The sequence below is a fragment of the Streptococcus sp. 27098_8_148 genome, assembly GCF_041432105.1.
GTDB lineage: Bacteria > Bacillota > Bacilli > Lactobacillales > Streptococcaceae > Streptococcus > Streptococcus parasanguinis_AE.
This window is the reverse complement of record NZ_JAPVYY010000007.1, coordinates 57672-113070: the sequence shown is the minus strand read 5'-3', so window position 1 is coordinate 113070 and position 55399 is coordinate 57672. Positions and strand designations below refer to the sequence as shown.

52 protein-coding genes, 4 tRNA genes, 1 rRNA gene and 1 riboswitch are annotated in these 55399 nt (G+C 36.6%); of the genes, 29 read left to right on the top strand and 28 right to left on the bottom strand.

What is annotated here, in order from left to right:
* The 13 genes from O3646_RS07515 to ychF all read right to left on the bottom strand — a co-directional run.
* Positions 1–204, bottom strand: a 16S ribosomal RNA gene (locus O3646_RS07515); the annotation flags it as partial.
* 242 nt (positions 205–446) lie between these two features.
* A complete protein-coding gene (locus O3646_RS07510; protein ID WP_003009261.1) occupies positions 447–926 on the bottom strand; it encodes a sigma-70 family RNA polymerase sigma factor in 480 nt (159 codons plus the stop codon).
* Between the two features lie 155 nt (positions 927–1081).
* Positions 1082–1153, bottom strand: a tRNA-Glu gene (locus tag O3646_RS07505).
* A 91-nt stretch (positions 1154–1244) separates the two neighbouring features.
* Positions 1245–3218, bottom strand: a complete 1974-nt coding sequence (gene ftsH / locus O3646_RS07500; protein WP_003002062.1) for an ATP-dependent zinc metalloprotease FtsH — start codon at positions 3216–3218, stop codon at positions 1245–1247.
* A gap of 10 nt (positions 3219–3228) precedes the next feature.
* Positions 3229–3771 carry a hypoxanthine phosphoribosyltransferase gene (gene hpt / locus O3646_RS07495; RefSeq protein ID WP_003018402.1) on the bottom strand — a complete coding sequence of 181 codons (543 nt, stop codon included), beginning with the start codon at positions 3769–3771 and terminating at the stop codon, positions 3229–3231.
* Positions 3772–3775: 4 nt separating this feature from the next.
* A complete protein-coding gene (gene tilS, locus O3646_RS07490; protein WP_368397919.1) occupies positions 3776–5050 on the bottom strand; it encodes a tRNA lysidine(34) synthetase TilS in 1275 nt (424 codons plus the stop codon).
* Positions 5050–6315 (bottom strand): serine hydrolase, encoded by a 1266-nt coding sequence (locus O3646_RS07485; RefSeq protein WP_254733270.1) that lies wholly within the window; start codon positions 6313–6315, stop codon positions 5050–5052. The genes tilS and O3646_RS07485 overlap by 1 nt, the downstream gene beginning before the upstream one ends.
* Positions 6308–6436, bottom strand: a complete 129-nt coding sequence (locus O3646_RS07480) for an SP_0009 family protein (protein WP_003009253.1) — start codon at positions 6434–6436, stop codon at positions 6308–6310. Before O3646_RS07480 ends, O3646_RS07485 begins: the two co-directional genes overlap by 8 nt.
* A 3-nt stretch (positions 6437–6439) precedes the next feature.
* Complete coding sequence (locus O3646_RS07475; RefSeq protein ID WP_003009251.1) at positions 6440–6808, bottom strand: septum formation initiator family protein; 369 nt, start codon at positions 6806–6808, stop codon at positions 6440–6442.
* Complete coding sequence (locus tag O3646_RS07470) at positions 6801–7067, bottom strand: RNA-binding S4 domain-containing protein (RefSeq protein ID WP_003002258.1); 267 nt, start codon at positions 7065–7067, stop codon at positions 6801–6803. The genes O3646_RS07475 and O3646_RS07470 overlap by 8 nt, the downstream gene beginning before the upstream one ends.
* A 68-nt stretch (positions 7068–7135) precedes the next feature.
* Entirely contained in the window at positions 7136–10630 is a 3495-nt protein-coding gene (mfd, locus tag O3646_RS07465) for a transcription-repair coupling factor (RefSeq protein WP_371610718.1), read from the bottom strand.
* A gap of 4 nt (positions 10631–10634) precedes the next feature.
* A complete protein-coding gene (gene pth / locus O3646_RS07460) occupies positions 10635–11204 on the bottom strand; it encodes an aminoacyl-tRNA hydrolase (protein WP_003009246.1) in 570 nt (189 codons plus the stop codon).
* Between the two features lie 68 nt (positions 11205–11272).
* Positions 11273–12388 (bottom strand): redox-regulated ATPase YchF, encoded by a 1116-nt coding sequence (gene ychF / locus O3646_RS07455; protein ID WP_003010773.1) that lies wholly within the window; start codon positions 12386–12388, stop codon positions 11273–11275.
* Positions 12389–12565: 177 nt separating this feature from the next.
* Here ychF and O3646_RS07450 point away from each other — a divergent pair, with 177 nt between their 5' ends.
* Complete coding sequence (locus tag O3646_RS07450; RefSeq protein ID WP_031574824.1) at positions 12566–13063, top strand: DUF1307 domain-containing protein; 498 nt, start codon at positions 12566–12568, stop codon at positions 13061–13063.
* Positions 13064–13098: 35 nt separating this feature from the next.
* Here O3646_RS07450 and O3646_RS07445 read toward each other — a convergent pair whose 3' ends face one another.
* The 5 genes from O3646_RS07445 to O3646_RS07425 all read right to left on the bottom strand — a co-directional run bounded on the left by O3646_RS07445 (position 13099) and on the right by O3646_RS07425 (position 18240).
* A complete protein-coding gene (locus tag O3646_RS07445) occupies positions 13099–13290 on the bottom strand; it encodes a DUF951 domain-containing protein (protein ID WP_003002008.1) in 192 nt (63 codons plus the stop codon).
* A 12-nt stretch (positions 13291–13302) separates the two neighbouring features.
* Entirely contained in the window at positions 13303–14439 is a 1137-nt protein-coding gene (gene dnaN / locus O3646_RS07440) for a DNA polymerase III subunit beta (protein WP_021154169.1), read from the bottom strand.
* A 159-nt stretch (positions 14440–14598) separates the two neighbouring features.
* Entirely contained in the window at positions 14599–15957 is a 1359-nt protein-coding gene (gene dnaA, locus O3646_RS07435) for a chromosomal replication initiator protein DnaA (RefSeq protein ID WP_070664927.1), read from the bottom strand.
* A 268-nt stretch (positions 15958–16225) separates the two neighbouring features.
* Complete coding sequence (locus O3646_RS07430) at positions 16226–16987, bottom strand: ParB/RepB/Spo0J family partition protein (RefSeq protein ID WP_023920003.1); 762 nt, start codon at positions 16985–16987, stop codon at positions 16226–16228.
* Positions 16988–17058: 71 nt separating this feature from the next.
* Entirely contained in the window at positions 17059–18240 is a 1182-nt protein-coding gene (locus O3646_RS07425; RefSeq protein ID WP_045760067.1) for a S1C family serine protease, read from the bottom strand.
* A gap of 204 nt (positions 18241–18444) precedes the next feature.
* Between O3646_RS07425 and rlmH the strand changes: the two genes are divergently transcribed.
* The 6 genes from rlmH (at position 18445) to O3646_RS07395 (ending at position 21689) form a co-directional block, all read left to right on the top strand.
* On the top strand, positions 18445–18924 hold the full coding sequence (gene rlmH, locus O3646_RS07420; protein WP_045760066.1) for a 23S rRNA (pseudouridine(1915)-N(3))-methyltransferase RlmH: 480 nt from the start codon (positions 18445–18447) through the stop codon (positions 18922–18924).
* Between the two features lie 42 nt (positions 18925–18966).
* Positions 18967–19040 (top strand) — tRNA-Arg (locus O3646_RS07415).
* A 349-nt stretch (positions 19041–19389) separates the two neighbouring features.
* On the top strand, positions 19390–20730 hold the full coding sequence (locus O3646_RS07410) for a GHKL domain-containing protein (RefSeq protein ID WP_201037400.1): 1341 nt from the start codon (positions 19390–19392) through the stop codon (positions 20728–20730).
* Complete coding sequence (locus O3646_RS07405) at positions 20727–21485, top strand: response regulator transcription factor (RefSeq protein WP_003009229.1); 759 nt, start codon at positions 20727–20729, stop codon at positions 21483–21485. The genes O3646_RS07410 and O3646_RS07405 overlap by 4 nt, the downstream gene beginning before the upstream one ends.
* Before the next feature lie 50 nt (positions 21486–21535).
* Positions 21536–21607 (top strand) — tRNA-Glu (locus O3646_RS07400).
* Positions 21608–21615: 8 nt separating this feature from the next.
* Positions 21616–21689 (top strand) — tRNA-Asn (locus O3646_RS07395).
* Positions 21690–21787: 98 nt separating this feature from the next.
* Here the strand turns inward: O3646_RS07395 and O3646_RS07390 are convergent.
* Together O3646_RS07390 and O3646_RS07385 are read right to left on the bottom strand one after the other, a co-directional pair.
* Positions 21788–24355, bottom strand: coding sequence for a YfhO family protein (locus O3646_RS07390; RefSeq protein WP_371610717.1), 2568 nt, complete (start codon positions 24353–24355; stop codon positions 21788–21790).
* Between the two features lie 49 nt (positions 24356–24404).
* Entirely contained in the window at positions 24405–26030 is a 1626-nt protein-coding gene (locus O3646_RS07385) for an ATP-binding cassette domain-containing protein (protein ID WP_371610716.1), read from the bottom strand.
* A 205-nt stretch (positions 26031–26235) separates the two neighbouring features.
* On the opposite strand from O3646_RS07385, the gene trpS reads away from it, so the two are divergent.
* Together trpS and guaB are read left to right on the top strand one after the other, a co-directional pair.
* Positions 26236–27264, top strand: a complete 1029-nt coding sequence (gene trpS, locus O3646_RS07380; RefSeq protein WP_049486041.1) for a tryptophan--tRNA ligase — start codon at positions 26236–26238, stop codon at positions 27262–27264.
* Positions 27265–27406: 142 nt separating this feature from the next.
* Positions 27407–28888: an IMP dehydrogenase gene (guaB, locus tag O3646_RS07375; protein WP_003009220.1), complete on the top strand. Its 1482-nt coding sequence runs from the start codon at positions 27407–27409 to the stop codon at positions 28886–28888.
* A 45-nt stretch (positions 28889–28933) separates the two neighbouring features.
* Here the strand turns inward: guaB and recF are convergent, their stop codons facing one another.
* Together recF and yaaA are read right to left on the bottom strand one after the other, a co-directional pair.
* On the bottom strand, positions 28934–30028 hold the full coding sequence (gene recF, locus O3646_RS07370) for a DNA replication/repair protein RecF (protein ID WP_049475061.1): 1095 nt from the start codon (positions 30026–30028) through the stop codon (positions 28934–28936).
* Positions 30028–30390 carry a S4 domain-containing protein YaaA gene (gene yaaA / locus O3646_RS07365; protein ID WP_024054765.1) on the bottom strand — a complete coding sequence of 121 codons (363 nt, stop codon included), beginning with the start codon at positions 30388–30390 and terminating at the stop codon, positions 30028–30030. The genes recF and yaaA overlap by 1 nt, the downstream gene beginning before the upstream one ends.
* 155 nt (positions 30391–30545) lie before the next feature.
* On the opposite strand from yaaA, the gene yfmF reads away from it, so the two are divergent.
* The 8 genes from yfmF to O3646_RS07325 all read left to right on the top strand — a co-directional run bounded on the left by yfmF (position 30546) and on the right by O3646_RS07325 (position 37331).
* Positions 30546–31793, top strand: a complete 1248-nt coding sequence (yfmF, locus tag O3646_RS07360) for an EF-P 5-aminopentanol modification-associated protein YfmF (protein WP_049471798.1) — start codon at positions 30546–30548, stop codon at positions 31791–31793.
* An 8-nt stretch (positions 31794–31801) separates the two neighbouring features.
* A complete protein-coding gene (gene yfmH / locus O3646_RS07355; protein WP_045760060.1) occupies positions 31802–33076 on the top strand; it encodes an EF-P 5-aminopentanol modification-associated protein YfmH in 1275 nt (424 codons plus the stop codon).
* 26 nt (positions 33077–33102) lie between these two features.
* On the top strand, positions 33103–33510 hold the full coding sequence (locus tag O3646_RS07350) for a helix-turn-helix domain-containing protein (RefSeq protein ID WP_023919990.1): 408 nt from the start codon (positions 33103–33105) through the stop codon (positions 33508–33510).
* Positions 33511–33541: 31 nt separating this feature from the next.
* Positions 33542–34081 (top strand): CDP-diacylglycerol--glycerol-3-phosphate 3-phosphatidyltransferase, encoded by a 540-nt coding sequence (gene pgsA, locus O3646_RS07345; protein ID WP_003009208.1) that lies wholly within the window; start codon positions 33542–33544, stop codon positions 34079–34081.
* Positions 34082–34906: an energy-coupling factor ABC transporter ATP-binding protein gene (locus tag O3646_RS07340; RefSeq protein WP_070594297.1), complete on the top strand. Its 825-nt coding sequence runs from the start codon at positions 34082–34084 to the stop codon at positions 34904–34906. It begins immediately after the preceding gene.
* Positions 34891–35733, top strand: coding sequence for an energy-coupling factor transporter ATPase (locus O3646_RS07335; RefSeq protein WP_070594295.1), 843 nt, complete (start codon positions 34891–34893; stop codon positions 35731–35733). Before O3646_RS07340 ends, O3646_RS07335 begins: the two co-directional genes overlap by 16 nt.
* On the top strand, positions 35726–36523 hold the full coding sequence (locus O3646_RS07330; RefSeq protein ID WP_118396220.1) for an energy-coupling factor transporter transmembrane protein EcfT: 798 nt from the start codon (positions 35726–35728) through the stop codon (positions 36521–36523). The genes O3646_RS07335 and O3646_RS07330 overlap by 8 nt, the downstream gene beginning before the upstream one ends.
* Before the next feature lie 157 nt (positions 36524–36680).
* Positions 36681–37331, top strand: coding sequence for a LysM peptidoglycan-binding domain-containing protein (locus tag O3646_RS07325; protein WP_371610715.1), 651 nt, complete (start codon positions 36681–36683; stop codon positions 37329–37331).
* A gap of 25 nt (positions 37332–37356) precedes the next feature.
* Here O3646_RS07325 and O3646_RS07320 read toward each other — a convergent pair whose 3' ends face one another.
* The 3 genes from O3646_RS07320 to sdaAB are packed head-to-tail and all read right to left on the bottom strand — an operon-like array spanning position 37357 to position 39541.
* On the bottom strand, positions 37357–37986 hold the full coding sequence (locus O3646_RS07320; protein ID WP_371610714.1) for an HAD hydrolase-like protein: 630 nt from the start codon (positions 37984–37986) through the stop codon (positions 37357–37359).
* Between the two features lies 1 nt (position 37987).
* Positions 37988–38860: an L-serine ammonia-lyase, iron-sulfur-dependent, subunit alpha gene (sdaAA, locus tag O3646_RS07315; RefSeq protein WP_045760056.1), complete on the bottom strand. Its 873-nt coding sequence runs from the start codon at positions 38858–38860 to the stop codon at positions 37988–37990.
* Positions 38861–38869: 9 nt separating this feature from the next.
* Positions 38870–39541: an L-serine ammonia-lyase, iron-sulfur-dependent subunit beta gene (sdaAB, locus tag O3646_RS07310; RefSeq protein ID WP_013904356.1), complete on the bottom strand. Its 672-nt coding sequence runs from the start codon at positions 39539–39541 to the stop codon at positions 38870–38872.
* A 228-nt stretch (positions 39542–39769) separates the two neighbouring features.
* Here sdaAB and O3646_RS07305 point away from each other — a divergent pair, with 228 nt between their 5' ends.
* The 12 genes from O3646_RS07305 (at position 39770) to rpsD (ending at position 51997) form a co-directional block, all read left to right on the top strand.
* On the top strand, positions 39770–40312 hold the full coding sequence (locus O3646_RS07305; protein ID WP_070594287.1) for a LysM peptidoglycan-binding domain-containing protein: 543 nt from the start codon (positions 39770–39772) through the stop codon (positions 40310–40312).
* A gap of 207 nt (positions 40313–40519) precedes the next feature.
* On the top strand, positions 40520–41641 hold the full coding sequence (mnmA, locus tag O3646_RS07300; RefSeq protein ID WP_368397799.1) for a tRNA 2-thiouridine(34) synthase MnmA: 1122 nt from the start codon (positions 40520–40522) through the stop codon (positions 41639–41641).
* 136 nt (positions 41642–41777) lie between these two features.
* Positions 41778–42233: an NUDIX hydrolase gene (locus O3646_RS07295; RefSeq protein ID WP_155168208.1), complete on the top strand. Its 456-nt coding sequence runs from the start codon at positions 41778–41780 to the stop codon at positions 42231–42233.
* Between the two features lie 8 nt (positions 42234–42241).
* Positions 42242–44152, top strand: a complete 1911-nt coding sequence (mnmG, locus tag O3646_RS07290) for a tRNA uridine-5-carboxymethylaminomethyl(34) synthesis enzyme MnmG (RefSeq protein WP_371610713.1) — start codon at positions 42242–42244, stop codon at positions 44150–44152.
* Positions 44153–44346: 194 nt separating this feature from the next.
* On the top strand, positions 44347–46308 hold the full coding sequence (locus O3646_RS07285) for a DHH family phosphoesterase (protein WP_371605572.1): 1962 nt from the start codon (positions 44347–44349) through the stop codon (positions 46306–46308).
* Positions 46309–46323: 15 nt separating this feature from the next.
* Positions 46324–46776 (top strand): 50S ribosomal protein L9, encoded by a 453-nt coding sequence (gene rplI / locus O3646_RS07280; protein WP_003002156.1) that lies wholly within the window; start codon positions 46324–46326, stop codon positions 46774–46776.
* Between the two features lie 25 nt (positions 46777–46801).
* Positions 46802–48160, top strand: coding sequence for a replicative DNA helicase (gene dnaB, locus O3646_RS07275; protein WP_014714093.1), 1359 nt, complete (start codon positions 46802–46804; stop codon positions 48158–48160).
* A gap of 1 nt (position 48161) precedes the next feature.
* The gene (locus tag O3646_RS07270; protein WP_003009183.1) at positions 48162–48434 is read left to right on the top strand and encodes a Veg family protein; all 273 of its coding nucleotides are present in this window, start codon (positions 48162–48164) and stop codon (positions 48432–48434) included.
* 34 nt (positions 48435–48468) lie between these two features.
* Positions 48469–48570: riboswitch (TPP riboswitch) on the top strand.
* 74 nt (positions 48571–48644) lie between these two features.
* Positions 48645–49403 carry an ABC transporter permease gene (locus O3646_RS07265; protein WP_049516089.1) on the top strand — a complete coding sequence of 253 codons (759 nt, stop codon included), beginning with the start codon at positions 48645–48647 and terminating at the stop codon, positions 49401–49403.
* Positions 49404–49460: 57 nt separating this feature from the next.
* A complete protein-coding gene (locus tag O3646_RS07260) occupies positions 49461–50456 on the top strand; it encodes an ABC transporter substrate-binding protein (protein ID WP_371605571.1) in 996 nt (331 codons plus the stop codon).
* Positions 50449–51180 (top strand): ABC transporter ATP-binding protein, encoded by a 732-nt coding sequence (locus tag O3646_RS07255; protein WP_024056481.1) that lies wholly within the window; start codon positions 50449–50451, stop codon positions 51178–51180. Before O3646_RS07260 ends, O3646_RS07255 begins: the two co-directional genes overlap by 8 nt.
* 205 nt (positions 51181–51385) lie before the next feature.
* A complete protein-coding gene (gene rpsD, locus O3646_RS07250; protein ID WP_003002210.1) occupies positions 51386–51997 on the top strand; it encodes a 30S ribosomal protein S4 in 612 nt (203 codons plus the stop codon).
* A 162-nt stretch (positions 51998–52159) separates the two neighbouring features.
* Here the strand turns inward: rpsD and O3646_RS07245 are convergent, their stop codons facing one another.
* From O3646_RS07245 to O3646_RS07235, 3 genes are all read right to left on the bottom strand, one after another.
* The gene (locus O3646_RS07245; RefSeq protein ID WP_070464786.1) at positions 52160–53323 is read right to left on the bottom strand and encodes a site-specific integrase; all 1164 of its coding nucleotides are present in this window, start codon (positions 53321–53323) and stop codon (positions 52160–52162) included.
* Between the two features lie 351 nt (positions 53324–53674).
* Entirely contained in the window at positions 53675–54640 is a 966-nt protein-coding gene (locus O3646_RS07240; RefSeq protein ID WP_070464784.1) for an Abi family protein, read from the bottom strand.
* A 201-nt stretch (positions 54641–54841) separates the two neighbouring features.
* Positions 54842–55354: a helix-turn-helix domain-containing protein gene (locus O3646_RS07235; protein WP_070464781.1), complete on the bottom strand. Its 513-nt coding sequence runs from the start codon at positions 55352–55354 to the stop codon at positions 54842–54844.
* Positions 55355–55399: the final 45 nt, after the last annotated feature.

Here is a 55399-nt window from a genome sequence, read left to right as displayed (position 1 = left end):
TCAATATCATGCGATATCGACTTTTATGCGGTATTAGCTATCGTTTCCAATAGTTATCCCCCGCTAAGAGGCAGGTTACCTACGCGTTACTCACCCGTTCGCAACTCATCCGCTCGGTGCAAGCACCAAGCTTCAGCGTTCTACTTGCATGTATTAGGCACGCCGCCAGCGTTCATCCTGAGCCAGGATCAAACTCTCATTAAAATAATTGTTTGTCTTAAACTCATTCTGTCACTGACAGATTTATTGTTTTTTATTGTTCAGTTACTATAACTTTCGTTATAGCGCCCTGCACATTGGTTCGTCTTGTTCAGTTTTCAAAGGTCTTTGTCGCTCTCGCGCGACAACTATATTAGTATATCATGACCTACCCTTACTGTCAATACTTTTTTCCAAAAAAATTTATTTTTTTGAAAGTTCATTTATTCACTGGCAACTTTCAGTTTTTAAATTGAATTTTTAAAATCCTTTAGATAGTTCTCTAATTTCTTTTTCATTTTTGTTTTTCCTAGACATCTTCTGTTTGCTAGTAATGCTTCATATTGTTCTTTTTCTTTTACGGTTAATTTTTCTTTAAAACGTTTTAATGCATCTCTCAGAACAACCAGCTCATCTAAATATATTTTTCTTGATGAAATTCTGTGACTAATTTCTCCAATTTCAATATATGGAAGTCTATTAATTTTTCTCTTATCACTTTCCTGTTGTCTTATTTTATCTTTAATATGATTTCTAAATTTTGTTTTGAAATATGTATAAAGTAATTCTTCATTTGTTTCAATTTCAGGATTTTTTTGATAAAGTTCAAAGAGTGTTAGCTGTCCTTCTTGTTCCCAATCATCTTTTTCCCATAATTGAATATAATATTCTTTTTCACATTTTCTTACAATATATTTTACTTTTTGATACATTTTATTAAATTCCATAAGCTCTCCTTTATTTTTATCTGTATTTTATAAAAATAAAGAAGCCCATTGGACTTTTTTTCTATTCTGCACGTTTTTTTAACTATTTGGTTATTATTTTTAACTATTTTGTCCAAATACACAAAAAAAACTGTCACTTGGTGACAGTTTATCGATAGTCCGTACGGGATTCGAACCCGTGTTACCGCCGTGAAAAGGCGGTGTCTTAACCCCTTGACCAACGGACCATTTTTGCAACATATTCTATTATACAGAATATTTTCACTCTGTCAACACTTTTTTAATAAAAAAAGAAGGAAATATTTTCCTTCTTTTGAATTAGTTGTTTTCTTCTAATTTTGACTTAATCTCATCATATGATAGAGGTTTTGCTTCTTCTTCTAATTCATGCTCTGAATTTTCAGGCATTTTTCCTGTTTCATATAATGATTTAATTTGAACACTATCCAAGGTTTCATATTTTAATAGAGCCTCCGCAATTAGTTTATGCGTTTCTCTATTTCCTTGAATAATTTCTGCCGCTTTATTACGGGCTTCATTCAACAAACCACGAACTTCTTCATCAATTTCGTAAGCTGTTTGTTCTGAAATCATTTTTTGTGGGCTTTGAGCACCAAACATCGCATGATTTCCTTCATATTGGACCGGTCCAAGTTTTTCACTCATACCATATTCTGTTACCATAGCACGCGCCATTTGGGTAGCTTGTTCAAAGTCATTTGAAGCACCCGTTGTTTGCGAATTAAAAATAATTTCTTCGGCAACACGTCCTCCCATGAGCCCAGCTAATTGTTCTTTCATGTCCTCTTTAGAAAGTAACATTTGATCTTCTTTAGGAAGGGCAATCATATAACCGCCTGCGCGACCACGTGGAACAATCGTAACTTTATGAACTACACGAGCATTTGATAAGACCAGACCAACGATTGTATGACCAGCTTCGTGATAAGCAACCATTTCACGTTCTTTTTGTGAAATTGTCCGATCTTTCTTAGATGGACCTGCAATAACACGATCTTCTGCTTCATCGATATCAGCAGCATCAATTACTTTTTTATTTCGACGAGCTGCAACCAAGGCTGCTTCGTTCAAAACATTTTCGAGATCAGCACCGACAAATCCTGGTGTTTGTTGAGCAACCAATTTCAAGTCCACATCTTGAGCAAGTGGCTTATTCTTAGCATGAACACGAAGAATTGCCTCACGACCTTTCACATCTGGACGTCCAACTAATACTTTACGGTCAAAACGGCCAGGACGAAGAAGGGCAGGGTCAAGGACATCAGAACGGTTAGTTGCTGCGATAACAATGATTCCTTCGTTGCCTTCAAAACCATCCATCTCAATCAAGAGCTGGTTAAGGGTTTGTTCACGTTCATCATTTCCACCACCAAGACCTACACCACGTTGGCGCCCAACAGCATCAATTTCATCGATAAAGATAATGGCTGGAGCTGCTTTTTTAGCATCTTCAAAAAGTGAACGAACCCGGCTAGCACCGACTCCGACAAACATTTCAACGAAGTCAGAACCAGAGATACTGAAGAATGGCACTCCAGCTTCACCAGCTACTGCTTTTGCTAAAAGGGTTTTACCAGTTCCGGGAGGGCCTTCAAGAAGCACACCTGCTGGGATTCTTGCACCCAATTTAGTAAAGCGTTTTGGATCTTTTAAAAATTCAACAACTTCAACAAGTTCTTGTTTTTCTTCTTCAGCTCCTGCTACATCTGAAAAACGAACTTTAATATCTTCTTTATTAGCAGCGCGGGCTTTATTACGACCAAAGTTCATGGCACCTCTGGCACCTCCGCCACCGCCTTGGTTCATCATTGAGAAGAAGAAGAACATGACGATAACAAATGGAACAATTGAAGTGAGAATTGTTATCCACATGCCACTTGAGCTCTCACGCTTGATGGTGATTTCTGCTTTGTGGTCAGCTGCTAATTTTTGTAATTCATTGACGGTGATATCAGATGGAAGGATGACACTAGTAAAGCGAGATACTTTTTGAACACTTGGGGTAAAAAATTGAATTCCTGTATCTTCTTTTGATTCTTTTGCTTTATTATAGGTACCTGCAATTTCAATCACACTACCATTTGGTTGGTAACTGATCGTTTTTACATTATCATTTTTAATTTCTTTGACCAATTCTGTGTAGTTGATTTGCTGACTTTGACCAACCCCATTACCCGCAAAAAAGTACTGGAATCCTGTCACAGCCGCTACAATAATCAACAAATACAGAAAAGGATTTCGAACAAAACCGTTGTTTTTTCTGTTATTCATCTAGTCTCCTCTATTTTGAGTACACTTCCTCTTTTAATACACCAACATATGGTAGGTTACGATAATTTTCATCATAGTCTAAACCATATCCTACAACAAACTCATTTGGAATCGTAAAGCAGGTGTAATCTGCTTCAATCTCAACCAAACGGCCTTCAGGTTTATCCAGTAAGGTAGCAATCTTTACAGATGCTGCATTTCTTTCTTCAAAGAGTTCTTTTAGACTCTTGAGAGTTTTACCTGTATCGATAATATCTTCTACAAATAAAATATCTCTACCAGTAATATCTTGGTCGATATCTTTGATAATATTAATAATACCTGAGCTTGCCGTACCACCATGATAACTTGAAACCAGCATAAAATCCAATTCAATATGTGTATCCACGTGGTTGATCAACTCTGCCATAAATGGAACAGAGCCTTTCAAAATTCCAACAAAAATTGGATTTTTTCCTTGGTACTCTTTTGTTAGGGTTTCACCCAATTTCTTTGCTGCTTCTACAATTTCATCATGTGAAACCAATACTTTTTTTATATCTTTTTCTAACATGTTTTTACCTATCTATTTTTTGAATATAAAGACTATCTTTCATTATACCACTTTTTGAGGGCTTACTCAAATCACTCGTTACCAATCCCACTACAGAAAGAATATTATGATTCTGTTCTATAATGAGAGCTTTTTGCCGAAGCGAAATTGGAATTTTATGGTTGATAAACCACCGTCTTAATTTTTGATGGTGGCCATTAACAAGCAGCTGATCTCCTTCCTTTCTCCCTCTAATTAAGATGGGAGTTTCGCGTGAAACAGAAAGAATTTCTACATTTTCCCCTACTAATGGTTGTCCAAAAGATAGTTTATAATTTGCAATTTCAAAGATATTCCCAAATTCTAACAAAAATGGGAGGGGTTGGTCATCCGACTTTTGACTGATTTTTTGTATTTCAAAGAAATCATATTCTTGATGTAGTTCATAATTCGACTTTAAATAATGAACGCAATTTCTTTTTTTTCGCAGTAAATTTAATAATTCTTGAAACTGGGCCCTACCAAGTTGCAAATCTGGGAATTGTGCCAAATACTCTTCTAATAAGAATGATTGTACAGAATGAGAATACGTTCTAAAAGAAGCTAAATCTTGAATGCTTAACTCGCTAGTCAATTCTTTTAGTGCTTGGTGCCAATGATTCACTTCCTCTGCTAAATAGCGAAGACTTGCTTGCATTTGGGGATTTTCTTTTTCAAATTCAGGAAGGTATTGATGTCGTACACGATTTCGAAAATAGTCCTGTGAGTCATTGCTACTGTCTTCAAAGTGAGGGATTTCCATCAACTCATCTTTGGTAAAAGTTAACAAAGGACGGATTAACTCACCCTTACCAAATGGTTGGCGTACAGGAATACCACTTAAATGGCGTAATTTTGTTCCTCGTATTAAGCGCATGAAAGTTGTTTCGGCTTGATCGTTTGCATGATGACCTGTTACTAAAGCGGTGCAATCCTCTTTCTCCATAATCTGTTTAAAAAAATCATAACGAAAGGTACGAGCTTTTGCTTCTGTAAAATCACCCGAATAGTGAGCCACATGGATACGTGTCTCTCGCCTATCAGCTAGCGTTCGAAGTTCACTTTCTTCTAAATCCGATTCTGGTCTTTGTCCATGATTGACATGAGCGAGTACCAGATGGATTTTCAATCGTTCTTTATTCTTATATAAAAGTTCATACAGATTCATTGAATCCAATCCACCAGATAAGGCAACTAAAACACGGCGATGGGGAGTAAATAGATATTGTTTTTCACAAAACTCTAAAAATCGCTTTTCCATTATTTCAATACCTCATAGATATCTTTTGAAATGTTGGAAATCGTATCATAATTCGAATGATCTGTAAAAATGGCTATTACATAGGGTGAATTTGTGTATACAATCGCAACATCATGTCTGAAATCATAGGCATCTCCAATTTTATGAGCAACTTTTACTGGAAGGTCACGCGCAATCCGTTGATCATCATATTTTGTAGAGGAGAGCGCATCAATAATAGAGCCATTTTGTTGATAGACAGCCTCCATGACATTGCCAGCCATTTCAGCGGATGCTTCTCTTTTTTCAACATCCCAATGTTTCTTTGCAATCCTATCCAAAGTTTTTTGGAAGTCTTGATCTGATTGATGAGTGACATAATAATTCAAGATATTATGTCCAACATTATCTGATTCTTTTGCAATCTTATCTACCAACTCTTGAACACTGTATTCTTTTCCATCGGGTGTTTTTGAAAGACTACCACTTCCTTCTGGTTCATAGCCTCCTTTGAAATCATTTACTTCTGGAATATATTTGTAGGTTGTAGTTGGGGAAATGGCTTTTTTATTGAGCTGTTCTTGGACGTAGTACAAGTATGGTAATTTCGTTACACTGGCAGAATACATTTCTTTTTGCGGATTGATTCCAGCAGTATTTCCAGTCTCTAATTGTTTTACATAGATTCCATACGAAGGAGAATTGTATTTACTATTTAACAAGTCCTGAACTTTTTCCATTCGATTATCTTTTTCAGTAACGAATGCTTTGTTCACCCAGCCCTGACCTTCAATCTCCACAAACTCATCTCGTAAAGTCTTAGCTGTACGTAAGACTGTCACTTTTGTATAAGGAGAAAGAGGTGTACTTTTTTCTTTTGCACCATTTATTAAGGGTCGGTCGTACACTTTAAAACCAGGTTTTAGCCACATTTCTTGTTTTTTTTCTTGTGTTTCTTGCACAACATCAGAAAAAATGACAGAAGAATCTGCTAATACATATCCTTTATCTGCTATTTTAAATACAGCTTTCCCTTCATCATTTACAAAGAGTTGTTCGATTGTAAACGGTGTGTTGGGAAGAATTTCTCCTTTTGCTTTTTTCAACTGAGGATCAGAAAAAACAGAAATTTTGCGATAGACATTAGGATTCGCTGGAATTGAAGAAAAATAAAGTTCTGATGGATGAGCCATTGTCTGAGAAGACTCAGACTGCTCGATACTCGCTGCTTGAGACCCAATAAATAAAATTGGAACTAACAATAGGAGCAGAAATCGTTTAGACACCTGTATTCCTTTCCTTTTCATCCTTTTGAAGTTTAATCATTTGGTTTTTCTTTTTTAATTCCTCTAATTTTTCATCCGAAAATTCAAGGAATTGTTTAACTGTTTGTAAGATATTTTCCATCGGTTATTGGGGGAGTAAATCTGGGATGGTATAAACATATTCACCATCTTTTGAAAAAGAATACTTAGCGCGTGCATATTTTGTTGCATAATCATCGTCTTTTAATTTTTTAGCGATGTCTTGTTGGTATTCTTTTTGTTCACTTGTTTCTTTATACTCTTTTTCCAACTGTTTGTATTGTTCTTTTTTATCTTGTAGCGATTGATAGCTCTGGGCTAAATTATAAGTTGGAAGAATAAATAGTAACATGACCAATATCAAGACGAGTCCCAGAAAACGATTGCGTTTTTTTCTTTCTTCTTCTAAAAAACGTTTTCGCTGACTTTCGTCTTTGATATATTTATTGTTCATTTGAACGATATTTTTAGGCATCTTCTTCTATCCTTGTTTCACTAATTATTTCATACATTTTGGATGCATCTTCTTTTTTTGTACTATCCAACATTTCCAAGACTTTAACCGTCAATACTTTATTTCCAAAACGAACTTCAATTTGATCATTCACTTTCAAATCCGTTGAACTTTTGGCTAATACTCCATTGACTTTGATTCGTCCTTTATCTGCAACTTCCTTTGCAACAGGACGACGCTTAATAATGCGAGAAACTTTTAAATATTTATCTAATCTCATACTGTCACCTCTAACATAGTATTGTATCATTTTTTATACATAAAATGCGAAAAATGAGCTAAGAACTGCTAGTCCTTTTCTTTTTCCTGTTTAATTTCCAATAAGGTTTGACCAAATTGCTTCAGAGCTTCCAAAATTTCAAAATCTTTCTTATTTCGAATATCGAAGATCACTTCAATCAATCCCTTTTCTTCTGCAATCTGTGCCTTTAACTGTGTCATTGACAGAGCTTTGAAATAATCCTGTGTTAAAAACAGTTGTTTGGCAATAGGTTCAAATTTCACTGTCACTTTTTGTTGTTTTCTTTCAACAAGACGGACAAAGACTTGATCCAAGTAAGCTTTCACTAAACCAATTTCAAGTAGGTAGGCCACAACATCTGGGTATTCTCCAAAACGATCGATCAATTCATCTTGCAAGTATTCATAGTCCGTTGCAGAATTCATTTCACGAATTTGTTTGTAAATTTCAATTTTTTGACGTTGATCTGAAATATATTCATTAGGTAAATACGCATCTATTTGAAGGTTCAACTCTGCATTACTCTTTTGCCTGCGATGCTCTTGGCCTTGTTTCTTAGCAATAGCTTCTTCTAACAATTGAGAATACATTTCAAAACCAACTGAATCGATGAAACCAGATTGAGAAGCTCCAAGGATATTTCCTGCTCCACGGATTGATAAATCTCGCATAGCAATTTTAAATCCAGAACCCAACTCAGTAAAACCTTTAATAGCTTCTAAACGTTTTTCAGACACTTCTGTAAGAGATTTGTCTGGACGATACATCAAATAAGCATAAGCAATTCGATTGCTTCGTCCCACACGACCTCTTAGTTGATAAAGCGTTGAAAGTCCCATATGATCCGCATTTTCAATAAAGAGTGTATTGGCATTTGGAATATCCACACCTGTCTCAATAATGGTTGTCGTCACTAGGACATCGTATTCGCCATTTATGAAATCCAACAGGGTATTTTCCAGGCGAACTTCACTCATCTGGCCATGAACAAAGCCAATCGAAGCCTCTGGAATCAACTCTTTTAATTCAGACACCTTTTGTTCAATTGTATCTACCTTATTGTAAAGATAATAGGCCTGTCCTCCACGATCCATCTCCCGCAACACAGCGTCTCGAATAATGGTTGGATTGGTCTCTAATACAAAAGTTTGCACAGGATACCGATTGGTCGGAGGTGTTTCGATGACAGACAAATCTCGAATTCCTAGCATAGACATATGAAGAGTTCGAGGTATAGGGGTAGCTGTCAAGGTAAGCACATCCACCTTTTTTTTCAATTCTTTCAAGGTTTCTTTGTGCTTCACTCCAAAACGTTGTTCTTCATCAATCACGATTAAGCCTAAGTCTGAAAAAACAACATCTTTGGACAAGAGCCGGTGAGTTCCAATAATAATATCCACTCGTCCTTTTTTCAACTTTTCAAGCGTTTCTTTCTGCTCTGCCTTACTCTGGAAACGACTTAAAACAGCAACCTCTACTGCAAAAGATTCAAAACGCTCCTTAAAATTGGCATAATGTTGTTGGGCAAGAACAGTGGTAGGAACCAACACTGCTACTTGTTTATGATCATTTACTGCCTTAAAGGCTGCTCGCATAGCGACCTCTGTTTTCCCAAAACCGACGTCTCCAACCAGCAATCGGTCCATCGGACGATTCGATTCCATATCTTTTTTAATTTCTTCAATGGAACGTAATTGGTCATCTGTTTCAATATATGGAAAATCTTGTTCAAAAGCCTCTTGGTTTTCATCATCTTTGGAATAGGCAAAGCCTTCTAATTGACTACGCTCCGCATAAAGTTTTATCAAATCATCCGCAATGTCCTCCACCTGGGTCTGAACCTTTTGCTTCGTTTTTTGGAAACGCCCATCATTTAACTTATTAATTTTTGGCGTTTTTCCATCACTTGCAACGTATTTGGACAACATCTGAATCTGATCGACAGGAATCGAGATGCGATCTCCATTTTGATATTGAATTGAAACATAATCACGATGGACACCCGAAATTTCAATCGTTTCAATTCCCAAATATTGACCAATACCATGAATTTGGTGAACAACATAGTCCCCTTTTTCCAGTTCATTATAATTTTTTAGGCGTTCTGCATTGGAAATATTTTGCCTGCGAATCTTTCGTTTGATCTTTTTCTGATAAATCTCTGATTCTGTAATATAGACAATTTTTTCATCAACAAATTGAAAACCGTGAGCTAATCCTCCAACGACTAATTGACTAGCTTGAGGAATGATCGTATCCCCATCAATATAATCTAATCGAATCCCATACTCTTCTAAATTTTTATGGAGCTGTTGAAGATTGTGATGAGAAGTTGCTTGGACAATAACAGTATAGTTTGATTTTCGATACCGTTCAATTTCCTCTTTTAGTAAATCAAATTGTCCAAAAAACTCCTGCATGGGATATTGATTGAATTGATACAAATGATCAAACTTCAGATTTCCCAATCCTTTTTGAAAGTTTGAAAAATAAGTTGCAGGCGTATATTTTCGTAATGTTGTACTGGTGTCTGCAAAATACACTTGGCGAGAAGAAGCTCTATTTTTATGTAAATCTTCCGTCAAGAGATTAGCTGTATCTAGTTCAAATCTCGCTATTTGATCGGCTATTTTTTGATAATCATCCAGAAAGACTGGAGTGTGTTTAGGGAGATAATCGAATAGGGTATATTGCTTCTCGTAAAAGAAACTAATAAATTTTCTAAGATCCGGATGGAGTTTCCTTTGAGAAATATCTCCCAGAATTTCTGCTAGATAAGATTTAAATTCTTCATTTGCACTCTGTTCTTGCAATTGTTCTATTTGCTGCTGACCACGTATAAAATCTTCCTCTTGCAACAATAGATCACTCACTGCCTTCAGTTGAACTTCTTCAACATTTTCAACAGAACGCTGACTTTCTGGGTCAAAGATTCGGATTCCATCAATCTCATCTCCGAAAAATTCAATCCGATAGGGTTGGAGTTGGTCGATCTCAAAGATATCTAAAATATCTCCTCGTAGACTAAACTCTCCCTGTTGCAAAACTTGGCTCACCTTTTGGTAGCCAATCTTCTGTAATGTTTCACTCAGAGTAGTTAAGTCTATTTCTTGACCAACCTTCAATTGAAAAATGCTAGATGCAAAAACTTTAGGAGAAGGTAATAGTAGTTTTATACCACTCACATTGGTCACAAGGATGCCTTGACGATCCTCTTGACATAAAAAGTGCAAAGCCTCTAATCGTGAAAATTGCCTTTCTTGTGAAGCAAAAACAAATTCTGCTAAAGGGTTATCATCTCCCAAAAATGTATGGACTTTCTCTTCTCCAAGTAAAGCAATAAAATCACTGGCCAATCGTTCTGCTTCGTTATAACTGGAAGTAATGAGGACTGCTTTTTCAATAGAATCAAAGGCTGAAGCCATTACAATAGCCTTTGTGGTCGCAGACAATCCTAAGATCAATTCCCTATTATTTTTTTGCAAACCTTGTTGCCAGGATAGAAGGTTGGAGTTTTGACTCACTAAATCAATTACATTCATCTACTTACCCGTTGTATTTCTGCATGCTTCTTTCAAAATTTTCTTCTACCAAGTAATCGTTAACCGCTTCTTCTACTCGATCGATTGTTTGTAGAATAGTGATGTAATCGTCTTTATCAAATTTTCCTAATACATGATGAACAACTGACATGCCCTGCTTAGGTCTTCCAATTCCAATCTTAATTCGATAAAAAGTCTGAGTTCCAATATGATTGATAATCGATTTGATTCCGTTATGACCTCCAGCTGATCCTTTCGCTCGAAGACGAATCTTGCCAACTTCCATATCTAAATCATCGTAAATAACCAAAAGATCTTCAATATCCAGACCATAATAAGTCAGAAGGGCATGGACTGCTTTTCCACTCTCATTCATGAAAGTGGTTGGCTTTACAAAATAGACCTTTTCGCCATTTAAAAATGTTGAGGCAATATCAGCTTGAAAAATTTTATCATGGGAGAAAGTAAGATTTAAAGACTTTGCCATTTGATCAACTAACATAAAGCCTACATTGTGTTTCGTTTCAAAATACTTATCACCTGGATTTCCCAATCCAACAATTAATTTCGTCATCTCTTTCCTTTCAAAACACTAAAAGGGTTGGAAATATTTTTTCCAACCTTTACATTTTTTTAACTCTCTTATACATTAAAACGGAATTCCATGATGTCCCCGTCTTGGACAACATATTCTTTTCCTTCTTCGCGCAAGCGTCCTGCTTCTTTTACAGCCTTTTCAGAACCGTATTTAACTAAATCATCATAGGACATGGTCACGGCACGAATAAATCCTTTTTCAAAATCAGAGTGGATGATTCCAGCAGCTTGAGGAGCTTTCATACCACGTTTGAAGGTCCAAGCACGCACTTCTTTTTCACCAGCTGTGAAATAAGTGCCAAGTCCCAACAAGTGGTAAGCTGCACGCGTGAGTTTATCAACTCCAGACTCTGTTAGGCCAATTGCCTCTAAAAATTCTTGTTTATCTGCATCATCTAGCTCAGAAATTTCTTCCTCAGCACGCGCAGAAATCACCACGACTTCCGCATTCTCTGTTGCCGCAAAGTCACGAATTTGCTTCACATACTCGATAGAATCTGGATCTGCAACAACATCTTCATCCACATTGGCTACATAAAGAACTGGTTTGGTAGTCAAAAGGAAAAGTCCTTTCACCACTTTTTGTTCTTCCTCAGTGAATTCAATGGTCCGAGCTGATTTACCATCTTCAAGAACTGGTTTGATTTTTTGTAGAACATTAAATTCCGCAACAGAATCCTTATCTTTTTGTGTACGAGCGATTTTTTCTACACGCGCATAGCGTTTATTGACAGACTCTAAGTCAGCTAAAATTAATTCTAAATTGATGGTATCAATATCTGCTAGCGGATCAACAAAGGCATCTTCACGACCTTGCTCCCGCATGACATTTTCATCATCAAAAGCACGCACTACATGGACAATGGCATCTACTTCACGGATGTTAGCCAAGAATTTATTACCAAGTCCTTCCCCTTTAGAAGCTCCTTTCACAATCCCAGCAATATCTGTAAATTCAAAAGTAGTCGGAACTGTCTTCTTAGGAGTAATCATTTCCGTCAATTTTTGGAGGCGTTCATCTGGAACTTCTACCATCCCAACGTTTGGATCAATGGTCGCAAAGGGATAGTTTGCGGCCTCTGCTCCTGCTTTTGTAATTGCGTTAAATAGGGTTGATTTACCAACGTTTGGTAAGCCAACGATACCTGCTGTTAATGCCATTTTTCTTTTTCTCCGTTCAAATTTCAATCTCTTTTATTATAACATAATTCAAAAGACAAGTGATGAAAAATGAAATATTTCATCACCTTTGAAACTAGATTTTTTCATCAAACTGTAACGTTCTAAAAAGATAAAAATGGTATACTATATTTAACAATGAACAAAGGAGTTTTTCAGATGAAAAAACAAACATGGAAATCTATTTTTCTTTCTTTAATCGCTATCTTTACTCTCTTTCTTCTTGGAGCTTGTGGACAACAATCTGTTCAAAAATCCTATCTTCAGGCAATCAACCAAGAAAAGAAAACAGATGTTCGTATTACACTAGAACATAAAGGTGATAAAGCGATCAGTAACCAAACCACCACTACTATTTATTACAAAGAGGCGGGAGTTACGAAAGATCAATTAAAGGAAATGATCGATAAATATGATGAAGAATACAAAGATGTCAAAGGATTTACACATTCTGCTGAATATAAAGATGATTATATGGTTGAAAAAACAACACTAAATTATGAAAAGGCAGACTTAGATCAGCTAATTGAAAAGAAATTAGTAACGACACAAAAAGATAAAAAAGTCGACTATATCAGCTTCAAATCAACTTTTGATATGATGAAACAGGGTGGTTTCAAAGAAGTTAAAAATGGAAAATTTGAAGAATTAAAATAATCGAAAAGGTTCGGTCACATAAGTGACTGAACCTTTTATAGTACTTTCTTCATTTTCTGTTCAAAATCATGGCGACTCATCATGACCACATGATCACAATTGCTACACTTGATTTTTATGTCTGCACCAAGTCGCGTAATTTCCCAACGATTTGCCTTTTTGCCTGTTTCTTTAATCACACAAGCGTGAGGCTTTTTCATTTCTACAAAATCACCTAACGTATACATGATTCACCTTTGTTAATTTGTGCGAACTGGCGTAATCAATTGAATGAACCCTTGTTCATTTCCTTCTGGAACCAATGTAAACGGTCTAACAGAAGAAATAAAACGAATAACAACTTGTTCACTGTCAATAGCTTTGAGCGCTTCAATCAAATAAGTTGGATTAAAGCTAATAGACAAATCCTCTCCTGAAACGGCGCTCGTATCGATCTCTTCATTTACTCGCCCAACTTCTGGTGAATGAACGTGAGAAGAAACCACTCCATTTTTGAACTCTAATTTAACCGTTCCGTTTTGAGTCGCATTTGAAAGAAGACGAGCACGCTCCATTGCAAATCGAAGGTTGGCCACATTGAAGGTTGCCTCTGTATTGAATTCTGTTGGAATGAGACGGTCTGTATCAGGATAATTTCCTTCTAGCAAACGGGTATAGAAACTAATGTGTTCACTTCTAAATAGGATTTGATTGTTAGCAAAGAAAACCTCAACTGTTTCAATATCATCAGAAAAAACAGAGGTGAATTCACGAAGAGAGCGACTTGGGATGACAACATCAAAGTTGTCTCCATTTTTCTCCAGTGTAATCACTTTTTGACTCATACGGTGAGAGTCTGTTGCTACTGTTTTTAGCTCTTTATTATCCGATAGAACAAAGTGAACACCTGTCAAAATTGGCCGACTTTCTTGTACACTTGCTGCAAATGCTGTTTCATTAATTAATTGTTTTAATAATTTTGTTTCCAAAACTAATGGATTACTTGCAGCAATTTCTTGAATCCGTGGATATTGATCTGCATCTTTTCCTTTAAGTGTAATTTCTGATTTTCCACTTGTTAAAAGAACCTGTTTTTGTTCAATCTCTTTAAAATCTAAAGTAACATCTGGTAAACTTGAAACCACATTAATAAAGAAAGTTGCTTCTAATAAAATAGAACCTGGAGAGGTCACCAATAAACCAGCATTTTCATCTTTAATAGAAATAAAGTTTTCAATTGAAATTTGGCCATTTGATCCAGATAAGGCAACTCCTTCTGGAGTGACATCAATTTTTATCGTGGAAAGGATTGGGATAGCATTTTTTGAACTGATCGCTCTTTTGGTAGTATTTAGTGCTTGTAAAAATAAAGTTTTGTTAATAGAGAAATTTATCATGGTCATTCCTTTTATTTATTTTATGATTAGTAAGTTAATAGTAATAGTAGGTTGTGTGGAAGTTGTGGAAAACTCTCAGAATCCTGTCTATGACTTGAAAAGTTACTTGTTTAAAAATTGTGTATAACCCCTAGAAGTTAAGAGGAAGTTATCCACAGATTAATTTAACTTTTTCTTGATACTTTGAATTTCGAGTCTTAGATTATCATCTGTGTCGACCATACTTTTAATTTTTTCATAGGCATGAATGACAGTCGTGTGGTCTTTCCCACCGAATTCTTTTCCGATTCGAGGAAGTGAGTTGTCCGTCATCTCTCTTGAAAGATACATAGCTACTTGTCGTGCTAGGACAATATTTTGAACCCTTCGCGAACCTTTGATTTCTTTTACACTGACTCCATAAAAGGCTCCAACTGCTTCCTGAATTTTTTCAATGGGGATGACAAGCGTCTTGCTATTATCGTTTTTACGAGCTCGAATAGCTTCAGCAGCAACATCGATCGTAATTTCTTTTAGTTTTTTCACCTTCGCCATTAAAGAAATATCATTTAAGGCACCTTCTAAGTCTCGGACATTTGAATCAAACTGACCTGCTAGATATTCCAGTGTGTCATTAGGAAAAATATAGTCTAGATCTTCAATTTTATTCCGTAAGATGGCAATCCGAGTTTCAAAATCAGGTGGTGTTATATTTTGCGTTAGTCCCCATTTGAAACGAGTAACCAGCCGCTCTTCAAGACTATCTAAATGATCCGGACTTCGATCGCTTGTTAGAACAATCTGTTTGTTGTCGCTATGGAGGGCATTAAAGGTATTAAAGAATTCCTCTTGAGTCGTGACTTTTTTCCCGCCAAGTGACTGGATATCATCGATTAGTAAAAGATCAAGACTTCGATAGGTATTCTTGAACGTCTTCATTTCTCCTAATCGAAGGTGTTCTAAAAATTCATTAATAAAGGTTTCTGCTGGGACATACTTAACCCGTGCATTTGGAATATTTTCTAGGATTTGATTTCCAATTGCGTTCAATAGGTGAGTCTTTCCAAGCCCTGGTCCACCATAGATAAAGAGAGGGTTGTATGTTGTTGCAAGATTTTCAGAAACTGCAAGCGCTGCTGCTTTCGCCCAAATATTTCCATCCCCTTGCACAAAATTATCAAAGGTGTACTTTGATTTCAGACCTGTATCAATTTTAGGCAACGGTTCGGTTGTTAAGCTACCTGAAGATAATCTCCTATTCTCACTGATATGACTACTAGGAATTTCTTCGGTATCTTCAAAAACGAAATGGAACTTCAAATCTGTATTGTAGACTTCAAAGCTGGCTGTGATCAAAGCATTTTTTAGATTTGTTTCCCAAAATAATTCTTTATAATTTCCATCAAGATAAATGGTAGCCGTCTCTCCATCGATTTTTACTAATTTTGAATCGGCGACAAAAAAATCATAGGCACTATCTTTTAGTTGTAATTGGGCTAATTCTAAAAAACGAGACCAAAATTGCTCTTCTTGTGACACTATCAGACTTCCCTCCTTTTCTTGAATTGTATCAAATCATACGTACTCCTATTCTACCACAAACAAAAATAGTTTTCCACAGGCTAAATTTCATGAAATTAAATTATAGTTTTAAACTTTTTCCACAAGTTGTGGATTTAAATTCACATTGTTTTTAAAAGTTATCCACAAAGTGGGGATAACTAGTGAATATCCTTATTTTTCTGCTATTTACAAAAGATTTTTATGGTGGAAAAGCTTGTCAATACAAAAAATAAAAATAACAGCCTTATTTAAGGCTGTTGATAATTCGTTGGTATTCATCAAGACTAGAAAAAGAAATTTGGATAGTTCCTTTATTTTGAGAAGAGGAGTGTATCGTCACATCTGTTCCTAATATTTTTTTCAATCGTTGTTCCTCTTCTAGTAGGAAGCTCTCTTTTGCTTTTTTATTTTTCTGTTTTCTTTTTGAACTGATCTTATTTTCTAATGTTCGAACATTTAAATGATCCTGTTTGATTCGCTCCAACCAAAAGCGCTGCTCTTCTTCATCAAGAGGAACAAGAACACGCGCGTGAGCCGAAGAAATATCATTTTGAATGACTGCTTCTTGAACAGAGGGAGCTAGATGTAACAAGCGAAGCATATTGCTGATATAGGGTCTAGATTTCCCCATAAATTGAGCGATTTGGTCGTGCTTATAGCCATGATCAACTAGCTTCTGGTAGGAGATAGCTTCTTCAATTGGATTGAGATCTTCTCGTTGAAGATTTTCAATAATGGCTTGTCGCATCATTTCTTGATCTGTTAACTCTTTAATAATCGCAGGAACAAGCTCTAATCCAGCAATTTTTGAAGCTCTAAAACGTCTTTCACCTGCAAGCAATTCAAAACCAATTATTGGAGATTTTCTGACAATAATTGGTTGAATTAAGCCATTTTCTTTGATTGACTGAGCCAGTTCTTCTAATTTTTCTTGATCAAATACTTTTCTTGGTTGGAAAGGATTGGTTCGAATGTCCTTTACCGCTATTTTTTCTAATTTTTCCATCTTATGAATAGAATAACACACCTTTACAAATTCGTAAAGGTGTGTTTACAAGTATGTCAAGAAAGTGAAAGTTAATCGCTCAGATCCTCAGTTGATTTTGTCAACTTGATAGAAGTTGTTTGTTGTTTTCCATCACGATAGAATGTGACCTTGATCGTATCATTGATTTGGTGAGAATAGAGGGCGGATTGTAAATCTGCCGTTGACTCGATATCTGTATCATCGATCTTTGTGATGACATCATAACGTTGCAATTTATCTGAAGCAGGCATATTTTCAAGTGTTGAACGAACTAGTACTCCTCCAGAGATTTTTTCAGGAAGTTTTAATTGGCTTAAATCAGAAGTTGAAAGGTTGGATAAATCCATCATTTGGATTCCAAGAGCTGGTCGAACTACTTTTCCTTTTTCTTCTAGTTGCTTGATAATATTGACAACATCATTTGCAGGAATTGCAAATCCCATTCCTTCTACTGAAGTTTGTCCGTTATTTGAAATTTTACTTGAGGTAATCCCAATGACTTGTCCTTGAATATTGATTAATGGACCTCCAGAGTTTCCTGGGTTGATGGCTGCGTCTGTTTGTAGGGCGCGTGTAGAGATATTTTGTCCATTATCGGCTTTCAATTTCACATTGCGGCCTTGGCTGGAAATAATTCCTTGGGTAACAGAATTAGCATAATCTGTTCCAAGAGGGCTACCAATTGCAATTGCAGTCTCACCGACTGTTAATTGGTTTGAATCTCCGAATTCAGCTACTGCCTTTGCTTTATCCGCACTAATACGAACGACTGCAATATCAGAATAGACATCTGACCCAACTACTTCTCCGGGGACTTTATTCCCATCTGCTAAAAGAATATCTACTTTTTTAGCACCATTGATTACATGGGTGTTGGTAACAAGGTAGGCATATTTTCCTTCTTTTTTATAAATGACCCCAGAACCTTCACTAGAAATTTGTGAATCAGAGTTTTCTTCTTTTTCAAATAACCCTTGATTCGAAGAATCAGAATAAGTAATCACAGAAACTACAGCATTTTTCACCTTATCTACGGCCTCACTAGTTGAGGTTGTATTTTTATAAGCTGTTTTAACAGTGGTTGAGTGTACTTGCTTACTTTCAGTATTTGAAGTAGAAGAATGAGAGGTTTGTAAGGTTAAAAAGGTTCCAAGAATCCCACCTAGAAAACCTACAACGAAAATAAGGGTTATGTTTCCAAGTTTTTTCAGTAAATTAGATGAAGATTTCATATTTTCCTCCTAAGGATATCAAATTGTCTAAAGTATAGAAAAACTTTCTTAATTATATCTTAAATAACTAAAGTTATCCACAAATTGTGGATAAGTTGTAGAATTTAGTTGAGAAATGGCTTTAAAAAGGACTTTATAGAATAGATTTCCTTTCTATAGCTGTGGATTATTTGTGGAATTGAAGAATTATGCTACAATAGGGGAATGAAAATTAAATTGATAACCGTTGGAAAATTAAAAGAAAAATACTTAAAAGATGGGATCGCGGAGTATATTAAAAGGCTTGGTCGATTTGCAAAAGTAGAACAGGTTGAGTTAGTTGATGAAAAAACTCCAGATCGTGCCAGTCAACTCGAAAATCAACAAATCCTTGAAAAAGAGGGGGAACGAATTCTCTCTAAGATTTCAGATAAGGAATATGTGATTGTATTAGCCATCGAAGGAAAACAATTTCCTTCAGAGAAATTTAGTCAAACGATTGACCAGATTATGACATCTGGTTATTCAAACCTTACTTTTGTTATTGGAGGCAGTCTTGGTCTGTCTCTTGAAGTGAAAAAAAGAGGAAATCTATTAATGAGCTTTGGTCAATTAACTCTTCCTCATCAGTTGATGAAATTAGTGTTGGTGGAACAAATCTATCGTGCTTTCATGATTCAACAAGGGAGTCCTTACCATAAATAACCTTGACGCTCCTTCCTTTTTCTGCTAAAATGAAGTAAGTTCGGTCTCATAGCTCAGCTGGATAGAGCATTCGCCTTCTAAGCGAACGGTCGCAGGTTCGAATCCTGCTGGGATCAAATGAAAGATGCAGCTTTTGCTGCATCTTTTCTTTTATGTAAAAATGTATAAATTTTCATCATCTATTAATTTTTGTATAATTCACTATAGACAAATAGTAACGGAATGATTTATTAGGAATATTTTTAAAAAGAACTAACAATCCCTATATAGTGCAAAGTGTAGATTATATAAATTGTGTAAAATAGTTTTCATTCATGTAACAAAAACATTAAAAACATTACAATTTTACCTATTCCCTTTAATTTTAGGCTATTTTATATTATAATTTTTTGTATATAAAATTTTATTTTTTTATAATAATACTAGAGTATAATAAAATAGAAAAAACAAAGTGGGAGAGTTTGTGTGATTCAGTCATTAATCTTGTCTTTTCTCTTGGGAGGGATCATTGTTCTGACGTTTGCATTAGTGGACGAAAAAATCTATCAGGAACATCAATTTGCATTTATCTTTCTTCTGAGCACCTTTGTTCTTCTTTTTGAAAGTCTCTTAGTATTTTTAGATGTGACTTTATTTTCAAATATTCGACTCTCTGATTTAAATATGCTCTTATGGCCGGTTTATTTATATCCTTATTATCATTATGCCAATCGGACGAATCGCTTGTGCGCCATTTTTTATTCTTTTTTTACTTATTTAGCGGTTGAAGGAACAGCAACTTTTCTGACGATAATTGTCTCTTCAGTGTTGGGAGATGCTTTAGTAGCAGCTTACTCGATTGTCTACAATATGTGTATTCGTTTGCTTTCTTTAGGAATCATTTTGAAGTTAATTGACCTATTTGAATTTGATTTCACTCCTTTTTATGAGAAAGAATTTGAAAAATATTTAAAGAGACTCATCTGTGTCTATTTTGCTATATTTGTAGTGATTAATTTTGCTTTATGGATTAGTGAACAAGCGCAATTTAAAAATTTTGGGAGTATGTTGGCAACGATTTGTTTTTTCTCTTTTGTAGTCAGCTTATTCCATATGAAAATCGAGCGAGATCAGTATCGTAAAAATTTAGAACTGGAGTATAAAGAATTTTCTGAGCAACAAATGAGTCGGTATATGGCTGAAATTCAAAGTCTCTATTCTATTGTTAGGGGATTTCGTCATGATTTGGGAAATTTAGTTATTTCTATGTCATTAGCTATTGAGGAAGAAAATATTCCAGAAATACAGAGAATTCATAGAGAAGTATTGGAAAAAGGTTATAAAGAGATCAATACAGAAGCATTATCAGGATTCAACTTGGTCAATATCAAAGATTCTGCTTTACGAAGTATTTTGATTCGAGGCTGGTTGGATGCAAGAGATGCTGGGGTGGAAATGACTTTTGAAACGAGTGAACCAATCGAGCAACTACCAGTTGATTTATTAGATATCGTGAGAATCGTTGGGATTCTGGTGACAAACGCTTTGGAAGCTTCAAAAGAAGCAGAAGAAAAGAGAGTTCATATTGCTATTTTCTCTATTTCAAAAATTGTTTACTTAGTGATTCATAATACAACAAATGAAATCACTTTTGATATTAGAAAAATATATGAAGAAGGCTATTCGACAAAAGGAGAAAATAGAGGACTAGGATTAAATAATGTGAGAAAAATCTTAGCAAATTATGGAACGATGTTTTTAGAAACGGAATTGCAAGGAAATCGTTTTTTACAAGTTTTGAAGATTGGAGGATACGAACAAGAATGAAGATTTTTTTATTAGAAGATGAGCTCTCTCAACAGATACGGGTAGAAAAACACATTGCAGAAATTGCTAAGGAATTAGAAATTAAACTTGAAGTGATTTCTACCGGTAAAATTTCGGAATTTGAAAATTATATCCAACATTCGGATATCCACCAATTATATTTTCTAGATATTCATATCCAAGACAATGAGTATTGTGGGCTGGAAATTGCTCAAAAAATACGAGAAGCAAATCCTTATGCCATTATTGTTTTTATTACTACAAAATCAGAATTCGCTTCGATTACCTATCGTTATAAAGTATCTGCCTTAGATTTTATTGATAAAAATTTGAATGAAGATTTATTTAGATTAAAAATCAAGGAGTGTATTGAGTACCTAACAACTATTCAAATTGGAAATGATGATTTGACAGATTATTTTGAGTATGACTTTAAGGATAAAAAGATAAAAATTCCATTTAAGGATATTCTCTATATTGAAACTGTTGGTTCGGCTTATAAATTAAACTTAGTTGGGAAAAATTTTCAAAAAGAAATTGCGGGAAGTTTATCAGATGTCTTGGAGAAAGATGTGGAGGAGAGATATTTCAGTCCCCATCAATCTTTTATCGTGAATAGAAGTATGATCATTGGAATGGATAAGAAAAAGAAACAGCTGCTGTTGAAAGAAGGGTATTCTTGTCCAATCTCAAGAAGCAATATCAAACGTGCCAAAAAATTAATTGAAGAGCAAAATTTAGAATTTAGTGCTTGACAATTAGTTAAATTTTGATATAATGGGATATGTTCTGTTAATGAATATATGGTCCGTTGGTCAAGGGGTTAAGACACCGCCTTTTCACGGCGGTAACACGGGTTCGAATCCCGTACGGACTATATCTCATTCCGCCATAGCTCAGTTGGTAGTAGCGCATGACTGTTAATCATGATGTCGTAGGTTCGAGTCCTACTGGCGGAGCTAGTATAGCACCCATTTGGGTGTTTTTTTGTTTTGAAAAAGGCTAGGATAATGACTATCCTAGCCTTTTATTTATAAGTGAACGATGGTTAGATTCCTTAGCTTTTTCGTCTTTTTATTTGTCTCCATTCGTAGAGGAAAAAGAGAATGATTCCAACGAAAAAGGCAATGAGTCCTTCAATGAAGCCTTGGGGAACAAATGTTAAGGTGACTGTTCCGGATCCTTTTGAAACACGAACTCCCATCAATCCTTTCTGGATGCGATGAATTTGGATAGGCTTTCCATTTTGTTTAGCTGACCAGCCTTTATCATAAGGGAGTGTAAAAATAAGGGTAGTGTCTCTATTTGCGTTATAGGCTGCTACCAATTTGTTTTTCTTTTTGTGAATAGCAACTTCTTGCTGACGAATGCTAGCGATAGCTTGTGTGTATTGGTCAAGATCCAGAGCAAAAAATTCTGGTGTATCAAAGGAGACTGTCGAATTTTCGGGAAAACTCATACGAATAGTAACTGTTTCCTCTGTGTCAAAATGGCCAATCGAAAAGAATGGAAAGGCATTATCAATGGTATAGCGTTGGGTCTGTCCATTGTAGCTGATTTCAATATCTTTTCGATCATCGTTTGAAAATTGTAAATTTGGAACATTGACATATAGTTGGCTATGGGCAGGAACCGTTACTTCATATTGAATACTTGCGTAGGAAAGATGACTATCTTCTTCAATTTTTGCAGTTTGCAACGAAGATGTAGTATTTTGTGAAGTAGGCGAGAGAATATTTAATTTCTTATAAAATTTATATTTTTCATCCGTGATTTGATGGATGAATCGTGTCTGATTATCCAGTGTCAAATTCGTAAAGGAAGTATTTTTATAAGGTTTTGCTGACAGAAAGGCGATTGGTAAGGCATATTCGTTTTCTGAAAGTGAGACTCCATTTTTTGTTGCAATCTCTTTAAATCCAAATTTTTGAACAGGTTGTTGGCTTAAATTATAGCGAACACCAAATAGACTATCCATTAAAATAGAATTGTTTTGGTATCGAAGATTGAGGTTGGTTCCTTCAGATTTAAATCCTAGTTTGTCCAATGTCGAGCTAGCATCCGTATTTCGTACAGATGAAAATTGAGAAATTCCATTATAACCATACTTCATGCTATCATTGCCCGTTTGTGGCTGTAAAATCTCAGTCCGATAATTAGAGTCTGTCTTCTCTTTTACTAAGGATTGGATGGCTTTTAAGTCTCGTTCGTAGGATGACCGAGAAGCAAATACCCATTCATTCGCAATTCCTTCCATTTGATAATAACTATTCACCGATAATTCAAAGATGGAGAAAAACAGGATCGAAAGATAGAAAAGTCTAGGCGGTATCTTTTTTAGGATAAATCCTAAACAGACCAAATAGAAAGCAATTAAAAATTCAAAAGTAACAATAAAATTGACAGCATCTAAAAATTTATAGTGACTGCTGTAAAGGACAGTTGCTCCAAATCCTAGAATAAGGAGGAAATTAGCAAGACTAAAACGAATCCAAGTGATCTCCTCTATTCGATTTAGTACTTCTCCTGCCATCAGAATAATCGTCAAAGAAAAGATCCAAGAGTATCGATGAAGAAACATATTCGGCGCGTGCATACCTTGCCAAAGGAGATCTAATAATTGAAAACGAAAACTCAAAATAAGAATGGTCAAGAGTATAAAGTAAGAAAGTTTCACGTGAAACTTGATCGACTTTACAAAGAAAAAGGTGATCGCTAATAGAAGTGGAAATAATCCCACGTAGATCATTGGAATTGATCCATATTTAGTAGTGTCAAAACTTCCAATGAAATTTTTTGCAAATACGTCAAGATACCAACTTTTTTCTGTAAAGATACTGTCAACCTTTGAAAAACTTTCTCCATGAGTGCGTAAATCTAAGAAGGTTGGATATAACATCACAAGGCTTGTTATAACTGATAAAAGAGATACAATCACAAAATGAAAGAAGCGTTTTCCAATTCCTTTGATGTCCCATGACAGTTGTGTCAAGTACCATAAAATAAGAAAAATAGACATCATAAACCCAAAATAATAATTTTGGATAAACAAGCTGGTTAAGCTGATAAAGTAGAGAATCTCTCCCTCATTGTAAATGAGTTTTTTGAATCCATAAAGAATTAATGGTGCTAGGATAAAAACATCAAGCCAAGTTTTGATTTCAATTTGGCTGATAGCAAAGCTCATAAGAGCAAATGAGGTTGAAAGGGTAAGAACCAGGGATCTAGGAATTTTAGAAAACATTCCATGTAAACTAATATAAGTGCTTAACCCAATAGCTCCAAATTTAAGAAGAGTGATGAGGTAAACAGCATTCGGCATGGATTGTGCATTAAAGAAGAAGACAAGAGGAGAAAAGAAACTTCCTAGATAATAGCTACTGAGTGCATAGAAATTAATGCCTAGTCCACTTTGAAAACTGTAAAATAGGCTATCTGCCCCGTGTAAAATATTTCGAAGTGTGGTATCAAAAATGACATACTGATGATAACCATCTCCTAATAAGGGGGATGTATCACTGTTCCAGTAGATTCCTTGCGAGAGGTAAATAAAGAACATCATGATAGCTGGAATCAGGAAAGAAGATACTATAAAAAGGGATGTTTTTAGCTTTGTTTTATTCATATATTTCTACTGAAAGAGCCTGAAATCATTATTTCAGGGCTCTTTATTTTTATGATTGACTCCAAAGTTCTTTCACTTTTGCTTGAACTTCTTCATTTTCAAGAAACTCATCATAGGTTTCATCAATACGATCGATTACGCCGTTTTTTGAAAGAACGATAATATGGTTGGCGAGTGTTTGAATGAATTCGTGGTCATGGCTGGCAAAGATAATCGATTCTTTAAAATTCTTCAATCCATCATTCAAACTTGAAATAGACTCCAAATCCAAGTGATTGGTTGGATCATCCAGTACAAGAACATTTGACTTGAGGAGCATCAATTTAGACAACATGACACGAACTTTTTCTCCCCCTGACAAGACGTTGACAGACTTGTTAACTTCGTCACCCGAAAAGAGCATACGTCCTAAGAAACCACGAAGGAAAGTATTGTCATCTTCTTCTTTACTTGCAAATTGACGAAGCCAATCAAGAATACTTTCACCACCTGCAAAATCACGACTGTTGTCTTTTGGTAGATAAGACCGACTAGTTGTAACTCCCCACTTGACAGTTCCTTCATATTCAATATCATCCATCAATGCACGGATTAAAGCGGTTGTTTGAATATCGTTCTGTCCGATAAGCGCGGTTTTGTCACCAGGACGTAAGATAAAGCTGATATTGTCAAGGATGGTTTCTCCATCAATCTTGACAGAAAGATTTTCAACTGTCAAGAGATCGTTACCAATTTCTCGTTCTGCCTTAAAGTTGATAAATGGGTACTTCCGACTAGATGGAACAATTTCTTCAAGTTCAATCTTGTCAAGCATTTTTTTACGCGAAGTTGCTTGTTTTGATTTTGAAGCGTTGGCTGAGAAACGTGCGACAAACTCTTGTAATTGTTTAATTTTTTCTTCAGCTTTTGCGTTTCTATCTGCTTGTAATTTTGCTGCAAGTTCAGAAGATTCTTTCCAGAAATCATAGTTTCCGACGTAAAGTTTAATTTTTCCAAAGTCGAGATCCGCCATATGGGTGCAGACTTTGTTCAAAAAGTGGCGGTCATGGGATACAACGATAACCGTATTTTCAAAATCAATCAGAAAATCTTCTAACCAGGTAATGGATTGAATATCCAATCCATTGGTCGGCTCGTCCAAAAGAAGGACATCTGGTTTACCAAAAAGGGCTTTAGCTAAGAGAACTTTTACTTTATCCCCATTGGCTAACTCGCTCATAGTTTGATAATGAAGGTCTTCTGAAATATTTAGATTTTGAAGCAATTGAGATGCTTCACTTTCTGCTTCCCATCCACCAAGTTCGGCAAATACACCTTCCAGTTCAGCTGCACGGACGCCGTCTTCATCAGAAAAATCTTCTTTCATGTAGATAGCATCTTTTTCTTTCATAATGTTGTAGAGCTTTTCATTTCCCATAATGACAACATCGATGACCCGCTCGTCTTCGTAGTCAAAGTGATTTTGACGCAAAACAGACAAACGTTCATCAGGGCCAAGAGAAATATGACCAGTTGTTGGTTCAATATCTCCAGCTAAAATTTTTAAAAAGGTTGACTTTCCAGCACCGTTGGCACCGATGAGACCGTATGTATTTCCTTCTGTAAAGTTGATATTGACATCGTCAAACAATTTTCGATCACTAAAACGTAGTGAGACGTCTGATACTGTAAGCAATGATTTTCTCCTCTTTCTATAATGTCTTCATTTTACTAGAAAATAGGGGAAAATTCAACTTTTTTACTGTCAATTTGTTTTTACAATGATGTAAACGAAATTGACAGTTTAGTAAAGTGTTAATTCCTTACAAACATAGAGGATAGACTAACATTTTCAACTAGAAAGTGCTATAATGATAGGGATAACGATTAAGGAGAAGAGTATGACAAAACCCATCATTCTGACAGGAGATAGACCGACAGGAAAACTCCATATCGGCCACTATGTTGGTTCTTTAAAAAATCGCGTCTTGTTGCAAAATAAAGACGAGTATAATATGTTTGTTTTCCTAGCAGACCAGCAAGCTTTGACAGACCATGCAAAAGATCCAAAAACGATTGTAGAATCTATTGGTAATGTTGCTTTGGATTATCTGGCAGCTGGACTAGATCCTGAAAAAGTTACGATTTTCATTCAAAGTCAGATTCCTGAATTAGCGGAATTGACCATGTATTACATGAATCTAGTATCTTTGGCGCGACTTGAAAGAAACCCAACTGTAAAAACCGAGATTTCTCAAAAAGGTTTTGGTGAGAGTATTCCAACAGGATTTTTGGTATACCCTATTTCACAAGCAGCCGATATCACAGCTTTTAAAGCAAATTTTGTTCCAGTAGGAAATGATCAAAAGCCAATGATTGAGCAAACTCGTGAGATTGTTCGTTCCTTTAATCATGCATACAACACAGATACTTTGGTGGAACCGGAAGGGATTTATCCTGAAAACGAAGCAGCAGGGCGCTTACCTGGTTTAGACGGAAATGCTAAAATGTCTAAATCGTTGAATAATGGCATTTACCTAGCTGATGATGCAGATACTTTAAAGAAAAAAGTGATGAGTATGTATACTGATCCTGATCATATTAAAGTAGAGGATCCAGGAAAAATCGAAGGCAATATGGTATTTCATTACCTGGATGTATTTGGCCGTCCAGAAGATGTAGCTGAAATTGCAGAAATGAAAGAACATTATCAACGTGGTGGACTTGGTGATGTAAAGACCAAACGATATCTTTTAGAAATTTTAGATCGTGAATTAAGACCAATTCGTGAAAGACGACTTGAGTTTGCAAAGGATATGGGTGAGGTCTACTCTATTCTTGAAAAAGGAAGTGAGCGCGCTCGAAATGTAGCAGCTCAAACACTGGATGAAGTAAAATCTGCGATGGGAATTACCTATTTTAAAAAATAAAACGACTTCATTAAAAGCGAACATTTCTTACTGTTCATTGATAATTTACCAATAAATGATTGACAAATTGCCATAGAATGGTATGATATTAACAATAAAAATTCGAGCCTTGCTCAAATAAAAAGAAAAGAGGATCCAGCTAATGTCTAATTGGGACACAAAGTTTTTAAAAAAAGGGTTTACATTCGATGACGTGCTTTTGATTCCAGCAGAAAGTCACGTATTGCCTAATGATGCAGATTTAAGTACACAATTAGCAAGTAATTTACGCTTGAATATCCCAATCATTACTGCTGCCATGGACACAGTGACTGAAAGTCAAATGGCAATTGCTATGGCACGTGCTGGTGGACTTGGTGTTATCCATAAAAACATGTCAATTGAGCAACAGGCAGATGAAGTACGCAAAGTAAAACGCTCTGAAAATGGAGTTATCATTGATCCGTTCTATTTGACTCCGTCTCATACAATTGCAGAAGCAGATGAGTTGATGGGACGATACCGAATCAGTGGTGTTCCTGTTGTTGAAACACTTGAAAATCGTAAATTAGTTGGTATCCTTACAAACCGGGATTTGCGTTTTATTTCTGATTACAATCAACCCATTTCAAATCATATGACGAGTGAAAATTTGGTGACCGCACCAGTTGGAACTGATTTGGAAACAGCTGAACGCATTCTACAAGAGCACCGTATTGAAAAATTACCATTGGTAGATGAAAATGGTCGTCTTTCTGGCTTGATTACAATCAAAGATATTGAAAAAGTTATTGAGTTTCCAAATGCGGCTAAGGATGAATTTGGTCGTTTGCTTGTGGCTGGTGCCGTAGGGGTTACTTCAGATACTTTTGAACGTGCAGAAGCTCTTTTTGAAGCTGGTGCAGACGCAATTGTCATTGATACTGCTCATGGACATTCTGCGGGTGTTCTTCGTAAGATTGCAGAAATTCGTGCTCACTTCCCAGATCGTACCTTGATTGCAGGAAATATTGCAACTGCTGAAGGTGCTCGTGCATTATTTGATGCAGGGGTAGACGTAGTTAAGGTCGGAATTGGTCCAGGATCAATCTGTACAACTCGTGTTGTTGCAGGGGTTGGTGTTCCTCAAGTGACTGCTATTTATGACGCAGCCGCTGTAGCTCGTGAATATGGAAAAACGATCATTGCTGATGGTGGTATCAAGTATTCAGGAGATATTGTCAAAGCACTCGCAGCTGGTGGAAATGCAGTAATGCTTGGTTCAATGCTTGCAGGTACAGATGAAGCACCAGGTGAAACAGAAATCTTCCAAGGTCGTAAGTTTAAAACATACCGTGGTATGGGATCTATTGCAGCAATGAAGAAAGGTTCTAGCGACCGTTACTTCCAAGGATCTGTCAATGAAGCCAATAAATTGGTTCCTGAAGGAATTGAGGGACGTGTTGCTTATAAAGGTTCTGTAGCAGATATGGTATTCCAAATGATCGGTGGTATTCGTTCAGGTATGGGGTATGTTGGTGCAGCAACCATTCAAGATTTACATGATCATGCACAATTTGTTGAAATGAGTGGTGCAGGATTGAAAGAAAGCCATCCTCATGATGTGCAAATTACAAACGAGGCTCCTAACTACTCGGCACAATAAATTTACACATTTGTAAACAAAAATAACAGCATCTTGACAGTATTGTCAAGATGCTGTTTTGATATGACCGGCTTGAACAGTGAAAATTTTCAACTCTTCAGGTAGTTCTTTTAAATGATCGAGAGTGGTCGTTGTAATAAATGTTTGAATATTATTAGAGATGGTTTCAAGTAGTTGAAGTTGACGATAATTGTCAAGTTCGCTCATGACATCGTCAAGTAGTAAAATCGGCTTTTCTCTTGTGATTTCTTCCATTAATTCAATTTCTGCTAATTTTAGAGAGAGAACAACACTTCGATGCTGGCCTTGACTACCAAAGGTAGCATTCATATTATTGATGAAAAATGCCAAATCATCCCTGTGAGGCCCAATACTTGTTGTTTTCCTAAAAATATCCTTCTGACGGTTTTTTTCCAACATAGAGAGAAACTGCTCTTCTATATCATTTCCTTCTTCAGAAAAAACAGTTGACTGATATTGAATTGATAGGTTTTCTTTGTTGTCAGAAAGTCGAGTATGTTTTTCTTTTGCTTTAGCTTCTAATTTTTTAATAAACTCAAGCCGATGATGGATGACGCGACTTCCAAAACTAGCTAGTTGTGAATCTAAGACCTCCAAAAATGTAGCATCAATTTTTTCCGAATTTTTTAGATAACTATTTCTTTGTTTCAGTACATGGTTGTATTGAGATAAGTCAGATAAGTAGAGAGGTTTCATCTGACCTAATTCAATGTCAATAAACTTTCGACGCCCTGCAGGTGATCCTTTGATCAGTTGCAAATCTTCGGGTGCGAAAAGGACAACATTCATATGGCCAATATAGTTCGATAATTTGGCTTGTTTCAAATGATTTACCTTAGTTATCCGACCTTTTGGTGTCAAGGAAATTTCTAATGGAAGGGGACCAGTTTCTCTTTGTAATTGACCAGAAACTTTGAAATCTGTGGATTCAAAATAGATGAGATCTCTATCATTTCGTGTTCGATGACTTCTGGTTAAAGCTAGAAAATAAATTGATTCGAGAATATTGGTCTTTCCTTGAGCATTTTGACCTAGGAAAATATTTAATCCAGGATGAAACTCGACTTCAAGTTCTTGATAATTACGAAAATGTTGAATGGATAAGTGTTTTAACCACATTAGGAGATACCAGGAAAGCGAATTGCTTTTTCTTTTTTGTTAGTCTTTGTCGGTTGTTTCTTTTGTTGTTGATTGAGTTGCTTGACAAGTTTAGCAACACGTTCCTTTTCTTCCTTCTCTTTAAGATGCTCTTCTATTTCTTCTTGAGAAGGTTCAAGAATGGTGATAGTCATGCTCAGTTCAGGAATGTCAATTTGATCATTGACACGAAGTTTACGGCCTCTCCGTTGTTCTAATTCACCATTAACAAAGACTTCTTTTTCTTGAAGAAAGGCTTTGATTGCACCACCACTCTGTATAATACCGAGTTCTTTTAAGATTGCTTGTAATGTAATAAAGTCATCAAATAATTTGTAATTCATAGTTCACCTCTTTGCGTGTTATTATACCATATTTTTAGTTTTTCTAGGGTAGAGAATGTTGAGTGATTTGAGGAGCTTTTTCACAGTTTGAATTAGGATTTTAGTGTGATTTCGTGTTATAATGAAAGTTACTATTGAGTAGAACGAGGATGAAAATGGAATTAGTAAAGGGCGTGAATCTTCACTTTCTTCAATCAAAAAAATTTAAAACCAATAAAATTAAGGTCCGTTTTTCATCGCCATTAGATGAAAATACCGTGGCTGCGCGTGTTTTAGTAGCCTGTATGATGGAAACTGCAAATCAAAAATATCCAACTTCACAATTATTCCGTGAAAAATTAGCGAGTCTATACGGGGTAGAATTGTCAACCTCAGTCTCTAAGAGGGGTCGTGTTCATTATGTTGATTTGAATATTTCCTTTGTGCGCGATGACTTTTTGAGCAAGAAAAATGTTCTTACTGATGAGGTTTTGGACATTATAGAAACTATCTTCTTTTCACCTTTGGTAGTAGAAGATCACTTTGACAGTGATACATTTGACGTTGAAAAGAAAAATACGATTTCCGATTTGGAGTCGGAAATTGAAGAGCCTTATTATTATGCACATGGGCAATTGAATCAACTATTTTTTGAAGACGAAACAATCGGGATGTCAAGATTGGGGAAAGTTGATTTAGTGAGACAAGAAACAGCCCAAAGTTCTCTTGAACAGTTTCATCAGATGCTCCAATTAGATAACATTGACTTCTTTTTCATAGGTGACTTTAATGAGGTCGCTATTGTGGATCGAGTGAACCAGTTTGAATTCAAGCCACGTGATAACAATTTGTCTGTCACTTATCAACAACCTTTTACAAATGTTGTAAGAGAAAAGTTAGAGCAAAAACAAAACCAACAATCTATTTTAGAATTAGGTTATCATTTTTCTACCCAGTATGGAGAATCTCTCCATATCCCTCTAGTTGTATTAAATGGGATGCTGGGAGCTTTCTCGCATTCGAGACTTTTTCAAATAATACGTGAGAAAGAAGGCCTTGCTTATACTATCTCAAGCCATTTTGATATTTTTACAGGCTTCATGAGAGTTTTTGCAGGCATTGATAAGGAATCTCGTACCAAAGTAATGACCTTGATTATGAGACAGTTGAATGATTTAAAAAGAGGCAAGTTTACAGAGTCAGAGCTTCAATTGACAAAAGAAATGTTGGTGAATACGACCTTATTAGCACAGGATCGGCAAAATACCTTGATTGAAAGGGAATATTTGAAAACGATCCTAGGAACGAAAGTTCTTTCTCTAGAAGAGTGGTTAGAATCTATCGATAAGGTTAGTAGAGAAGAAATTATTGAAGTAGCAAAAACAATTAATTTACAGTCTGTTTATTTTATGGAAGGAAAGTAGTGTAAAGATTGAAAATTAAAGAAAAATATTATGAATCGGTTGGTGAGCAAGTTTACTTTACACGCTTGTCAAATGGGTTGACTATTCATTTAATTCCCAAAGAAGATTATTATGAAACCTATGGAATAATCACAACTAAGTTTGGCTCAGTGGATACACGAATTCTAGTGAATGGTGATGAAAGGCAATATCCTGCAGGAATTGCACATTTTCTAGAACACAAAGTGTTTGAAGATGAAAATGGTCAAGATTATTTAAAAAAATTCGTTCATTTAGGATCGGAAAGTAATGCCTTTACAAGCTTTACAAAGACAAGTTATCTTTTCTCAACAACTTCAAAAGTCCCTGAAAATATTCAATTGTTATTGGAGATGGTTTCAAATGTTTCCTTTACAGAAAAATCTGTATCTAAGGAAAGAGAAATCATTCAACAAGAAATTGGAATGTACCAAGATAGTCCAGACTATCGATTATTTTTTGGTGCTTTAGAAAATTTATATCCTGGAACACCGTTAGCAGATGATATTGCTGGAACTAGGGAGTCTATTTCTGACATTACAATAGATAATCTCCGTGAAAACTTTGATCTATTCTATCATCCCTCTCAAATGCATTTATTAGTGATCGGAAACTTTGATGTTGATGAAGTATTGCAAGTAGTAAAGAAATATGATCTGACTTCTCCTCGTCCTTCTGTGGAGTTAGAACGTTTTCCTGTAGAAAAAAATGAAGTAAGATTGAATCAATCTTGTAGAATGGAAGTTGCTACTCCTAAGTTGGCAATTGGAATTCGAGGAAATGATATCATTAAGGAAGAGGAAAAATTTCGTTATAAATTGATGTTGAAATTACTGTTTTCGATGATGTTTGGTTGGACTTCGCAACGGTTTCAAAGTTTATATGAAGCTGGGAAGATTGACAACTCATTGACACTTGAAGTCGAGGTTGAGGAATTATTTCATTTCGTTATTTTGACAATGGATACTCAAGAACCGGTGTCCTTATCTCATCAATTTAGATCAGCGATCAAACAATTTGAGAAGGATCCAGATGTGAATCAAGAACATTTGGATACGATTAAAAGCGAAATGTTTGGTGATTTCTTACAAGGTTTAAATTCGCTTGAGTATAGTGCCACTCAGTTTGAATATTTTTCAGACGGTAGCACTTCTTATGATCTTCCAAAGATTTTACAAGGTATTAGTTTACAAGATATCATCAAATTAGGGCGTCAGTTCATCGACCAGGCTGAGATGGTTGACTATATGATTTTTCAAAAGTAGTAAACAATGTATCAAGAAGGGAAAACATGAAGAAGAGAACGATTGGTCAAGTGTTAAGACTGTCAAGAGTAAATTTACACTTAAGTTTACAGGATGTGTCAAATAAGACAGCTATTGAAATTCCTTATATAGAAGCGTTGGAAAACGATGAGTTTGATCTATTACCGAGTCCCTTTTACGCTCAGATCTATCTTAAAAAGTTAGCATGGGCTTTGGGATTAGATGAGTCCATCCTATTGACAGCTTTTCGTGAAGGAAAAGAATTGTTATTTGATGAAGAAATACTTGTAGATGACGAAGAGCTTCATTCAAGAAAATTAAGACAGAAAGCGAGCTGGTTACCAATCCTGTATTATCTACTAGTTAGTTTTGTCATCCTTGGCTTTGTGATTTATATCGTATATTTTTATGAGTTTACAGCATCTGTAAAATAGATGTAAAGATAGTTTATTTTTTGGAGGAAGTATGAAAAAAGAAAATATTCCTAATGCATTGACATTAATTCGGGTTGTGATGATTCCTATTTTTATTGCCATTTTAAGTTTAAGTCACTCTTACTTAGGACATATTGTAGCGGCAGTTATTTTTGCAATTGCTAGTATTACAGATTATTTAGATGGCTTTCTTGCACGAAAATGGAATGTAGTTAGTAATTTTGGTAAATTTGCGGATCCAATGGCAGATAAATTATTGGTCATGTCAGCTTTTATCATGATGATTGAATTAAAAATGGTTCCTGCTTGGATTGCAGCCGTTATCATTTGTCGTGAGTTAGCTGTTACTGGTTTGCGTCTTCTACTTGTTGAGACAGGTGGTACAGTTCTTGCTGCAGCCATGCCAGGAAAAATTAAAACCTTTAGCCAAATGTTTGCCATTATCTTTTTGCTTTGCCATTGGACACTTCCAGGGCAAGTGTTGCTTTATATTGCATTGATTTTCACAATTTATTCTGGTTACGACTACTTTAAGGGAAGTAGCTATCTCTTTAAAGACACATTTAAATAAATGAAACAGATGATTGAGCTAAAAAATGTATCCTTTCGATACGATAAAACAGTAGAAGAGTATCAAATTGACACGGTTTCGTTTCACGTGAAACAAGGAGAGTGGCTTTCGATTGTTGGACACAATGGTAGTGGGAAATCTACAGTTGTACGCCTGATTGATGGCCTTTTGGAAGCTGAGTCTGGTGAGATTTACGTTGATGGAAAACAACTGACTCGTGAAACTATATGGGAAATCCGTAGTAAAATTGGGATTGTATTTCAGAACCCTGACAACCAATTTGTTGGTGCGACAGTAGAAGATGATGTTGCCTTTGGTTTAGAAAATCAAGGAATTCCACGGGAAGAAATGCTTCAACGTGTGGAGAAAGCTATTGAGCAAGTCGGTATGCTGGAGTATAAAGATCGCGAACCATCTCGTTTGTCAGGTGGTCAAAAGCAACGAGTGGCCATAGCGGGTATTATCGCCTTGAGACCAACTATTATTATCCTTGATGAAGCAACTAGTATGTTAGATCCAGAAGGCAGAGAGGATCTAATGGCGGTAATGAGAGAACTTCAGAAAAAATTTCAATTAACAATTATCTCCATTACCCATGATTTAACCGAAATTGCCTTAAGTGATCGAACGCTCGTGTTTCAAAAAGGAAAACTAGAGTCTTCTATGACGCCGCGGGAATTGTTTTCAAGAAATGACCTCAATGAGATTGGACTAGATAAGCCGTTTAGTAAGCAGGTTCAAGAATCTCTCAGCTCGCATTTTCCGCTAAAACAGGATTATCTAACAGAAAGTGAGTTATTAGACCAACTATGGGAATCTCTTTAAAGAATGTCTATTATACTTATCAAGAGGGAAGTCCTTTTGAAGGGCAGGCGCTTTCTGATATTAGTTTGGAAATAAAAGATGGATCTTATACAGCCATTATCGGGCATACTGGTAGTGGCAAGTCTACTTTGTTGCAATTACTAAATGGTTTACTGCGTCCGACTAAAGGAACGATTCAATTTGAAGATTTTGTTTTAGATAATCATTCTGAGCCAAAAGAAATGAAGTACCTGAGAAAAAAAGTCGGTTTGGTTTTTCAATTTCCAGAAAGTCAGCTATTTGCGGAAACTGTTCTAGCTGATGTAGCCTTTGGACCACAAAATTTTGGGGTACCTAAGGATAAAGCGGAGGAAATAGCCAAAGAAAAATTAGCGATCGTTGGTTTAGAAGAGTCTATCTATGATAAAAGTCCATTTGAACTATCTGGTGGACAGATGAGACGGGTTGCGATCGCGGGTATTTTAGCTATCGAACCAGAGATTTTAGTATTGGACGAGCCGACAGCAGGGCTAGATCCTGCTGGAAGAAAGGAATTGATGGCGCTGTTTGAGACATTACATAAAAATGGGATGACCCTAGTTCTGGTAACTCATACGATGGATGATGTAGCAAATTTTGCTGATACCGTATTTGCTTTAGAAGCGGGAAAACTTGTCCTAAACGGATCCCCAAGGGAAGTGTTTCAACAGGTTGAGTATTTACAAAAACTTCAATTAGGAGTCCCTCAAATTACGAATTTTGCGCTTCATTTGAAACGAAGAGGACTTCCTCTGGACAGACTACCAATCAAAATTGAGGAACTAAAGGAGCTGTTACTTCATGAATAATATGATTTTAGGAAGGTATATTCCTGGAAACTCCATTATCCACCAACTAGATCCTCGTGGGAAGTTGCTCTCAATGTTTTTATTCATATTTCTTCTGTTTTGGGCAAATAATATCCAGACAAATGTTCTTCTCTTTGCTTTTATTTTTGTTTTAATGTATCTAACGAGGATTTCGGTTAGTTTTTATATTAAAGGCTTAAAATCAATGATTTTTATCATTGCTTTTACAACTATTTTTCAATTATTTGCGACCTCTCAAGGAACTATTTTGTATCAATGGTGGTTTTTTAAATTAACCGACCAAGGATTGATGCAAGCCACCATCATATTTTGTAGATTTATTTTAATTATTTTTTATTCGACGATTTTAACCGTGACGACGACACCATTGAGTTTAGCAGATGCTGTTGAAAAGATCCTTACCCCACTAAAAATTATTAAGGTTCCAGCTCATGAGATTGGCTTAATGCTATCTATGAGTTTGCGCTTTGTTCCAACCTTAGTAGATGATACGAATCGAATTATGAATGCGCAAAGGGCGCGTGGTGTTGATTTTGGTGAAGGAAATCTATTAAAAAGGATCCGTTCCTTTATTCCGATCCTCATTCCTTTGTTTGCCTCAAGTTTTAAACGCGCAGATGCATTAGCAATTGCGATGGAAGCGAGAGGGTACAAAGGCGGTGAGGGACGAACACGCTATCGGACTCTGCAGTGGGGAGTAAAAGATACCCTGGCATTGCTCGTTATTCTGTGCCTCATGTTGATAGTTTTTTATCTAAAAAATGGATAGAGCTAGTTGTATTGGTTCAAAAATAAGGAAAAAGCGCTATACAAAGCGCTTTTTACATTAAATTCACATATTCTTGTAACATTTGTAATATATTCTACAATAAACTGTAACATTTTGTGTGTATGATAGAATTATGTTCGAAAGGAGAATAGAATTCATGAACAGTAAAAAGTTCCAATGGACAGTCACTTCCCTACTTTCAGCAGCATCACTTTTCATTTCTGGTATTGCTACAGTGAATGCTGAAACTTACGAAGTGAAGTCTGGAGATACTCTATCAAAAATTGCACTAGAAAATAACACTTCAGTAGAAAATATTATTGCATCTAACAATCTGACCAATGAAGATTTGATCTATGCAGGACAAATTATTGAGTTAGGTGAGCGTTCAAAATCTATGATTGATAAAGTTGCTCCACAAGAGCAAGCAAAACCTGCTGAAAGTGCATCTACAGCAACTGCAACAGCACAAACTGCTCAAAAACAAACAACTTATGCAGCAAATGCTGCAGTGACTTCTGCACAATCAACAAATGGTGGAATTGTTCTATCAAATGGGAATACTGCTGGAGAACAAGGATCTTATGCGGCTGCTCGTATGGCTGAAATGACTGGTGTACCTGCTTCTACTTGGGAAGCAATTATTGCCCGTGAATCAAATGGTCAAGTAAATGCAGCAAATGCTTCTGGTGCTAGTGGGTTGTTCCAAACAATGCCAGGTTGGGGTTCAACTGCAACAGTTGATGATCAAATCCAGTCTGCATACAATGCATATAGCTCACAAGGTTTATCAGCTTGGGGTTATTAAAAAAATAGGTTTACAATTTGTAAACCTATTTTTTTAATATCTCAAGAATGTCAAGTGGAGAATGACAAATAAAATCTGGTGAGTAAAGAAGTAGCTCTTCAAGATCTCCAAATCCCCAAGAGACTGCCATAGTTTTTATTCCAATTGTTTGACCTCCAATGAGGTCAAATTTTGTGTCTCCAATAATCACTGTCTCCTCTTTTGGAAGGTCATTGATTGACAAGGCGTATCGAATGACATCGGCTTTGTGGATACGATCTGAATTTGATCCATAAATTCCTTTAAAGTATTTATCGATACCTAAATCTTGACACATCTGTAAAGCAACTGGTTCATGTTTTGAAGTAGTTACATAAAGAGGAATGTTTTCGTCTTGTAATGCTTTCAAAGCTTCTACTATCTGAGGAAACAGAGTTGATTTGTATTGACCTTTTTCATGATAATACTGGCGGTAGATAGTTACGGCTTGATCTACTAAAGTTTCAGGAAGGGTAGCTTCAAAACTAGAAATCAAAGGTGGTCCCATAAAACTACGGATAGTTTTGAGATCGGGTTGAGGAACCTTCAAAGTATCGAATGTATGTTGAAAGCTCTCTGTAATTCCCTTGGAACTGTCAACTAATGTTCCATCTAAATCAAAAAATAAGGCTTGCATGCTATTCTCCAAATATCTCTTTTTGTAATCTACGTCCGGTTGGTGTTGCTGCCAATCCTCCTTCAGCTGTTTCTCTAAAGGCAGTCGGAAGACTAGATCCAACTTGGTACATGGCGTCAATCACTTCATCAACAGGTATTTTTGATTCAATACCTGCTAAGGCCATATCAGCAGCAATGAAGGCATAGCTGGCTCCCATTGCGTTTCGTTTGACACATGGAACTTCCACGAGTCCTGCTACTGGATCACAAATGAGACCAAGCATGTTTTTGATGACAAAACAGACTGCCTGACTCGCTTGATAAGGAGTTCCCCCAGCAGCTAGTGTCAATGCTGCCGCACTCATAGCTGAAGCAGAACCAACTTCTGCTTGACAACCACCTTCTGCACCTGAAATAGAAGCATTATTTGCGATCACTAAACCAAAAGCTCCAGCTGTCAGTAGAAAATCTAATTGTTGCTGACGGTTTAACCCTAATTTTTGAGTTGCTGCAGTGAGAACTGCGGGAAGGCAGCCAGCAGATCCTGCAGTGGGTGTTGCGCAGACCAGTCCCATCTTAGCATTGTGTTCGTTGACAGCAATAGCATTCTTCGCTGCGGTTAGGACGGTCAAGTCAGATAACGTTTTTCCTGATTTGATATAGCGATCTAATTTTGCGGCATCCCCACCGGTTAACCCACTACGAGAGTGGTTTTCATTTAATCCTAACTTTACAGAATCAATCATCACTTCTAAATTACGGGTCATTAATCGTAGGACTTCTTCTCGTTCACGACCAGTTAGTTCAAATTCAGTTGCAATCATTAACTCTGCGACGTTTCCTTGGTATTGCGTGCTTGCTTGTTCTACGAGGTCTACAATTGAATAAAACATATGAACTCCTTATTTGAAAAAGTTGACATTATGAAGATGAGGAATTTTACGGATATCTTCGATCGCTACTTCACAACTCCTTGAGTCAACTTCTATAATCATAATCGCTTTTTCTCCAGCTTTTTCCCGCGTCACATTCATTTGTGCAATGTTAATATCATAGCGAGAAAGAGCTTCTGTCACATGAGCGATCATTCCAGGGACGTCCTGGTGAACAATGATAATGGTTGGAGTATTCATATTTAGCGAGATAGCAAAGCCATTTAACTCAGTAACCTGTATGTTCCCACCACCAATTGAGATTCCAGTGACAGAAATCGTTTTATGATCATTTTTAACAGTAATAGTCGTTGTGTTTGGGTGAGGAGCATTGCTTTCTTTTTGAATAGACCAAACAATCCGAATGCCTCGTTCATGTGCAATTTTTAGACTATCTGGGATTCTAGGATCATCTGTGTCCATTCCTAAGATGCCCGCTACTAAGGCTAAATCTGTTCCATGACCACGATAGGTTTTGGCGAAGGAATTAAATAATTGGAACTCAACTTCTTTTGGTTCCTCTCCAAAGATAGAAGAAACAATTTTACCAATTCGAACAGCACCTGCAGTGTGACTACTGGATGGGCCGATCATCACAGGTCCAATAATATCAAAAACTGATTGGAATTTTAAAGAGTTCATGCTCTGCTCCTTTGTGATCACTTTACTTCATTATATCAGATATGGCTGATGATTTCTTCTATTTTTCCCGAAATATCTGAGAAATCTTAAAGGGAGCTTAAAGCATTTATATTATCCTGGATTTTTAGTATTTCTAACATCTGACTGAAATATTTGACACATTATTTCAATAAATATGAAATATTTCTTGTGTAGTATAGAGGTATACTAATAAAGGAGTATATAATAATGAATAAAAAACAAATGATGAAACGAATTATTGGACTTAGTTTACTTGCAGGACTTTTCCTTCCAATTGTAGCGAATGCAGATTCTTATACTGTAAAATCAGGTGATACTCTATCAGCTATTGCTAAAGAGAAGAACACAACGGTTGATGCAATTGCTAAGAAAAATAAGATTAGTAACGTGAACCTTATCTCAGTTGGTCAAGTTCTTGAGATTGAAGATGCAAATACAACGCAGAAAACTACGGAGCAAGCTCCTGCTAGTAAAGCTGATACTACACAAGCAACAACTACTGTCTCTGCTTCAGATGGTTTGAATGCGGAAGATGCAGCTGCTAAGGAATGGATTGCCCAAAAAGAGTCAAGTGGTAGTTATACAGCACAAAATGGCCAATATTATGGTCGTTACCAATTGACTATCACTTATTTGAATGGTGATTTATCACCTGCAAACCAAGAAAAAGTAGCCAATCAATATGTTGTCAACCGTTATGGATCATGGTCAGCAGCTAAAAATTTCTGGTTGGCAAATGGCTGGTATTAAATTCGTTTAAAAAGAGTTCTTGAATAGGACTCTTTTTAAATTTACAGACTTGTAAACCCATTGATCCTGATCAACAAAAAGAATAGTAAGATGCTTGTTTTCTAATATAAAGCGTGTTAAAATGGTAACTGCTCAAAACGACCTTCAATCGTTGAAGCAAACCACGACCTTCAATCGTGAGAAACGAAAAGATGGGAGGAGTTATCTATGACTGATAATTCAAAAACACGTGTTGTTGTCGGTATGAGTGGTGGCGTTGATTCATCTGTAACAGCTTTATTATTAAAGCAACAGGGTTACGATGTCATCGGCATCTTCATGAAAAACTGGGACGACACAGACGAAAATGGCGTATGTACAGCTACAGAAGATTACAAAGATGTAGCAGCGGTTGCAGACCAAATTGGCATTCCTTACTATTCTGTCAACTTTGAGAAAGAATACTGGGATCGTGTCTTTGAATATTTCCTTGCCGAATACCGAGCTGGTCGAACACCAAATCCGGATGTCATGTGTAATAAGGAAATCAAATTTAAGGCCTTTTTAGATTATGCGATGACACTCGGTGCAGATTATGTAGCGACAGGGCACTATGCGCGTGTGGCGCGTGATGAAGATGGCATTGTTCATATGTTACGCGGCGTTGATAACGGGAAGGACCAAACTTATTTCTTAAGCCAGCTGTCACAAGAACAACTTCAAAAAACCATGTTCCCATTGGGACATTTGGAAAAGCCAGAGGTTCGTCGTCTAGCTGAAGAAGCTGGATTAGCAACAGCTAAAAAGAAAGACTCAACTGGGATTTGCTTTATCGGAGAAAAGAATTTCAAAGAATTTCTAGGGAACTACCTTCCTGCCCAACCAGGTCGAATGATGACCATCGATGGACGAGATATGGGTGAACATGCTGGTTTGATGTATTACACAATCGGTCAACGGGGTGGACTTGGAATTGGTGGCCAACAAGGTGGAGACAATGCTCCATGGTTTGTAGTTGGGAAAGACCTCAGTCAAAATATTCTTTATGTCGGTCAAGGCTTCTATCATGAAGCATTGATGTCAACAAGTTTACAGGCTAGTCAAGTTCACTTTACACGAGATATGCCAGAAGAGTTTACATTAGAGTGTACAGCTAAGTTCCGCTATCGTCAGCCTGACTCAAAGGTGACTGTACACGTTAAAGGTGACAAGGCAGAAGTGATTTTCGCAGAACCTCAACGAGCCATTACACCAGGACAAGCTGTTGTCTTTTACGACGGTGAAGAGTGTCTAGGCGGTGGCTTGATTGACAATGCTTATCGGGATGGAAAAGTTTGTCAGTATATTTAATTGACAAAATTTCTCAATTTGCTACAATAATAAAAGCAATAGAAATGATGGTCAAAGCTCATGGATGTTGTAGGCTTTTTTGTCCTGCACTTCTCAGAGTTTTGACTATTTTTGTGTGATTTCGAAAGGAAGTAAAATGAGGCAACAGGATTTTCGGACGAAAATAGGTTCTACTGTTTTTGGTGTGAGAGCGACTGCTTTGATTGTAAAAGATAATCGCTTGTTCGTCATAGAAGATGAGGACGGCTGTTATACAATCGGAGGTGCTATTCAAGTCAATGAAACTACAGAAGATGCTGTAGTTCGGGAAGTCAAAGAGGAACTTGGTGTTACATCTAAAGCAGGTCCACTAGCTTTCGTGGTTGAAAATCACTTTGAACAAGCTGGAATCCACTACCATAACATTGAATTTCATTATTTTGTAGACTTGCTGGAAGATGCACCTTTGGTCATGCAGGAAGATACAAAGCAATTACCTTGTCGTTGGATTGCTTTAGATGATTTACATACTGTTGACCTGAAACCGGCTTTTTTAAAATCGGCCCTACCAGAATGGGACGGAAAATTACGACACATCCATCTTGAAAAATAGGAGAAAAAATGACTTATAATTTTATTGAAGAATACGATATCATTGTAATCGGTGCGGGGCATGCGGGAGTAGAAGCCTCTCTAGCTGCTAGCCGTATGGGTTGTAAGGTCTTACTTGCGACTATTAACATTGAAATGCTGGCTTTTATGCCTTGTAATCCCTCTATCGGTGGTTCTGCTAAGGGGATTGTCGTGCGTGAAGTCGATGCCCTCGGTGGAGAAATGGCGAAAAACATCGACAAGACCTACATCCAAATGAAAATGCTCAATACTGGTAAAGGTCCTGCGGTTCGTGCACTTCGAGCTCAAGCAGACAAGGAACTTTACTCAAAAGAAATGCGGAAAACGGTTGAAAACCAAGAAAATTTAACTCTTCGCCAAACTATGATTGATGAGATTTTGGTGGAGAATGGTAAGGTTGTTGGTGTAAGGACTGCGACTCACCAAGAGTATGGGGCAAAGGCTGTTATTGTCACTACTGGGACAGCTTTACGCGGAGAAATTATCATTGGAGATCTCAAGTATTCGTCAGGACCTAATCATAGTCTAGCTTCTATCAATTTAGCCGATAATCTCAAACAGCTAGGATTAGAAATTGGACGTTTCAAAACAGGGACGCCACCTCGTGTAAAGGCATCGTCAATTAATTATGACGAAACGGAAATTCAACCTGGAGATGAAGCTCCAAATCATTTTTCTTATACATCGCGTGATGAAGATTATGTAAAGGATCAGGTTCCTTGTTGGTTGACTTATACGAATGGGCATAGCCATGAAATTATACAAAATAATTTACACCGTGCACCTATGTTTACAGGGGTTGTAAAAGGAGTGGGTCCTCGCTATTGTCCGTCCATTGAGGATAAAATTGTCCGTTTTGCTGACAAAGAGCGTCATCAACTATTTTTAGAACCTGAGGGACGAAATACAGAAGAAGTCTATGTTCAAGGGCTGTCAACGAGTTTACCAGAGGATGTTCAACGGGATCTCGTCCATTCTATTAAGGGACTTGAGAAGTCAGAAATGATGCGAACGGGTTATGCAATTGAGTATGATATGGTTTTGCCTCATCAATTGCGCGCAACTTTGGAAACCAAGAAAATTTCAGGTCTCTTTACAGCTGGCCAAACCAATGGAACGTCTGGCTATGAGGAGGCCGCTGGTCAAGGGATTATTGCAGGGATCAATGCGGCTCTAAAAATCCAAGGAAAACCAGAACTCATTTTGAAACGCAGTGATGGTTATATTGGGGTCATGATCGATGATTTGGTAACAAAGGGAACGATCGAACCGTACCGTTTGTTAACAAGCCGTGCAGAATACCGTTTGATTTTGCGTCATGATAATGCCGATATGCGCTTGACAGAAATGGGACGAGCAATTGGATTGGTAGATGATGAACGTTGGCAACGTTTCGAAACCAAGAAGTATCAGTTTGAAAACGAGATGAAGCGTTTGGATAGCATTAAGTTAAAGCCTGTAAAGGAAACCAATGAGAAGGTTGCTGCAATGGGCTTTAAACCATTGACAGATGCTGTCACTGCTAAAGAATTCTTGCGACGACCAGAAGTCTCTTACCAAGATGTGGTAGAATTTATCGGTCCTGCAGCTGAAGAACTGGATGATAAAATCATTGAATTGATTGAAACTGAAATTAAATACGAAGGCTATATTTCAAAAGCAATGGACCAAGTCGAAAAAATGAAGCGTATGGAAGAAAAACGAATTCCTGCCAATATTGACTGGGATGATATTGACTCCATCGCAACCGAAGCGCGTCAAAAATTTAAATTAATTAATCCAGAAACGATTGGTCAAGCAAGTCGTATCTCAGGTGTCAATCCAGCGGATATCTCTATTTTAATGGTTTACTTGGAAGGTAAATCTCGGAGTATCTCCAAAAACAAAGCAAACCACTAATCAAATGAGGCTGAGATGATGTTTCAGCCTCAATTTTATGGATTGAAATCTGTTGTTGCTGTTTACACAGTTGTAAACGTTGTTTACAAAGTAGTGAAGCCGAGGAAGAGCTTTTACAGGTCGATCTTCTCTGTAATATAGAGAGAAACCTCGCTTTTTACCTCTATTTATGGTATAATTCCGAGAAGAGGTTTATGATGAAAAAATTTCGTTTATCGTTCATCCATTATGTGTTAATTGGTTTTATTTCATTTGCAATTTTAGCAATTTTTTTAAGAATCTTTGGCAAAGGCTATGTAACTCTCATTGCAATTTTTTTAGTCTTAGCTGGATTGATTGCTTTATTTGAATACCAGTTACAAATTTCAGAGTTAGATGAATTAGAACAAATACAATATGTTAACCATCAGGCAGAAAGCGGATTAGCATCCCTCCTTGATAAAATGCCTGTTGGAGTTATCAAAATTAATGAAGAGTCAAATGAAGTAGAGTGGTTCAACCCTTATGCTGAATTGATTTTTTCAACAGATGATGGGGACTTTGATGTTGAATCCTTGAAAAAGTTACTCAATACTCTGTTTGAGGATAAAGGTCATTATGTCACTGTAGCCGATAAGAAATATTCTGTTTACTTTGATCAGACGTCTAGTGTTGTTTACTTTTTTGATGTTTCAAGTGAGTATGAAGCAACTGTGGGATTGGTGACAACTCGTCCCGTTATCGGTATTATTTCTGTTGATAACTATGATGATCTAGAAGATGTCATTTCAGACTCTGATATTAGCAATATCAATAGTTTTATTGCCAACTTTGTAGAAGAGTTTACAGCTCATTACCATATGTTTTACAGACGTGTGGGGATGGATCGTTTCTATTTGTTTACAGACTACACGGTCTTAGAACAGTTGATGGAATCAAAATTTTCTGTCATCGATCAATTCCGTGAGGAAGCTAAAAATCGTGAGCTACCTATTACCTTAAGTATGGGATTCTCGTATGGTGACGGGGAGCATGATGAGATTGGTAAAGTGGCTCTCTTGAACCTAAACCTTGCGGAAGTTCGTGGTGGGGATCAAGCGGTTGTCAAAGAAAATGATGAACAGAAAAACCCTATTTTCTTTGGTGGGGGAACAGCTTCGGCTGTGAAGCGGACTCGGACTCGCACACGCGCTATGATGACAGCTATTTCGGATAAGGTTAAATCCGTTGATCAAGTTTTCATTGTTGGGCATAGAAACTTGGATATGGACGCTTTAGGAGCGTCTGTGGGAATGCAGTTTTTCTCTAGCAATATTTTGGCTTCCTCTTATGTGGTCTATGACCCGCATGCAATGGCTAGTGATATTTCAAGAGCAATTGCGAAACTAGAAGAAGAGCAGGTAACGAAAATCCTTCCCCTAGAGGAAGCCATGCAAATGGTGACGGATCGCTCTTTGTTAATTATGGTTGACCATTCTAAGACAGCTTTGACCCTTTCTAAAGAATTTTATCAGAAATTTCAACAGATTATTGTCATTGACCATCACCGTCGGGATGATGATTTCCCTGAAAATGTTCTGATCACCTATATTGAAAGTGGAGCAAGTAGCGCGAGCGAATTGGTTAGTGAACTGATTCAGTTCCAGAAGTCGAAGAAAAATCGGTTGACGAAGATTCAAGCTAGTGTCTTGATGGCTGGGATCATGCTGGATACTAAGAACTTCTCCGCACGTGTTACAAGTCGGACCTTTGATGTGGCGAGTTACCTTCGCTCAAGAGGTAGTGATAGTGTAGCCATCCAGGAGATCTCTGCGATTCAGTTTGATGAGTATCGTGAAGTGAACGAACTGATCTTGACTGGTGAAAAGATTTTGCCACATATCATCGTAGCTTGTGCCAATACGACTAAAGCCTATGATTCAGTAACTATTAGTAAAGCAGCTGATAGTATGCTAGCCATGTCTGAGGTGGAAGCAACCTTTGTCATTGCTTGTAATCAAAGTGGGACTGTCTCTATTTCTGCACGAAGTCGAAGCAAAGTCAATGTACAGCGTATCATGGAACAGCTTGGCGGAGGAGGTCATTTCAATTCGGCAGCTTCTCAAATTGAGGGTCAAGATTTGATGAGTATTCGTCAACAACTGATTGAGACGATTGAAAACGAAGTAACTATATGAAAAGGAGAATGTAGAATGAAAGTTATTTTCTTAGCGGATGTAAAAGGTAAAGGTAAAAAAGGCGAAATTAAAGAAGTGCCTACTGGTTATGCACAAAACTTTTTGATCAAGAAAAATCTTGCGAAAGAAGCCAATGCCCAAGCAATCGGTGAACTTCGTGGAAAGCAAAAGTCAGAAGAAAAAGCGCATGCTGAATTGTTAGCAGAAGCGCAAAAGATTAAAGCAAAATTAGAAGAAGAAGCAACTGTTGTTCAATTCACGGAAAAAATTGGGCCAGATGGCCGTACTTTCGGCTCTATTACCAATAAAAAGATTGCAGAAGAGCTTGAGAAACAATTTGGCATTAAAATTGATAAACGTCATATCCAAGTTTCCTCTCCAATTCGTTCAACAGGTTTGATTGACGTCCCTGTAAAAATTTATCAAGATGTTACAGGTGTGATTAATATTCGTGTAAACGAAGGGTAAACACGATCGATAGAAAGGTTTTTTTATGGCTGAGATAGAGGAATTACGAACACAACCTCAGGATATCCAAGCGGAGCAATCAGTGTTGGGAGCCATCTTTATTGATGAGGGGAAATTGGTCTTTGTTCGTGAATATATCGAGCCTGGCGATTTCTTTAAGTACTCGCACCGTTTGATTTTTAAAGCCATGATCGATCTAGCTGACCGCGGGGATGCGATTGATGCGACGACTGTTCGAAATATTTTAGATAGTCAGGGGGATCTCCAAAATATTGGTGGTCTCTCCTATTTGGTAGAAGTCATTAATTCGGTACCAACTTCAGCTAACGCGGAGTATTACGCGAAAATTGTTGCCGAAAAAGCTGTCTTACGTCGATTGATCTCTCGATTAACGGAAAGTATTAATCAAGCTTATGATGGTGCAAGTCCTTCAGATGAAATCATTGCGGGTGCTGAAAAAGCTCTGATTGATGTTAGTGAAAACGCAAATCGTAGTGGATTTAAAAATATTCGAGACATCTTGAATATAAATTTTGGTAGCTTGGAAGCCCGCTCGCTTCAAACCTCTGATATTACGGGTATTGCGACAGGCTATCGCGATTTGGACCATATGACGACAGGGCTACATGAGGAAGAGTTGATTATTTTAGCGGCTCGTCCTGCAGTAGGGAAAACAGCCTTTGCTCTAAATATTGCTCAAAATATCGGGACAAAGTTGGATAAGACAGTGGCTATTTTCTCATTAGAAATGGGCGCTGAAAGTTTGGTTGACCGGATGTTAGCAGCTGAAGGTTTGATTGAATCCCATTCGATTCGTACAGGTCAATTGACGGATGAAGAGTGGCGGAAATATGCCATTGCTCAAGGAAATTTGGCCAATGCGAGTATTTACATCGATGATACTCCGGGAATTCGGATCACTGAGATTCGTTCGAGAGCAAGAAAATTAGCGCAGGAAACAGGGAATCTCGGTCTTATTCTGATTGACTACCTGCAGCTGATTACAGGGACTGGAAGAGAAAACCGTCAACAGGAAGTTTCAGAAATTTCTCGTCAGTTAAAGATTTTGGCTAAGGAACTAAAAGTTCCCGTTATTGCTTTGAGTCAGCTATCACGTGGTGTGGAACAGCGCCAAGACAAACGTCCTGTTCTTTCTGATATTCGTGAATCTGGATCGATTGAGCAGGATGCGGATATTGTTGCTTTCTTGTACCGTGATGATTATTATGATCGAGCTGGTGAAGAGGAAGAAGATGGAATGCCCAATAATACGGTTGAAGTGATTATAGAGAAAAACCGTTCAGGTGCGCGTGGGACAGTCGAATTAATATTCCAAAAGGAATACAATAAATTCTCAAGCATTTCAAAGAGAGAGGATCAATAAGATGAGTGATGCATTTACAGATGTTGCAAAAATGAAAAAAATTAAAGAAGAAATCAAGGCCCATGAAGGACAAGTGGTTGAAATGACGCTTGAAAATGGACGGAAACGTCAAAAAAATAAATTTGGACGCTTGATTGAGGTCTATCCTTCTTTATTTATTATCGAGTATACGAACGACAATAGCTTACCAGGTGAACCGGCCAATACATACGTGGAGTCTTACACCTATTCAGATATTTTAACAGAGAAAAATTTAATTCGTTATTTGGATTAATTTCTTGCTTTTATCGTCTAAATCAGTTATTATAATAAATACATATGGGAGTCTGTGTACAGTCTGAGAGGAAGTGTAAGCTTCGACCGCACCTGATCTGGGTAATGCCAGCGTAGGAAACAAATGAAATGTATTTTTCGTTATGAGTGACCTTGTGCAATCCGTCTCCTATTTTGGAGGCGTTTTTTATTTGTGAGAAAGGAGGTTACGATGTCTCTTGTAAAAAGATATTCAAAACAGTTGATAGGATTTGCAGGTTTTAGCAGCCTTCTTGTCTTATGGCAGTTAGCAGGATTGTTAAATATCCTCCCCAAATTTGTATTACCAACGCCACTTGAAATTGGGAATGCCTTTGTACGAGATCGAGCTCTCCTGATTCATCACAGTTTGTCTACCCTTCAAGTGGCCTTGATCGGACTTGTTATAGGGGTTCTTCTTGCTGCTGGCTTTGCGATTCTCATGGATAGTTTTCAATGGGTGAATGATCTGGTCTATCCTTTTATGGTTGTTATTCAAACCATTCCGACGATTGCCTTGGCCCCTATCCTGGTTCTTTGGTTTGGTTATGGTATGCTTCCAAAACTGGTTTTGATCATTATTACGGTTGTATTTCCCATCGTAGTCAGTCTGTTAGATGGTTTTCGGCATTGCGATCAAGATATTCTGAGATTGTTTCAGATTATGCAAGCCAATCGCTTTCAGACTTTAGTCCATTATAAAATTCCTGCAGCGCTTCCTTATTTTTTCGCAGGTTTACGTGTGAGCGTTTCCTATGCTTTTATCAGTACGGTAGTTTCAGAATGGTTAGGAGGTTTTGATGGATTGGGGGTCTATATGATCCAATCGAAGAAGTTATTTCAGTATGATACGATGTTTGCGATCATTGTATTGATTTCTGCTATTAGTTTACTCGGTATGTTTCTCGTTGACCAATTAGAACGAACCATTCTAAAATGGAAAAAGGATTGACAAACTTGTAAATGGTGTAAAAATTAAATTGACAAAAATGTAAAAGAGGTATAGCTAATGAAAAAGTCAATAGGTTTATTTTTCTCAATAATATTGGGATTTGTTTTCTTGAGTGCTTGTCAAAATTCTGTCAAGCAATCGTCAAGTGGTTTGAAAAAGATTGATTTTATTCTAGATTGGACCCCGAATACCAATCACACGGGTCTCTATGTAGCAAAGGAAAAAGGGTACTTTAAAGATGCAGGACTGGATGTAGATATAAAACTTCCTCCGGAAGACAGTAGTTCTGATTTGATTATCAATGGGAAAGCTCCATTTGGTATTTATTTCCAAGATTCTATGGCCAAGAAATTGGATAAAGGTGCGGGTATTACCGCTATTGCAGCTATTGTCGAACACAATACGTCAGGGATTATTTCAAGAAAAGATGCAGCGATCACAAGTCCAAAAGATTTGGTTGGTAAGAAGTATGGTACCTGGAATGATCCGATTGAGTTGGAAATGATCAAATCGATGATGAAAAAAGAAGGGGCTGATTTTAATCAAGTAAAATTGGTTCCAAATAGTGATTCAAATTCCATTACTCCGATTGAAAATAAGGTCTTTGATGTTGCTTGGATTTATCACGGTTGGGATGGAATTTTGGCTGAGCAAAAGGGAATGAAAACCAATTTCTTCTATATGAAAGATTTTGTTCCTGCATTTGACTACTATTCGCCTGTTATTATTGCTAACAATGACTATTTGAAATCTCATAAAGAGGAAGCAAAAAAATTCATTCAAGCGGTGAAAAAAGGCTACCAATATGCTATAGAGCATCCAGAAGAAGCAGCAGATATCTTGATTAAACAGGCCCCTGCTTTGGCTAACCAGCGTGATTTTGTACTAGCTTCTCAAAAATATCTTTCCAGTCAATATGCTTCAGACAAGGATAAATGGGGACAGTTTGACTCCAAACGTTGGAATGCTTTTTATGCTTGGGCAAAAGAGCAAGGATTGGTTTCAAATGACTTAGAAGACAAAGGTTTCACAAATGAATTGGTAGGTGACTGATATTTTAACCGTAAAAGATGTAAGTTTCTCTTTTGGAGATAAAGCAGTTTTAAACAATGTATCACTAGAAGTGCAAAAAGGAGAAATCGTCTCTATTCTAGGTCCAAGTGGGGTAGGGAAATCAACCTTGTTTAATTTAATTGCTGGGATCCTTCCCTTACAAAAGGGCGCTATAGAAGTAGATGATGCCCCGATCTCCTTTGGAAAAGTCAGCTATATGCTACAAAAGGATCTTTTGTTAGAACATAAGACAGTATTGGGAAATATTATTCTTCCCCTTCAATTAAAAAAGATTCCTAAGGAAGAGGCAACATCTACAGCTCTAAAATTGTTAGATGAATTTAAATTGGGAAGTATCGCCAACCTTTATCCTAATGCGCTGAGTGGGGGGATGCGGCAACGGGTGGCGCTATTAAGGACTTATCTATTGGGTCATTCTGTCTTCCTATTAGATGAAGCTTTTAGTGCCTTAGATGAATTGACAAGGCAGGATCTTTATCACTGGTATCTAGAAAGCAAGGAACGTCTTGGTCTCACCACTCTAGTGATCACTCATAGTATCGAAGAAGCTTTGACATTGAGTGACCGGATCTATATCTTGAATCATAATCCCGGTGAAATTATTGCAGATCTTCCTTTAAAATGGGATCCAGCAACGGATAGAGACTGGCAACAATTGCAATATAAAAAACGAATCATAGAATTATTGTCTGAATTTCATTGAAATTGTTTTGAAGGACTTTACAAAGTTTCTATTCCGTGATAGAATAGAGTTTGTGCGAAATGACAGCAGGACAAAATGAAGCTCGTCAACAGGAAGTCAGCTAGAAAAGTAACCTTTGCTGTTTGGGCGAAGGCTTTCTGAACGAATCAGGTTTGTCTAAAACGTTATTTCCTACAAAAATTATTTTTATAGGAGGACATTTCAAATGTCACGTTATACAGGACCATCTTGGAAACAATCTCGCCGTCTTGGCTTGTCACTTACAGGTACAGGTAAAGAATTGGCACGTCGTAACTACGTACCAGGTCAACACGGACCAAACAACCGTTCAAAATTGTCAGAATACGGTTTGCAATTAGCTGAAAAACAAAAACTTCGTTTCTCTTACGGACTTGGTGAAAAACAATTCCGTAACTTGTTCGTACAAGCTACTAAAGTTAAAGAAGGAACTGTCGGTTTCAACTTCATGCTTCTTTTGGAACGTCGTTTGGATAACGTTGTTTACCGTCTTGGACTTGCGACTACTCGTCGTCAAGCTCGTCAATTCGTTAACCACGGTCACATCCTTGTTGACGGAAAACGCGTTGATATCCCTTCATACCGCGTAACTCCAGGTCAAGTGATCTCAGTTCGCGAAAAATCAGCTAAGGTTCCAGCTATCCTTGAAGCTGTTGAAGCTACAGTTGGACGTCCAGCATTCGTATCATTCGATGCTGACAAATTGGAAGGTTCATTGACTCGCCTTCCAGAACGCGATGAAATCAACCCAGAAATCAACGAAGCACTTGTCGTTGAATTCTACAACAAAATGTTGTAATATCTTTTTAACTATGATAGGCTGGAAAGCCTTTAAACAAAGCACTTTAGGTATTTTTCCTAGAGTGCTTTCTTCTTTTTACTACCCTTTTAGTTACCTATGACTAATTTTTGTATAGTAAGAGGGTGTACCTTTTCAGGTTCACCCTGTATTTTACTGTATTTATAAATTGCTGATTGCCGTTTCAAATATTGAGACGGCTTTTTTTGCGCCTTCTTTTGTAGCGTGGACGTATGTATTTAATGTCATTGTTATATTAGAGTGGCCTAGTCTATATTGCAGATCTTTAGCCTCTATTCCAGCGTAAAGCATAATAGTAGCATGGGTATGACGAAAACCATGAAAACTTATATCGGGTACCCCAGCACTCTTAAAATGCCCCTGTAGTCTTTTTCTCAATAAGCAAGCGTAAGCGTATTTAGTAGTAAAAGGTGTGAACACAATATTTTCAGACCTTCCCAGCTTCCAACATTCTACTTGTTGGCGCTTTTTATACTGTTTTAAAAGTGAGATAGTCGCTGGATCTATTTCAATATCTCTTAGGCCTGCTTTTGATTTAGGGGTATTTGTTTCTTGATATCTGTTTAAAGTCTTAGATATACTGATAGTACCTGTTTTGAGGTTTATATCAGACCATTCAAGGGCTAGAACTTCTCCAATACGGCAACCACTGGCCAGCAAAGTTTTATAAAGAACGTAATCAAAAAGATTTTCATATAAATTTAGATCCATACTATCAAGATAGGCTAGAAATTTCTTTAATTCTTGATTGCTAAAAAATCTAATCTTTTGTTCTTTTGCTTGTTGCTTACGTGGAATAATAACATCACGGGCTGGATTGTGCTGGATCACTTGCATAGTAACCCCATATTGAAGTATACGGCGGTTAATATTGTTTAGAAAACTATAATTTGCGTATGCTCCCTTCTCCCCTCTATTCGCTCTATCTGCCCATTTATTTACTTGTTGTTGAATAATAGGGGTGGTTAGGCTATTTAGTTTATAATCGCCAAAAACGGGCAAAATATGAAGCCTTACAATACCCTCCATAGATTGTTGGGAGTTTGGTTTGATTGTATTTTTATAACTCTCCCACCATAGAGCAACTAACTCTCTATAAGTAGTGATCGTTGGTTTATTTTTAGCACAATATCCATTGTTGGCAAAGGTATTAATAGCTTCCCTAGCCTTGATTTTAACTGCCGTTTTAGTATTAGCCGTTACAGTGGTACGGGCCTTTTTCCCCGTCATCTGATCTACACCTAAATAAACACTAGCACGGTAAACAGTTTGGCCATTCTTTTTTACTACGGTTTTGATATTCATTTTTCTTTCCTTTCCATCAACAGGCAAGCGGATAGGTGAGAAAAGAAAATAATCTATTTTAAAATCGTGTTTTTAAGCCCTAGATAGCCTATAAATCAATTTTGATAACAGTATAAGGGGTGTTTACCCCCTGCACATTAGAAGGCGTTAAATAGGGGGGATTGGCTTTATACTGCAAAGATTAAAATAAGTATTGCTAGAAAAACAAATCAATGATATACTACAGGTGTGTTGGTGTATATCTATAATTTGCGTTTTGGTACATTAACACTGTTCATAGAGTTGAATATTTAACTCCATAAATTGCACCGTATTTTTACGGTGTTTTTTTATTTAATAGATCTAGCTTAATTATTGAGGTAATCTAGCAGTTGTTTTATGCCAGTTTGTAGGAAATCCTAACTCAGATAAAAACAAATCAACAGGAACAGTATGAAGATGTTTTTCAAAGGTTTTAAATCTTGATAATAATGTATTGTGTAATTTAGCGTATTCAATGGAGCTTAAGAAGCACTGTAGAACTATAAAAACATGATAAGGGCTACTTTTAGCACATGAATTACTGATACCGTAGTTAGAATGTAAATCTGGATAGTATTTCACACTGTTCCTACACTTGAAACTAAATAGTCTATTGTCATGGGCGCATACATTTCTAATTTCTCCAATATTCTCAACAAAAGTAATAAGCATAGCACGAGTAAAATGTTTATTAATTTTAATATGTTCACAAATAAAACTATAAAGCATTTTAGAAATCTTATCTTGTAAAGAATTCGGGAGGACTTTTAAGAGAGCTAGCATATCCCCAAATGTCAGGTAATCAATTATTACCCAAAAGGGTATTTCAAGATGTTTACTAAAGTAATGTTGAATACGATTAGTTGTTCTGCTTGATTTATGTTTATCAATTATTTTAACCATTTGTCGGATTACAAATTTAATTGTTGAAATATTATCTTTCTTCAAATGGTTATAGTTTTTTAAATCTAAGTAAAAATAAGGAGTAGAGGCGAAGCTTTCAGAAAATACGTAAGCCATTATTGATTTTATATGTTTTTCTGCTTCTAAAATAGCTTTTAAAAAAGAATACTTAATTTCTTTGTCATAGAAATAACTGTAAGTGATTTCTGAAAAGTTCGTACCTGGAATATACTTATTTGGAGATTGTTCAAAATACTTACTATATCCATTGATAATACTATAATAATTGTTGGTCAGTAGATATTTTTTAGCTCTTTTATAATCTGTAATTATAAGGCCTCGTTTATGAAGTAGTTCGATCTGTCCAGCAATAGTTTTAAAAGGTTTTGGCAAAAAAAAGCACCTCCGTAAAAGAAGGTGCTATTTTCGCGTTCCCGTTTCACTGAGAATTATCGGGCGCTAATTCCTTAAGTACCTTCATTGTAAGATAATTTTTGATGTTAGTCAACAAGAATGTTCAAAATAATTGAATTTTTCTTTAATTTATTATAGTTAAAATTAAAAATTCTAATAAAAGCTGATGGGTTTAGGGGATTATTTCTTAAATCTCTTACTTAATGTATCTCGATATTCTTCTAGTTTTTTATTTTCCTCTATAGAGTACTGACTAAAGTATAATCTTTCAATTATTCCAGCAACTGTTAAAACATCATCTAAATCTAGCCCTTTTAATAAATTATAACTATCTTTGATAATGGTTTTTCTATAGTCTTCTACTCTATCTGATTGTTCCTCAGTTATAAGATTTTTTACTAAGTTAATTTTATTTTTGAGATCGGAGTTTAAATTGCTAGTGTTATCATCTGGATCCAATAAATCTAGTTCATTTACAACACTTGATACAAAGGAATTATTATCTTCATAACCAAGCAAGTAGCCCACACTTACATTAAAATAATCGGATAACTTATTTATGTATTCATGCTTGATTGAGAGTTCTGTTTCCTTCTCCCAGCGGGAAATAGTCATTTCTGAAACTCCTAAAAGATTTGCTATTTCTTTTTGAGTAGTTTTGCTCTTTTTTCTTAGTTCTTTTAATCTATTCATCTTATTACCTCAGTAGAATTATATCACAAAAAATAAAAAAATATA

Bases quoted from the DNA above. Each gene is read 5' to 3' on its own strand.
- O3646_RS07510 (WP_003009261.1), bottom strand. From the start codon at position 926: ATGGAATTTAATAAAATGTATCAAAAAGTAAAATATATTGTAAGAAAA.
- ftsH (WP_003002062.1), bottom strand. From the start codon at position 3,218: ATGAATAACAGAAAAAACAACGGTTTTGTTCGAAATCCTTTTCTGTAT.
- hpt (WP_003018402.1), bottom strand. From the start codon at position 3,771: ATGTTAGAAAAAGATATAAAAAAAGTATTGGTTTCACATGATGAAATT.
- tilS (WP_368397919.1), bottom strand. From the start codon at position 5,050: ATGGAAAAGCGATTTTTAGAGTTTTGTGAAAAACAATATCTATTTACT.
- O3646_RS07480 (WP_003009253.1), bottom strand. From the start codon at position 6,436: ATGGAAAATATCTTACAAACAGTTAAACAATTCCTTGAATTTTCGGAT.
- O3646_RS07475 (WP_003009251.1), bottom strand. From the start codon at position 6,808: ATGCCTAAAAATATCGTTCAAATGAACAATAAATATATCAAAGACGAA.
- O3646_RS07470 (WP_003002258.1), bottom strand. From the start codon at position 7,067: ATGAGATTAGATAAATATTTAAAAGTTTCTCGCATTATTAAGCGTCGT.
- mfd (WP_371610718.1), bottom strand. From the start codon at position 10,630: ATGAATGTAATTGATTTAGTGAGTCAAAACTCCAACCTTCTATCCTGG.
- pth (WP_003009246.1), bottom strand. From the start codon at position 11,204: ATGACGAAATTAATTGTTGGATTGGGAAATCCAGGTGATAAGTATTTT.
- ychF (WP_003010773.1), bottom strand. From the start codon at position 12,388: ATGGCATTAACAGCAGGTATCGTTGGCTTACCAAACGTTGGTAAATCA.
- O3646_RS07450 (WP_031574824.1), top strand. From the start codon at position 12,566: ATGAAAAAACAAACATGGAAATCTATTTTTCTTTCTTTAATCGCTATC.
- O3646_RS07445 (WP_003002008.1), bottom strand. From the start codon at position 13,290: ATGTATACGTTAGGTGATTTTGTAGAAATGAAAAAGCCTCACGCTTGT.
- dnaN (WP_021154169.1), bottom strand. From the start codon at position 14,439: ATGATAAATTTCTCTATTAACAAAACTTTATTTTTACAAGCACTAAAT.
- O3646_RS07430 (WP_023920003.1), bottom strand. From the start codon at position 16,987: ATGGAAAAATTAGAAAAAATAGCGGTAAAGGACATTCGAACCAATCCT.
- O3646_RS07425 (WP_045760067.1), bottom strand. From the start codon at position 18,240: ATGAAATCTTCATCTAATTTACTGAAAAAACTTGGAAACATAACCCTT.
- rlmH (WP_045760066.1), top strand. From the start codon at position 18,445: ATGAAAATTAAATTGATAACCGTTGGAAAATTAAAAGAAAAATACTTA.
- O3646_RS07405 (WP_003009229.1), top strand. From the start codon at position 20,727: ATGAAGATTTTTTTATTAGAAGATGAGCTCTCTCAACAGATACGGGTA.
- O3646_RS07390 (WP_371610717.1), bottom strand. From the start codon at position 24,355: ATGAATAAAACAAAGCTAAAAACATCCCTTTTTATAGTATCTTCTTTC.
- trpS (WP_049486041.1), top strand. From the start codon at position 26,236: ATGACAAAACCCATCATTCTGACAGGAGATAGACCGACAGGAAAACTC.
- guaB (WP_003009220.1), top strand. From the start codon at position 27,407: ATGTCTAATTGGGACACAAAGTTTTTAAAAAAAGGGTTTACATTCGAT.
- recF (WP_049475061.1), bottom strand. From the start codon at position 30,028: ATGTGGTTAAAACACTTATCCATTCAACATTTTCGTAATTATCAAGAA.
- yaaA (WP_024054765.1), bottom strand. From the start codon at position 30,390: ATGAATTACAAATTATTTGATGACTTTATTACATTACAAGCAATCTTA.
- yfmF (WP_049471798.1), top strand. From the start codon at position 30,546: ATGGAATTAGTAAAGGGCGTGAATCTTCACTTTCTTCAATCAAAAAAA.
- O3646_RS07350 (WP_023919990.1), top strand. From the start codon at position 33,103: ATGAAGAAGAGAACGATTGGTCAAGTGTTAAGACTGTCAAGAGTAAAT.
- pgsA (WP_003009208.1), top strand. From the start codon at position 33,542: ATGAAAAAAGAAAATATTCCTAATGCATTGACATTAATTCGGGTTGTG.
- O3646_RS07340 (WP_070594297.1), top strand. From the start codon at position 34,082: ATGAAACAGATGATTGAGCTAAAAAATGTATCCTTTCGATACGATAAA.
- O3646_RS07335 (WP_070594295.1), top strand. From the start codon at position 34,891: ATGGGAATCTCTTTAAAGAATGTCTATTATACTTATCAAGAGGGAAGT.
- O3646_RS07330 (WP_118396220.1), top strand. From the start codon at position 35,726: ATGAATAATATGATTTTAGGAAGGTATATTCCTGGAAACTCCATTATC.
- O3646_RS07325 (WP_371610715.1), top strand. From the start codon at position 36,681: ATGAACAGTAAAAAGTTCCAATGGACAGTCACTTCCCTACTTTCAGCA.
- O3646_RS07320 (WP_371610714.1), bottom strand. From the start codon at position 37,986: ATGCAAGCCTTATTTTTTGATTTAGATGGAACATTAGTTGACAGTTCC.
- sdaAA (WP_045760056.1), bottom strand. From the start codon at position 38,860: ATGTTTTATTCAATTGTAGACCTCGTAGAACAAGCAAGCACGCAATAC.
- sdaAB (WP_013904356.1), bottom strand. From the start codon at position 39,541: ATGAACTCTTTAAAATTCCAATCAGTTTTTGATATTATTGGACCTGTG.
- O3646_RS07305 (WP_070594287.1), top strand. From the start codon at position 39,770: ATGAATAAAAAACAAATGATGAAACGAATTATTGGACTTAGTTTACTT.
- mnmA (WP_368397799.1), top strand. From the start codon at position 40,520: ATGACTGATAATTCAAAAACACGTGTTGTTGTCGGTATGAGTGGTGGC.
- O3646_RS07295 (WP_155168208.1), top strand. From the start codon at position 41,778: ATGAGGCAACAGGATTTTCGGACGAAAATAGGTTCTACTGTTTTTGGT.
- mnmG (WP_371610713.1), top strand. From the start codon at position 42,242: ATGACTTATAATTTTATTGAAGAATACGATATCATTGTAATCGGTGCG.
- O3646_RS07285 (WP_371605572.1), top strand. From the start codon at position 44,347: ATGATGAAAAAATTTCGTTTATCGTTCATCCATTATGTGTTAATTGGT.
- rplI (WP_003002156.1), top strand. From the start codon at position 46,324: ATGAAAGTTATTTTCTTAGCGGATGTAAAAGGTAAAGGTAAAAAAGGC.
- dnaB (WP_014714093.1), top strand. From the start codon at position 46,802: ATGGCTGAGATAGAGGAATTACGAACACAACCTCAGGATATCCAAGCG.
- O3646_RS07270 (WP_003009183.1), top strand. From the start codon at position 48,162: ATGAGTGATGCATTTACAGATGTTGCAAAAATGAAAAAAATTAAAGAA.
- O3646_RS07265 (WP_049516089.1), top strand. From the start codon at position 48,645: ATGTCTCTTGTAAAAAGATATTCAAAACAGTTGATAGGATTTGCAGGT.
- O3646_RS07260 (WP_371605571.1), top strand. From the start codon at position 49,461: ATGAAAAAGTCAATAGGTTTATTTTTCTCAATAATATTGGGATTTGTT.
- rpsD (WP_003002210.1), top strand. From the start codon at position 51,386: ATGTCACGTTATACAGGACCATCTTGGAAACAATCTCGCCGTCTTGGC.
- O3646_RS07245 (WP_070464786.1), bottom strand. From the start codon at position 53,323: ATGAATATCAAAACCGTAGTAAAAAAGAATGGCCAAACTGTTTACCGT.
- O3646_RS07235 (WP_070464781.1), bottom strand. From the start codon at position 55,354: ATGAATAGATTAAAAGAACTAAGAAAAAAGAGCAAAACTACTCAAAAA.